This is a genomic window from Vibrio sp. SCSIO 43137 (genome assembly GCF_028201475.1).
In the GTDB taxonomy this organism is placed as follows: Bacteria; Pseudomonadota; Gammaproteobacteria; order Enterobacterales; family Vibrionaceae; genus Vibrio.
Genome location: NZ_CP116383.1, coordinates 922,743 through 980,413, shown reverse-complemented (window position 1 = coordinate 980,413; position 57,671 = coordinate 922,743). Strand labels below are relative to the sequence as shown.

Annotated in this window: 55 protein-coding genes, 1 tRNA gene and 1 pseudogene (2 of these 57 cut by a window edge); 17 read left to right on the top strand and 40 right to left on the bottom strand. The window is 45.3% G+C overall.

Features of this window, described 5'->3' with window-relative positions; all coding sequences use genetic code 11:
- On the top strand, positions 1 to 1,034 hold the 3' portion of the coding sequence (locus tag PK654_RS04730; protein ID WP_271697939.1) for an anti-phage deoxyguanosine triphosphatase. The gene continues 292 nt to the left of window position 1, outside the view; the window shows 1,034 of its 1,326 coding nt (coding positions 293-1,326); the start codon falls outside the window, past its left edge; its stop codon occupies positions 1,032 to 1,034.
- Between the two features lie 37 nt (positions 1,035 to 1,071).
- Here PK654_RS04730 and PK654_RS04725 read toward each other — a convergent pair whose 3' ends face one another.
- Positions 1,072 to 1,878 carry a substrate-binding periplasmic protein gene (locus PK654_RS04725; protein WP_271697938.1) on the bottom strand — a complete coding sequence of 269 codons (807 nt, stop codon included), beginning with the start codon at positions 1,876 to 1,878 and terminating at the stop codon, positions 1,072 to 1,074.
- 126 nt (positions 1,879 to 2,004) lie between these two features.
- On the bottom strand, positions 2,005 to 2,622 hold the full coding sequence (locus tag PK654_RS04720) for a tRNA-uridine aminocarboxypropyltransferase (protein ID WP_271697937.1): 618 nt from the start codon (positions 2,620 to 2,622) through the stop codon (positions 2,005 to 2,007).
- 3 nt (positions 2,623 to 2,625) lie between these two features.
- Between PK654_RS04720 and rrtA the strand changes: the two genes are divergently transcribed.
- Positions 2,626 to 3,180 carry a rhombosortase gene (gene rrtA, locus PK654_RS04715; RefSeq protein WP_271697936.1) on the top strand — a complete coding sequence of 185 codons (555 nt, stop codon included), beginning with the start codon at positions 2,626 to 2,628 and terminating at the stop codon, positions 3,178 to 3,180.
- Positions 3,181 to 3,205: 25 nt separating this feature from the next.
- Here rrtA and PK654_RS04710 read toward each other — a convergent pair whose 3' ends face one another.
- The 7 genes from PK654_RS04710 to tig all read right to left on the bottom strand — a co-directional run bounded on the left by PK654_RS04710 (position 3,206) and on the right by tig (position 12,215).
- Positions 3,206 to 3,436, bottom strand: coding sequence for a ComEA family DNA-binding protein (locus PK654_RS04710; RefSeq protein WP_271698796.1), 231 nt, complete (start codon positions 3,434 to 3,436; stop codon positions 3,206 to 3,208).
- Between the two features lie 215 nt (positions 3,437 to 3,651).
- On the bottom strand, positions 3,652 to 5,517 hold the full coding sequence (gene ppiD / locus PK654_RS04705) for a peptidylprolyl isomerase (RefSeq protein WP_271697935.1): 1,866 nt from the start codon (positions 5,515 to 5,517) through the stop codon (positions 3,652 to 3,654).
- A gap of 144 nt (positions 5,518 to 5,661) precedes the next feature.
- Positions 5,662 to 5,934 (bottom strand): HU family DNA-binding protein, encoded by a 273-nt coding sequence (locus PK654_RS04700; protein WP_271697934.1) that lies wholly within the window; start codon positions 5,932 to 5,934, stop codon positions 5,662 to 5,664.
- Positions 5,935 to 6,128: 194 nt separating this feature from the next.
- Entirely contained in the window at positions 6,129 to 8,480 is a 2,352-nt protein-coding gene (gene lon, locus PK654_RS04695) for an endopeptidase La (RefSeq protein ID WP_271697933.1), read from the bottom strand.
- Between the two features lie 219 nt (positions 8,481 to 8,699).
- Positions 8,700 to 9,980, bottom strand: a complete 1,281-nt coding sequence (gene clpX / locus PK654_RS04690) for an ATP-dependent protease ATP-binding subunit ClpX (protein ID WP_271697932.1) — start codon at positions 9,978 to 9,980, stop codon at positions 8,700 to 8,702.
- A gap of 83 nt (positions 9,981 to 10,063) precedes the next feature.
- Positions 10,064 to 10,690, bottom strand: a complete 627-nt coding sequence (clpP, locus tag PK654_RS04685; RefSeq protein WP_271697931.1) for an ATP-dependent Clp endopeptidase proteolytic subunit ClpP — start codon at positions 10,688 to 10,690, stop codon at positions 10,064 to 10,066.
- A gap of 220 nt (positions 10,691 to 10,910) precedes the next feature.
- On the bottom strand, positions 10,911 to 12,215 hold the full coding sequence (gene tig / locus PK654_RS04680) for a trigger factor (protein WP_271697930.1): 1,305 nt from the start codon (positions 12,213 to 12,215) through the stop codon (positions 10,911 to 10,913).
- A 510-nt stretch (positions 12,216 to 12,725) separates the two neighbouring features.
- Here tig and PK654_RS04675 point away from each other — a divergent pair.
- Positions 12,726 to 14,549, top strand: coding sequence for an ATP-binding protein (locus tag PK654_RS04675; RefSeq protein WP_271697929.1), 1,824 nt, complete (start codon positions 12,726 to 12,728; stop codon positions 14,547 to 14,549).
- Entirely contained in the window at positions 14,542 to 15,885 is a 1,344-nt protein-coding gene (locus PK654_RS04670; RefSeq protein WP_271698795.1) for a sigma-54-dependent transcriptional regulator, read from the top strand. The genes PK654_RS04675 and PK654_RS04670 overlap by 8 nt, the downstream gene beginning before the upstream one ends.
- A gap of 93 nt (positions 15,886 to 15,978) precedes the next feature.
- Here PK654_RS04670 and PK654_RS04665 read toward each other — a convergent pair whose 3' ends face one another.
- The 4 genes from PK654_RS04665 to PK654_RS04650 all read right to left on the bottom strand — a co-directional run bounded on the left by PK654_RS04665 (position 15,979) and on the right by PK654_RS04650 (position 20,155).
- Positions 15,979 to 17,340, bottom strand: coding sequence for a TRAP transporter large permease (locus PK654_RS04665; protein WP_271697928.1), 1,362 nt, complete (start codon positions 17,338 to 17,340; stop codon positions 15,979 to 15,981).
- A 3-nt stretch (positions 17,341 to 17,343) separates the two neighbouring features.
- Positions 17,344 to 17,967 (bottom strand): TRAP transporter small permease, encoded by a 624-nt coding sequence (locus PK654_RS04660; RefSeq protein ID WP_271697927.1) that lies wholly within the window; start codon positions 17,965 to 17,967, stop codon positions 17,344 to 17,346.
- A gap of 67 nt (positions 17,968 to 18,034) precedes the next feature.
- Entirely contained in the window at positions 18,035 to 19,030 is a 996-nt protein-coding gene (locus PK654_RS04655; protein ID WP_271697926.1) for a TRAP transporter substrate-binding protein, read from the bottom strand.
- A gap of 216 nt (positions 19,031 to 19,246) precedes the next feature.
- Positions 19,247 to 20,155, bottom strand: a complete 909-nt coding sequence (locus PK654_RS04650; protein ID WP_271697925.1) for a LysR substrate-binding domain-containing protein — start codon at positions 20,153 to 20,155, stop codon at positions 19,247 to 19,249.
- 109 nt (positions 20,156 to 20,264) lie between these two features.
- On the opposite strand from PK654_RS04650, the gene PK654_RS04645 reads away from it, so the two are divergent.
- From PK654_RS04645 to msrB, 5 genes are all read left to right on the top strand, one after another.
- Entirely contained in the window at positions 20,265 to 21,011 is a 747-nt protein-coding gene (locus PK654_RS04645; RefSeq protein ID WP_271697924.1) for a pirin family protein, read from the top strand.
- Between the two features lie 244 nt (positions 21,012 to 21,255).
- Positions 21,256 to 21,636: a diacylglycerol kinase gene (locus PK654_RS04640; RefSeq protein ID WP_271697923.1), complete on the top strand. Its 381-nt coding sequence runs from the start codon at positions 21,256 to 21,258 to the stop codon at positions 21,634 to 21,636.
- On the top strand, positions 21,636 to 23,270 hold the full coding sequence (locus PK654_RS04635; protein ID WP_271697922.1) for a phosphoethanolamine transferase: 1,635 nt from the start codon (positions 21,636 to 21,638) through the stop codon (positions 23,268 to 23,270). Before PK654_RS04640 ends, PK654_RS04635 begins: the two co-directional genes overlap by 1 nt.
- 169 nt (positions 23,271 to 23,439) lie before the next feature.
- Complete coding sequence (locus tag PK654_RS04630) at positions 23,440 to 24,339, top strand: AraC family transcriptional regulator (protein ID WP_271697921.1); 900 nt, start codon at positions 23,440 to 23,442, stop codon at positions 24,337 to 24,339.
- A 187-nt stretch (positions 24,340 to 24,526) separates the two neighbouring features.
- Positions 24,527 to 25,663: a peptide-methionine (R)-S-oxide reductase MsrB gene (msrB, locus tag PK654_RS04625; protein WP_271697920.1), complete on the top strand. Its 1,137-nt coding sequence runs from the start codon at positions 24,527 to 24,529 to the stop codon at positions 25,661 to 25,663.
- 38 nt (positions 25,664 to 25,701) lie between these two features.
- Here msrB and PK654_RS04620 read toward each other — a convergent pair whose 3' ends face one another.
- Positions 25,702 to 26,685 carry a sensor domain-containing diguanylate cyclase gene (locus PK654_RS04620; RefSeq protein WP_271697919.1) on the bottom strand — a complete coding sequence of 328 codons (984 nt, stop codon included), beginning with the start codon at positions 26,683 to 26,685 and terminating at the stop codon, positions 25,702 to 25,704.
- Between the two features lie 261 nt (positions 26,686 to 26,946).
- Between PK654_RS04620 and PK654_RS04615 the strand changes: the two genes are divergently transcribed.
- Positions 26,947 to 27,237, top strand: a complete 291-nt coding sequence (locus PK654_RS04615) for a hypothetical protein (RefSeq protein ID WP_271697918.1) — start codon at positions 26,947 to 26,949, stop codon at positions 27,235 to 27,237.
- A gap of 6 nt (positions 27,238 to 27,243) precedes the next feature.
- On the opposite strand, the gene PK654_RS04610 is transcribed toward PK654_RS04615, so the two are convergent.
- The 5 genes from PK654_RS04610 to PK654_RS04590 all read right to left on the bottom strand — a co-directional run bounded on the left by PK654_RS04610 (position 27,244) and on the right by PK654_RS04590 (position 30,584).
- On the bottom strand, positions 27,244 to 27,984 hold the full coding sequence (locus PK654_RS04610; RefSeq protein WP_271697917.1) for a helix-turn-helix transcriptional regulator: 741 nt from the start codon (positions 27,982 to 27,984) through the stop codon (positions 27,244 to 27,246).
- A 27-nt stretch (positions 27,985 to 28,011) separates the two neighbouring features.
- Positions 28,012 to 28,638 carry a tetratricopeptide repeat protein gene (locus PK654_RS04605; RefSeq protein WP_271697916.1) on the bottom strand — a complete coding sequence of 209 codons (627 nt, stop codon included), beginning with the start codon at positions 28,636 to 28,638 and terminating at the stop codon, positions 28,012 to 28,014.
- Between the two features lie 6 nt (positions 28,639 to 28,644).
- On the bottom strand, positions 28,645 to 28,947 hold the full coding sequence (locus PK654_RS04600) for a hypothetical protein (RefSeq protein ID WP_271697915.1): 303 nt from the start codon (positions 28,945 to 28,947) through the stop codon (positions 28,645 to 28,647).
- A gap of 5 nt (positions 28,948 to 28,952) precedes the next feature.
- Positions 28,953 to 30,287 carry a 4Fe-4S double cluster binding domain-containing protein gene (locus tag PK654_RS04595; protein ID WP_271697913.1) on the bottom strand — a complete coding sequence of 445 codons (1,335 nt, stop codon included), beginning with the start codon at positions 30,285 to 30,287 and terminating at the stop codon, positions 28,953 to 28,955.
- A 220-nt stretch (positions 30,288 to 30,507) separates the two neighbouring features.
- Positions 30,508 to 30,584, bottom strand: a tRNA-Arg gene (locus PK654_RS04590).
- Between the two features lie 186 nt (positions 30,585 to 30,770).
- Between PK654_RS04590 and folD the strand changes: the two genes are divergently transcribed.
- Complete coding sequence (gene folD, locus PK654_RS04585; RefSeq protein WP_271697912.1) at positions 30,771 to 31,628, top strand: bifunctional methylenetetrahydrofolate dehydrogenase/methenyltetrahydrofolate cyclohydrolase FolD; 858 nt, start codon at positions 30,771 to 30,773, stop codon at positions 31,626 to 31,628.
- Positions 31,629 to 31,711: 83 nt separating this feature from the next.
- Here folD and PK654_RS04580 read toward each other — a convergent pair whose 3' ends face one another.
- The 9 genes from PK654_RS04580 to PK654_RS04540 all read right to left on the bottom strand — a co-directional run bounded on the left by PK654_RS04580 (position 31,712) and on the right by PK654_RS04540 (position 40,517).
- Complete coding sequence (locus PK654_RS04580; RefSeq protein WP_271697911.1) at positions 31,712 to 32,680, bottom strand: lytic murein transglycosylase; 969 nt, start codon at positions 32,678 to 32,680, stop codon at positions 31,712 to 31,714.
- Positions 32,681 to 32,721: 41 nt separating this feature from the next.
- Positions 32,722 to 33,012: a YcgL domain-containing protein gene (locus tag PK654_RS04575; protein WP_271697910.1), complete on the bottom strand. Its 291-nt coding sequence runs from the start codon at positions 33,010 to 33,012 to the stop codon at positions 32,722 to 32,724.
- 6 nt (positions 33,013 to 33,018) lie between these two features.
- Positions 33,019 to 34,140, bottom strand: coding sequence for a ribonuclease D (rnd, locus tag PK654_RS04570; RefSeq protein WP_271697909.1), 1,122 nt, complete (start codon positions 34,138 to 34,140; stop codon positions 33,019 to 33,021).
- A 100-nt stretch (positions 34,141 to 34,240) separates the two neighbouring features.
- Positions 34,241 to 35,938, bottom strand: a complete 1,698-nt coding sequence (gene fadD / locus PK654_RS04565) for a long-chain-fatty-acid--CoA ligase FadD (RefSeq protein ID WP_271697908.1) — start codon at positions 35,936 to 35,938, stop codon at positions 34,241 to 34,243.
- 151 nt (positions 35,939 to 36,089) lie between these two features.
- Entirely contained in the window at positions 36,090 to 36,995 is a 906-nt protein-coding gene (locus tag PK654_RS04560; RefSeq protein ID WP_271697907.1) for an alpha/beta fold hydrolase, read from the bottom strand.
- Complete coding sequence (locus tag PK654_RS04555; RefSeq protein ID WP_271697906.1) at positions 36,995 to 37,537, bottom strand: Slp family lipoprotein; 543 nt, start codon at positions 37,535 to 37,537, stop codon at positions 36,995 to 36,997. Before PK654_RS04555 ends, PK654_RS04560 begins: the two co-directional genes overlap by 1 nt.
- Before the next feature lie 19 nt (positions 37,538 to 37,556).
- Positions 37,557 to 37,853, bottom strand: coding sequence for a chromosome partitioning protein ParA (locus tag PK654_RS04550; protein ID WP_271697905.1), 297 nt, complete (start codon positions 37,851 to 37,853; stop codon positions 37,557 to 37,559).
- A gap of 20 nt (positions 37,854 to 37,873) precedes the next feature.
- Positions 37,874 to 38,575 carry a tRNA (adenosine(37)-N6)-threonylcarbamoyltransferase complex dimerization subunit type 1 TsaB gene (gene tsaB, locus PK654_RS04545; RefSeq protein ID WP_271697904.1) on the bottom strand — a complete coding sequence of 234 codons (702 nt, stop codon included), beginning with the start codon at positions 38,573 to 38,575 and terminating at the stop codon, positions 37,874 to 37,876.
- A 13-nt stretch (positions 38,576 to 38,588) separates the two neighbouring features.
- On the bottom strand, positions 38,589 to 40,517 hold the full coding sequence (locus PK654_RS04540) for an ATP-dependent DNA helicase (protein WP_271697903.1): 1,929 nt from the start codon (positions 40,515 to 40,517) through the stop codon (positions 38,589 to 38,591).
- Between the two features lie 199 nt (positions 40,518 to 40,716).
- On the opposite strand from PK654_RS04540, the gene purU reads away from it, so the two are divergent.
- On the top strand, positions 40,717 to 41,553 hold the full coding sequence (purU, locus tag PK654_RS04535; RefSeq protein WP_271697902.1) for a formyltetrahydrofolate deformylase: 837 nt from the start codon (positions 40,717 to 40,719) through the stop codon (positions 41,551 to 41,553).
- 116 nt (positions 41,554 to 41,669) lie between these two features.
- Positions 41,670 to 42,107 carry a DUF2753 family protein gene (locus PK654_RS04530; protein ID WP_271697901.1) on the top strand — a complete coding sequence of 146 codons (438 nt, stop codon included), beginning with the start codon at positions 41,670 to 41,672 and terminating at the stop codon, positions 42,105 to 42,107.
- 84 nt (positions 42,108 to 42,191) lie between these two features.
- Here the strand turns inward: PK654_RS04530 and motY are convergent, their stop codons facing one another.
- The gene (gene motY, locus PK654_RS04525; RefSeq protein ID WP_443088734.1) at positions 42,192 to 43,073 is read right to left on the bottom strand and encodes a flagellar protein MotY; all 882 of its coding nucleotides are present in this window, start codon (positions 43,071 to 43,073) and stop codon (positions 42,192 to 42,194) included.
- A gap of 279 nt (positions 43,074 to 43,352) precedes the next feature.
- Between motY and rnt the strand changes: the two genes are divergently transcribed.
- Both rnt and PK654_RS04515 read left to right on the top strand, forming a co-directional pair.
- Positions 43,353 to 44,000, top strand: coding sequence for a ribonuclease T (rnt, locus tag PK654_RS04520; protein WP_271697899.1), 648 nt, complete (start codon positions 43,353 to 43,355; stop codon positions 43,998 to 44,000).
- Positions 44,001 to 44,029: 29 nt separating this feature from the next.
- On the top strand, positions 44,030 to 45,352 hold the full coding sequence (locus PK654_RS04515; protein ID WP_271697898.1) for a Na+/H+ antiporter family protein: 1,323 nt from the start codon (positions 44,030 to 44,032) through the stop codon (positions 45,350 to 45,352).
- Between the two features lie 105 nt (positions 45,353 to 45,457).
- Here PK654_RS04515 and PK654_RS04510 read toward each other — a convergent pair whose 3' ends face one another.
- Positions 45,458 to 45,790 carry a Grx4 family monothiol glutaredoxin gene (locus PK654_RS04510; protein ID WP_271697897.1) on the bottom strand — a complete coding sequence of 111 codons (333 nt, stop codon included), beginning with the start codon at positions 45,788 to 45,790 and terminating at the stop codon, positions 45,458 to 45,460.
- A gap of 275 nt (positions 45,791 to 46,065) precedes the next feature.
- On the opposite strand from PK654_RS04510, the gene sodB reads away from it, so the two are divergent.
- Complete coding sequence (gene sodB, locus PK654_RS04505; RefSeq protein ID WP_271697896.1) at positions 46,066 to 46,650, top strand: superoxide dismutase [Fe]; 585 nt, start codon at positions 46,066 to 46,068, stop codon at positions 46,648 to 46,650.
- An 81-nt stretch (positions 46,651 to 46,731) separates the two neighbouring features.
- On the opposite strand, the gene PK654_RS04500 is transcribed toward sodB, so the two are convergent.
- From PK654_RS04500 to PK654_RS04485, 4 genes and pseudogenes are all read right to left on the bottom strand, one after another.
- Entirely contained in the window at positions 46,732 to 47,172 is a 441-nt protein-coding gene (locus PK654_RS04500; RefSeq protein ID WP_271697895.1) for a DUF411 domain-containing protein, read from the bottom strand.
- An 82-nt stretch (positions 47,173 to 47,254) separates the two neighbouring features.
- Positions 47,255 to 47,680, bottom strand: a complete 426-nt coding sequence (locus PK654_RS04495; protein ID WP_271697894.1) for a hypothetical protein — start codon at positions 47,678 to 47,680, stop codon at positions 47,255 to 47,257.
- Between the two features lie 57 nt (positions 47,681 to 47,737).
- A complete protein-coding gene (locus PK654_RS04490; protein ID WP_271698792.1) occupies positions 47,738 to 48,253 on the bottom strand; it encodes an MFS transporter in 516 nt (171 codons plus the stop codon).
- A 12-nt stretch (positions 48,254 to 48,265) separates the two neighbouring features.
- A pseudogene (locus PK654_RS04485) lies at positions 48,266 to 48,889 on the bottom strand (MFS transporter); the annotation flags it as partial.
- Positions 48,890 to 49,000: 111 nt separating this feature from the next.
- On the opposite strand from PK654_RS04485, the gene PK654_RS04480 reads away from it, so the two are divergent.
- Positions 49,001 to 50,323: an IS4 family transposase gene (locus PK654_RS04480; RefSeq protein WP_271696133.1), complete on the top strand. Its 1,323-nt coding sequence runs from the start codon at positions 49,001 to 49,003 to the stop codon at positions 50,321 to 50,323.
- 184 nt (positions 50,324 to 50,507) lie between these two features.
- On the opposite strand, the gene PK654_RS04475 is transcribed toward PK654_RS04480, so the two are convergent.
- From PK654_RS04475 to PK654_RS04450, 6 genes are all read right to left on the bottom strand, one after another.
- Positions 50,508 to 51,077, bottom strand: a complete 570-nt coding sequence (locus PK654_RS04475) for an NnrU family protein (protein WP_271697893.1) — start codon at positions 51,075 to 51,077, stop codon at positions 50,508 to 50,510.
- A 161-nt stretch (positions 51,078 to 51,238) separates the two neighbouring features.
- The gene (gene sucD / locus PK654_RS04470; RefSeq protein ID WP_271697892.1) at positions 51,239 to 52,111 is read right to left on the bottom strand and encodes a succinate--CoA ligase subunit alpha; all 873 of its coding nucleotides are present in this window, start codon (positions 52,109 to 52,111) and stop codon (positions 51,239 to 51,241) included.
- Positions 52,111 to 53,277, bottom strand: a complete 1,167-nt coding sequence (sucC, locus tag PK654_RS04465) for an ADP-forming succinate--CoA ligase subunit beta (protein WP_271697891.1) — start codon at positions 53,275 to 53,277, stop codon at positions 52,111 to 52,113. The genes sucD and sucC overlap by 1 nt, the downstream gene beginning before the upstream one ends.
- 207 nt (positions 53,278 to 53,484) lie before the next feature.
- Positions 53,485 to 54,690, bottom strand: coding sequence for a 2-oxoglutarate dehydrogenase complex dihydrolipoyllysine-residue succinyltransferase (gene odhB / locus PK654_RS04460; protein WP_271697889.1), 1,206 nt, complete (start codon positions 54,688 to 54,690; stop codon positions 53,485 to 53,487).
- Positions 54,691 to 54,719: 29 nt separating this feature from the next.
- Positions 54,720 to 57,533, bottom strand: a complete 2,814-nt coding sequence (gene sucA / locus PK654_RS04455) for a 2-oxoglutarate dehydrogenase E1 component (RefSeq protein ID WP_271697888.1) — start codon at positions 57,531 to 57,533, stop codon at positions 54,720 to 54,722.
- Positions 57,534 to 57,628: 95 nt separating this feature from the next.
- Positions 57,629 to 57,671, bottom strand: partial view of a succinate dehydrogenase iron-sulfur subunit gene (locus PK654_RS04450; protein ID WP_271698790.1) — the end only. The gene runs 671 nt beyond the window's last position; only the last 43 of its 714 coding nucleotides appear in the window; its start codon lies off the right edge, out of view; its stop codon occupies positions 57,629 to 57,631.

Below are 57,671 nucleotides of genomic sequence, written 5' to 3'. Positions count from 1 at the left end.
AATCACTCTGTCTTGCCCATGATATTGGTCACCCGCCATTCGGACACGGCGGAGAGGTTGCCCTTAACTACGCCATGCGTGATTGCGGCGGTTTTGAAGGGAATGCTCAGACATTCAGAATTCTGACTCAGCTTGAACCTTACACCAAAAGCCATGGTATGAACCTTTCCAGAAGGAGCCTGCTTGGTTTAATTAAATACCCCAGCCTGCTAAGCGCAGTACGCAGCAAATCTCAGCCTTCACCCGTTGCTCACCAAAGGCAACTAAAAGCAAAAGAGTGGAGTCCGGCAAAAGGAATTTATGATTGCGACAAAACTGACTTTGATTGGGTACTAGAGCCGCTGACACCTTCAGACAAGAAAAACTTCTGCTCTGTATCTTCTGCCGGTTCCAACGAGTTTAAACATAGTAAAACTTTATATAAATCAATTGATTGCTCCATTATGGAGCTGGCTGACGATATCGCTTATGGTGTTCATGACCTTGAAGACGCCATTGTGTTAGGTCTGGTTAACTCTCAACAGTGGCATAAAGCTGCGGCAAAACAGCTGGCCAACTGCGGTGATCTCTGGTTTGAAGCTAACATTGATAATATTGGCGAGATGCTTTTCTCCGGAGAACACTATCTGCGAAAAGATGCCATCGGTGGCATTGTAAATACCTTTCTGACCAATGTTTCTGTTCAGTCCGTTAAAGGCAGTGAATTTGATAGCCCTCTACTTAGCTTAAATGCCTATCTTGAACCTCAGTTATCCAAGGCGCTTGGTGTATTTAAACACTTTGTGAACGACTATGTTATCCAGATCCCGCAGGTTCAGATTGTCGAATATAAAGGCCAGCAAATTGTGATGGATCTGTTTGAAGCTCTAAGTGCTGATCCTGAACGCCTACTGCCCGATACAACCAGACAGAAATGGATAATGGCTGACAGGAATAAGCAGGATGGAATGAGAGTGATTTGTGACTATATTGCGGCCATGACTGACGGTTATGCACAGAAACTGCATCAGCAACTATTTTCATCGCACCTGTAGAAAATTAATCTTCAGACTGAAGCCTTTTTTCAGCTCTTTATTGCATCATTACTTCGCTTTTAGGGTGGTAAGCATCGATTAGCTGCTGAAGCAGCCCCTGATTAATCAGTTTTTGATAGCTATTTTTCAGCGCCTGAACGACCTCAGGGGAGGTTCCCTTACTGGCAACCAGCCAGAGGTCTTTACATAAGTCATCAATTCGCAGTACCGGCAGGTAGTCATCGGGATTGAGATCATATTGTTCGATCCGGTAGTAATAACTTTGCGATACCAAAGGCGCATAGTCGAGACGACCGGCTTTTAACAGCTTTAACACCCGCCTTGAATAGGTCACCTTAATCAGGTCAAAGCCCTTTGCAGTAAAATAGTCATCCAGATTACCACCGGCTTGTGTTCCTAACTGGAACTTATGCAGATCACTCAGGCGGTCCGGCTGAAATTTAGGACCGCTACTATGACGGAATAGTTTCACTTCATAGGGAGAGACCTCGCCAATCCAGTGATACTTATCTTCTCTCGCCTCAGTGTGCGAAATAGAAAAAAACAACACGTTTTCCATTTGCTGACTCATAACAATTGCCCTTTTCCACGGGACAAAATGTATCATCCTGATGGCAACAGGAACTTCTTTGCTTGCGTCATCAACAAGCGCTTTTATAAAGTCGATAACATAGCCTTTGGCCTGATTATCAACCTGAACTTGTAAAGGTGGAAACTCTTCAGTTACAAGGTCAAGTTGCACCGGTTTGGCGCTTAAAAAGGCAGGAAAAAGAATTAACATCAGGCCGAATTTTATCCGGCCTGAAATACCTCGGCTCTGGGCTTGCTCTGATCCATCGGTCATCAATCGTTTCCGTCCTGGAAATCTCTGTTGTTAACCGGCCATCAATGGCCTGACCGTTAACAAATTACTTTCTTATATAATAGATTAAATTTGCCCTACAGGTTACCTGTAAAGAGATGCCGTCATTTACTTATCCAGCTTGTAATGCTTATTCACCAGAGCGGCCGGAACCTGCTCAAGATAAAATTGCTTCATATAATCAAAGGCATTTATTAAGGGCTGGAAATCGATCTCAGGTTCAAGCAGGCTAAGTGCATGATACCCCGCCTCGACCGTAGATAAACTATTGTTATCCGGAGCTTTACGTATGGTATAGCTGCCACAAAGTGACGGTGGTAATTTACACGCCTGCAGCGGGTGCAGGTTTTTCGACAAGGTATAGATTTTAAAGGCTTTTTTCCAGGTGCCATCAATCACTATAAGCCTGACTCTCTCACTTTCTGTCTCTTTTTGACTTGCCAAAGCAGTTATCTCAACCGCCTTTTCTGCAGGGTAAAGTAGCAAGGTGGTGTAATTTTTCTGCTGAAGCAGCGCATTCAGTTGTGCATGATGAGTAAAGTCCTCACCGACAAAACAGCGACTGTTTGACAACGACAGTGACAGGATCTTAGCCGTGCCTTTCGCCTGCTTTACTTCTGTCGGATGCTGAAGAATAATAACCTCTGTTTTCGCCTCAATCGGCTTAACTTCAGCGCAAATGCACGCCTTTTTCGCTTTACCGCAGCCTGAACAATACCGGGACATACAGTGCACAGATACCTTTTGTTAATCGTAGTTGCCTTAATAGCTGTGATATTACAGTATCCTCAGTTCCATAGCATTAGCTTCTGGGATCTTAACCTGATTCAACAGGGAGAATGGTGGCGAATACTGACAGGAAACTTTACTCATACCAACTGGCCTCATCTGGCGATGAATATGGCAGCACTGGGCGTTATGGTTTATCTGTTTACTCCGACAGCTAAAAACCTTAGTTTACTGCTGATACTGCTCTCCTTCTGTGTTGGTCTGTCCCTGATGTTGTCTGACCTCGGCAGTTATGCCGGCCTTTCCGGAGTATTACACGGTATCTTTGCCTACTATGCCCTGACAGAAGCACTACAGGGGCGCCGTTCCAGTTGGCTGCTGGTTATGGGCGTTATGGCTAAAATTGGTTACGAACAACTATTCGGGGCGGCAAGCAGCACAGCAGAACTGATTAATGCCAGAGTGGCGATTGAGGCTCATTTCACCGGCGGAGTAAGCGGAATTTTTGTCGCTGTTGCTCTGTTTATGTATAAAAAAAGGCCTTCTGCATCGTGATAAGAAGACCTTAATAGGGAATGAGTTAAAGAATAATCCGGCTGCGATTCTTTTCAATGATTGCCGGACCGATACCAGAAACGTTACTTAACTCTTCTACGGTTTTAAACGGGCCGTGCTGCTGACGATATTCGACTATCTTCTGAGCCTTTTTACTGCCTACACCGGACAACAGGGTCGCAAGCTCTTCTGCATCTGCTGTATTGATGTTTACGGTGATCTCTATACCAGCATGCTCCTTTCCGCTTTCGGACATCTCCGCAGCATTTTCAGAGCTATATACGGGGAATGACAAACCTATAATAAAAAGTAGTGTGCTAACTAGCTGACCAATCTTCATTTTTGTGCTCCATCTTATGTTTCAGGAGCGCTTATGGTTGTCCAGCAAAACTGATTTGTCTTTATCGAAAAGGGAAAAATAGGACGGGCCGCGAATGCGGCCCGTCTGGTTTCAGTCTGAATACAGAATTATTACGGCTGAACACTCACTACGTAATACTCAATATCAGCATCTGCGCGAAGGGTATTCACAACGGCGTCAATATCTTGCTGACTGTTAGAGCGAACCAGCTGAGCAGCAATCTGAGTATTAAACTCACTATTGTCACTTACTGTTACCTTATCCAGCTCAACAATAACAATATTGCCTTGTAAGTCAGTTGTCTGCGCATAGCTTGGCTTACCTTCAGCAGGTTTAACCATGGCAAATACAGTCTGTGCCAGAGGGTTTCCTCTGTCTACTGTCTCTTGTTCACCAAAAGCAAGGCCATTTTCAGTCAGAACCTTATCGCTACCGGCATTCAGATCGTCAACCAGCTTACCCGCCAGTTCCATCGCCTGCTGCTCGCCTTTAACCGCGGCCAGTTGTTCTGTCACTTGTGCCTTAACTTCTTCAAACGGAAGTACAGTTTCGTCACGAGTCTCTTCTACACGCACAACAAGCACATGTTCAGGAGCAATTTCAATGGCTTCAGAGTTCAGGCCGTCCTCTTTAACTTCAGGGCTCATAATCGCCTGCATTACTGAAGGGCTACGCAGAAGCTCAGGTGCATCAAACTGAGAAACAAAGTCTGTCGTCATGATCGGCTGACTAATTGCTTTAGCTGCATCATCCAGTGAATCCGGGAATTCAAAAGCAACGGTTTCAAGTTCGTTCAGCAAAGCATAGAACTGCTCTACTGCTTCCTGATCAGCCAGCTCAGTTTTAATTTCAGCAGCCACCTCAGAGAAAGGTTTCGCCGCAGAGGCCTTCAGGGCATCCAGCTTGATGATATGGTAACCAAAGGCAGACTTCACCAGACCAGTTACATCACCGACGTTTTGCAGGGCAAATGCTGCCGTTTCGAAGTCCGGATCCATGACATCTTTTTCAACCCAGCCCAGAGAACCGCCTTGCTCAGCACTACCGATATCTTCAGATTTCGCTTTAGCCAGTTCAGCAAAGTCAGCGCCGCCATTCAGTTCATCAAGAATAGCTTGTGCTTTTGCTTCGTCATCGCCCTGAATCAGGATGTGGCTTAGCTCTCTCTGCTCCGCAGAAGAGTACTTGTCTATATTTTCATGGTAGTACTGCTCAGCTTTCTCATCACTGATAGCAATCTGAGACTTAAGAGCCTGTGCAGACAACTCAACATAAGAGACTTTCACCTGCTCAGGGCGGGTAAAGCTTGATGTATTGGCCTGATAGTATTCTTGCAGGTCTGCGTCGCTCAGCTCAATTGTCTTGGCATAATCAGCAACATTAAGCAGCACGGTGCGGATAGAGCGGCTCTGAGTCAGAAGTTCGTTCTGAGCTTTAATTTCGTTGCTAAGGGTAAACTCACTGTTCTGTAGAGCAGAAAGCACTTGCTGGCGAGTCATATCACGACGAAGATACTCCGCAAACCCGTCAACAGAGAAACCAGCACGTCTTAGTGTCGCACTGTAAATATCCTGATCGAATTTTCCGTCATTCTGGAATTCCGGCATTTGCAGAATCTGACGACGAATTTGTTCATCGCTGATACGCAAACCCAGAGAGTCAGCATACTGTTCCAGCAGTACCTGATTAATCATACGATCCAGAATGGATTTTCTGAATGACTGAACATAAGCAGGATCAGCCAGAAGATTAGCAAAGTAATCGCCCATCTGAGACTGCATACGGTTACGTTCGTTTGTATACTCCTGCTCGAATGCAGCGCGACCAATTTCTGTATTATTCACTTTTGCTGCAGCATTATTACCACCGCCAATAATGTAGTTACCTACACCGGCGAATACAAAAGAGAGAATAATTAGTCCAAGGATAATCTTAACCGCGATGCTGTTCACGCCCTCGCGTAATCGATCCATCATAATCTTACTTGTCTCCACAGATTGAGCCAGAAGAAACTTCTTTGCTCACAAAAAGTTGAATAGCCGAATAATATCAGAAAAAGAAATGCGCACCAATGTGATGCGCATTTTCAATTTGAACAGACCAATAAATTACTGGATTTATTAGTTACAAGCTTCTTTAAGAGCTTTACCTGCTTTGAATGAAGGTACTTTCGCTTCAGCGATTTGGATTTCTTCACCAGTCTTAGGGTTACGACCTGTGCGAGCTGCACGAGTACGAACGCTGAATGTACCAAAGCCAACAAGAGCTACTTGCTCATCAGCTTTAAGAGTTTCTGTTACTGCTTCAATTACAGCATCAAGTGCACGACCAGCTGACGCTTTTGAAATATCTGCGTTTTCCGCGATTTTTTCTACTAATTGTGTTTTATTCACGATTATTCCCCTTTTCGTTACCTGTTATATTTTTAGTAGGTAACATTCGTTCCGTATGAGATTTAAAATGAGCTCCAAGCCTTTAGGAATCTAGGTTGAAGCAACAGTTGCTTAACTTAGCTCCCAAAAAAAACGCTGACAAGCACTTTTCGGCTTTGCCAGCGTAGTTCTTTACTTATTTTTGCTGCACGTCACTATTTTGAGGACTCTACCGTAAAGCCAGCAGGGTCGTTCTCCAGTGCCACGCTTAATACTTCATCAATCCATTGCACAGGTTTGATGACCAGATCAGCGATTACATTGTCCGGAATCTCTTCCAGATCACGCTCATTATCTTTTGGAATCAGTACTGTTTTGATGCCGCCACGATGTGCCGCAAGTAATTTCTCCTTCAGACCACCGATCGGAAGGACTTCACCACGCAGAGTGATTTCACCCGTCATGGCCACATCAGCACGTACAGGGTTACCCGTCAGGCTGGAAACCAGAGCAGTACACATAGCAATACCGGCACTAGGACCATCTTTAGGAGTTGCACCTTCAGGAACGTGCACATGGATATCACGCTTCTCGTAGAAGTCTTCATTGATACCCAGTTTACCTGTACGGGTGCGAACCACTGTCATGGCAGCCTGAATAGACTCCTGCATCACATCACCAAGAGAACCGGTTTGTGTCAGCTTACCTTTACCCGGCATGGCTTCCGTTTCAATGGTCAGCAGATCGCCGCCCACTTCCGTCCACGCCAGACCAGTCACCTGACCGATGCGGTTGCTCTCATCAGCTTTGCCGTAGTCGTGACGCTGCACGCCAAGGTACTCTTTTAGGTTATCCATACTGACTGTGATCTGCTTGATATCGCGATCCAGCAGGATATTCTTAACCGCCTTACGGCAGATCTTAGAAATCTCACGCTCCAGTCCACGTACACCCGCTTCTCTTGTGTAGTAACGGATAATGCCGATGATAGCTGAATCTTCAATCTCAACTTCACCTGACTTAAGACCGTTGCGCTTCATCTGCTTCTCAACAAGGTGGCGCTTAGCGATATTCAGTTTTTCGTCTTCCGTATAACCGGATAGACGAATCACTTCCATACGGTCCAGCAGTGGCCCCGGGATATTCATTGAGTTGGACGTAGCCACAAACATCACATCTGACAGATCATAATCGACTTCCAGATAATGGTCGTTGAAGGCGTTATTCTGTTCCGGATCAAGTACTTCCAGCAGCGCTGAAGAGGGATCGCCACGCATATCCGATGACATCTTATCGATCTCATCCAGCAGGAATAGCGGGTTCTTCACTCCAACTTTTGACATCTTCTGAATCAGTTTACCCGGCAGAGAACCAATGTAGGTTCTGCGGTGACCACGGATCTCAGCTTCGTCACGTACGCCACCCAGTGCCATACGTACATACTTACGGCCGGTCGCTGATGCAATGGACTGACCCAGAGAGGTTTTACCCACACCCGGAGGCCCTACAAGGCAAAGGATCGGACCTTTCAGCTTGTTGATTCGGTTCTGAACGGCAAGGTACTCCAGAATGCGCTCTTTAACCCGCTCCAGACCATAATGGTCGTGGTTAAGCACCTCTTCTGCCTTAGACAGATCTTTTTTAACTTTAGAGCGTTTGGCCCACGGAACACCTACCATCCAGTCGATGTAGCTTCTCACCACTGTCGCTTCAGCCGACATTGGTGACATCATTTTCAGTTTTTGCAGCTCCTGCTCAGTTTTCTCCTGAGCCTCTTTCGGCATTTTCGAATCTGCAATTTTCTTCTTCAGCGTCTCGAACTCGTCCGGGGCATCATCCATGTCACCGAGCTCTTTCTGAATCGCTTTCATCTGCTCATTCAGGTAATACTCGCGCTGGGATTTCTCCATCTGCTTTTTAACACGGCCACGGATGCGCTTTTCAACCTGAAGCAGATCGATTTCAGACTCCATCTGCCCCATCAGGAACTCAAGACGTTCGTTAACATCAATAACTTCAAGAACCTGCTGCTTTTCAGCCAGTTTCAGCGGCATATGCGCGGCTATGGTATCGGCAAGACGGGCGGCATCATCAATTCCGTTCAGTGAAGTCAGAACCTCAGGCGGAATCTTTTTGTTCAGCTTGATAAAGCCTTCAAACTGGTTGATCGCACTACGGACAATCACTTCCTGCTCTTTTTCATCAAGCTCAGGAGTGGTCAGGTATTCTGCATCAGCCAGGAAAAAATCGTTTTCTTTAAACTGGTGAATTTTGGCTCTCTGCTGACCTTCAACCAGAACTTTTACTGTACCGTCTGGCAGCTTTAACAGCTGAAGAATGGTCGCAACGGTACCAATGCCAAACAGATCATCAATAGCAGGTTCATCTGTATCGGCCTCTTTCTGGGCAACCAGCAATACTTGTTTGTTGTTATCCATTGCCGATTCCAGACAACGAATCGACTTTTCCCGGCCAACAAACAAAGGAATCACCATATGCGGATACACAACAACATCACGCAAAGGCAATACTGGAATCTCGATACGTTCGGAACGTTCCAAGTTCATAAAATTCTCTCTATCCGTTTGTTCTTATGAGATGTATATGGGGTCAATTTAAAGGGATTCAACAAGCAAAGGAAAAAAACCGCCATTTTTTCCGTGCACAAAACTGACCTCTTCTTTGAATATAAGTATATGACGAAAAAGAAAATATACTTATAAAAAAAGAGGTCATTCCTGACCTCTTCTCAATTTGCTTTAGCTTAGAACTGTCGTCCTCAGTGATTACTCACCACCGGCAGCCTGACTCTCTTTACCGTTATAGATTAGCAGCGGTTCAGATTCACCATTAATGACTGACTCATCGATAACCACCTTGCTGACATCTTCAGATGACGGCAGTTCATACATGGTTTCCAGCAGAACACCTTCAAGAATCGATCTCAGACCACGTGCACCGGTTTTACGCTCCATCGCTTTTTTAGCGATAGCTTTTAGTGCGTCTTCACGGAACTCAAGCTCAGCATCTTCCAGCTCAAACAGAGCTGAATACTGTTTGGTCAACGCGTTCTTAGGTTCGCAAAGAATCTGAATAAGCGCCGCTTCGTCCAGCTCAGTCAAAGTCGTTGTTACCGGCAGACGACCGATAAACTCAGGAATCAATCCGTATTTCACCAGATCTTCCGGCTCTACCTGAGTAAACAGTTCACCAACGGTTTTGGTTTCATCTTTAGAGCGCACCTCTGCACCAAAGCCGATACCTGTGCCCGTTGCAACGCGCTGCTCGATAACCTTATCCAGACCGGCAAACGCACCGCCACAGATAAACAGAATCTTAGAAGTATCAACCTGCAAAAACTCTTGCTGAGGATGCTTTCGGCCACCCTGAGGTGGAACGGAAGCAACGGTACCTTCAACCAGTTTTAGCAGAGCCTGCTGAACACCTTCACCGGAAACATCACGGGTGATGGACGGGTTTTCAGCTTTACGGGAAATCTTATCGATTTCATCAATATAAACGATGCCGCGTTCAGCTTTAGCAACGTCGTAATCACATTTCTGCAGCAGTTTCTGGATGATGTTTTCAACGTCTTCACCAACATAACCTGCTTCAGTTAATGTGGTAGCATCTGCCATGGTGAACGGAACATCGAGAAAACGAGCCAGTGTTTCAGCCAGTAGTGTTTTACCACTTCCTGTCGGCCCGATCAGAAGAATGTTACTTTTACCAAGTTCTACACCTTCCGCTGTAGTATCACCATTACGTAAACGCTTGTAGTGGTTATATACCGCAACCGCTAGCACTTTCTTCGCATAGTCCTGACCGATTACATAGTCATCAAGATGTTCACGGATGTCACGGGGAGTCGGAAGTGCTTCAGACTCACCTTTAGGAAGAACATCTTTGATCTCTTCACGAATAATGTCGTTACAAAGGTCGACACATTCGTCACAAATGTAAACAGAAGGACCTGCAATTAGCTTGCGAACTTCGTGCTGGCTTTTACCGCAGAAAGAGCAGTAAAGCAGTTTACCACTGCTGCCCTCTTTGCTTTTATCTGTCATTCGCTAACCTCTTAGCCTTTACCTTATTGATTTGAGTGTATATCAATTTTTAATGCTTTTCTCGAAAAAGGTGGTTATACCTGTTATTCGCCGCGGTGGTTAAGAACCGCATCCACAAGCCCATACTCAACAGCTTGCTCAGCAGACATAAAGTTGTCGCGATCTGTGTCGCCTTCAACCACTTCCAGCGGCTGACCTGTATGTTCTGCAAGTAAAGTATTCAGCTTCTGCTTAATGGTCAGAATTTCCTGAGCATGAATCTGAATGTCAGATGCCTGCCCCTGGAAACCGCCAAGTGGCTGGTGAATCATCACACGTGAGTTTGGCAGACAATAACGTTTACCTTTCTCACCACCGGCCAGAAGGAAGGCGCCCATAGAACACGCCTGCCCCATACAAACTGTACTTACATTCGGCTTGATAAACTGCATGGTATCGTAGATAGACATGCCCGCAGTGACACTGCCACCCGGAGAGTTAATATAAAGGAAAATATCCTTATCCGGATTTTCTGACTCAAGGAAGAGCAACTGAGCCACAACAAGGTTCGCCATATGGTCTTCAACCTGACCAGTCAGGAAAATCACACGCTCTTTTAACAGACGAGAATAGATATCGTAGGAGCGTTCACCACGTGAAGTTTGCTCTACCACCATTGGCACTAGCGCATCAATGATAGGAGACATTGCGTTTTTATCTTGGTAGCTCATTTTCTTATATCCCTAAGTCATAACAAACTATGTAATACCAACCTATGTAAGTATCTATCTAATTGGCCACATTTAACAAGGTTTAGATGAAAAAATGTAAGTAAGTGCTTAACTTATGCCCAATAGAGACTTAGATAGAGTGGTAAAAATATGGCCCGGATGAGTGATCATACGGACCATAATCTTTACTCTGAACTAATTTTAGTCAGACAACCGGATATTATGCAGGTTGCTGTTGGTTCATCAGTTCATTGAAGTTAGCTTCTTTATCAGAAACCTGAGCTTTAGCAAGGATAGCGTCGATCGCCTGCTCTTCAAGAGCAACGTTACGCATGTTGTTCATCATCTCTTCGTTTTGCTCGTAGTAAGCAACAACTTCTGATGGGTCTTCGTATGCAGTCGCCATCTCTTCGATAAGTGCTTTCACTTTCTCGTCGTCAGCTTTCAGCTCTTCAGTCTTGATAACTTCACCAAGAAGAAGACCAACAACTACGCGACGCTTAGCTTGCTCTTCAAACAGTTCACGAGGAAGCTGCTCTGCTGCTTCAGGGTTGCCACCGAAACGCTGAGCTGCCTGTTGGCGAAGAACACCGATTTCCTGATCAACAACCGCTGCAGGTACGTCGATTTCGTTCTCTTTAACCAGACCGTCGATCGCCTGCTCTTTGATCTTGTTCTTAACAGCCTGAGCCAGTTCACGCTCCATGTTCTTACGAACTTCAGCTTTAAGAGCGTCGATACCGCCTTCAGTAACACCAAACTTAGCAACAAACTCTTCGTTGATTTCCGGCAGTTCGCGAGCTTCAACTTTGTTTACTTTGATTTGGAACTTAGCTTCTTTACCTTTCAGGTTTTCAGCGTGGTAATCTTCTGGGAAAGTTACGTCGATTTCGAACTCAGTACCAGCGCGCTTGCCCATGATGCCGTCTTCGAAACCAGGGATCATGCGACCCTGACCCATTTCCAGAGGGAAGTTCTCAGCTTTACCGCCTTCAAACTCTTCACCGTCGATAGAACCAACGAAATCGATAGTCGCGCGAGAACCATCTTCTGCAGCTTCTTCAACTTCAGTCCAGCTCGCCTGCTGCTTACGCAGAGTTTCGATCATCTCTTCAACGTCTGCATCTTCAACTGCTACTACTGGCTTCTCAACAACGATGTTCTCAAGGCCTTTCAGCTCAACTTCCGGATAAACTTCAAAAGTTGCAGTGAAAACAAGGTCTTTACCTTCTTCGTTCTCAACAGGAGCAAAAGTCGGAGCGCCAGCCGGGTTAATTTTCTCTTTTACGATTGCTTCGATGAAGTGGCGTTGCATCACTTCACCCATCACATCTTGACGTACTGCTTTGCCGTACATTTGCGCAACCATCTTCAGTGGCACTTTGCCTTTACGGAAACCATCAAAACGACGGTTTTTCGCGATGTTGCGAAGTTCTGCTTTTACTGCATCTTCGATGTTAGCAGCAGGAACAGTGATGTTTAGACGGCGTTCTAGGCCTTCTAGAGTTTCAACAGTAGCTTGCATTTTATATAAACCTCAAAACTAACTCAGTTCTCTGAGTATTTTAGCCACCAACTATTTATAGCTATGACCATATCCGTGTATTGCACCTTTACAGGTACACTTTTTATTGAGCTTAGATAACCGGGGTTTTCCCGGCCATCTGACTAATGAGCGATATCTTGTCTTCGTTTTTCCGAAGCAAGGTATCTCCGATTAGTCTCAGAACCAAAATTTTAGACGCGACATTCTAGCGGCATGACCCTAGTCTGTCGAGTGATGTCCTAAAATCTCAATAGAAGATGATACTAAGTCGACAAAACAGATACTTTTTTACCAAACTTCGACCCAGAAATGGGGGCAATAGAAGCAAATTCAATGATATTTTGCTTTTTTTTTACTTAAAGAGATAAAAAGAGATCTTTGTCTTGTTTTAAACGCGCATTCTTAAGGTTAAAAAAGTAACATTTAGTTAACCTAATGGCATAATTAGCAATCATAGAAGATTGAATCTTATACAAAAAAGGAATTAGGGTGGTCAGGCAAAAGCGCGTCTCTTTTATTATTTTTCTGCTCTACCTTCTCTGTGCCACTCTGGGCGGAAACTGGTATTGGCACCAAAGCTACCAGCAGCAGCTTGAACTGAATCTGGAACAGTTGAACCGTATTACCGGTCAGCTCAATAGCCAGTTAGAAAAATACGCCTATATTCCACAGCTTCTTGCTAAAGATCGTGAACTGATTGATGCCCTGAAAAATGCCAATAACAGTGCACAAATTGAACTGACCAACCGCTATCTGGAAAGTGTAAATACCATTATTGAGGCAGCCGATACCTATCTGCTTAACATCCACGGCACCACCATTGCGGCCAGCAACTGGCAGAGCGAGAAAACCTTTGTCGGCAGAAATTTTGCCTTCCGGCCTTATTTCCAGCAGGCGATCAATCAGGGCTTTGGCCAATATTTTGCCTTAGGCTCCACATCTGGGCAGCGCGGATTTTATTACTCTTTTCCCGTTGTCTACGCAGCAGAGAAACTTGGCGTAGTGGTAGTAAAGACAGACATCACTGATATTGAACAGAACTGGTCAAGCGATAAGAGCCATTTTATTGCTAATGATAAAAACGGCGTGGTGTTTATGGCTAGTGACCCGAAATGGCTATATAAGAGCCTGTTCAGTTTATCATCAGATGAAATCGACGCTATCCGCGACGGAAGGCAATATCTTGATACTCCTATCTCAAATCTGAATTTTATTGGCGATCATCAGGGTACAACCGGCGAGCTGAAGAAAACCAATGCTGTCTTTTTTCAGGATACCTATCTGGGGGCGAAAAAGCGCACCGTCGTTCAGCCGCTGGAAATTCGTATCCTAACGCCTAAAGTGTGGATCTTCTGGGACCTGTTTGGTTTTCTGGTGATTGTCAGCCTGATTTTTGCCCTGATACTTATGGTTTGGTTGTTGATACGCCACAGGCAAATCAAGCAGCGTCAGATTGCCCAGATAGAACATGAAGCGATGCAAAAACTCGAGTTTCAGGTGATGGAGCGTACCGCAGAGTTGCAGATGGAAATTGATGAACGGGAAAAAACCGAGCAGGCATTAAGGCAGACTCAGGAAGAGCTGATTCAGGCAGCCAAACTGGCAGTTCTGGGCCAGATGTCGGCCAGTATCAGCCATGAACTGAATAACCCTCTTGCTGCAATACGCAGCTTTGCCGAAAACGGCAAACGCTTCTTACAGAAAGGGCAACCGGAGAGAACTTCAGATAACCTGAACAGAATCTCTGCCCTGACGGACAGAATGGCCAAGATCAGCCAGCAGTTAAAATCACTGGCGAGAAAAACGTCCAGCGATGAACTGGTGGATGCAAAAATTCAGCCCGTCATTATTACTACCATAGAGCTGCTTAGACCCCAGTTCAGGGCAAACCAGATACAGCTTGAAGTTAATATTAAAGATGAAGAGCTGAAGAGCAGAATTAATCTGATTCAACTTGAGCAGGTTTTAATTAACTTGCTGACCAACGCCATGGATGAACTTAAAAACAGCTCAGGCGAAAGCGGACAGAAAAGAGAGATAGCTATCACTCTTGAGCAGATAGAAAGATGCATCTTAATTCATATTGATGATAATGGTCAGGGGTTGACTGTGACTCAGCAAAAGCAGCTGTTCGCCCCGTTTTTTACCACTAAGCAGCACGGATTAGGACTTGGTCTATCTATTTCCCTGCAGATTATGCAGGCGATGCAAGGGGATCTCACCGCAACTGACTCTCCCCTTGGTGGTGCAAGATTCACTGTCACCCTGCCGGTAATCGATCAGGTAAACATTCAGGAAGTAAATGATGTGTGATGTATTTTTTATCGATGATGAAAGCGATATGCGTATCGCTCATGAACAGAGTTTTGAACTGGAAGAGATCTCTGCACAATTTTTTGCTGACGCCGAATCAGCTATCCTCGCAGCTCAAAAAGAGGGCTACCCTTCTGTTGTCGTCACCGATATCTGTCTGCCCGGTATTTCAGGCCACAATTTACTTAACACCATTAAACAGCAGGACGCTGAGATACCGGTTATCTTAATCACCGGCCATGGCGATATCTCAATGGCCGTACAGGCCATGCACGACGGTGCTTATGACTTTATCGAAAAGCCTTTTTCCAATGACAGGCTGATTGAGACGGTAAAAAGAGCACTGGAAAAACGCCAGCTGACACAGGAAAACAAGCAACTTAAGCAGGCTCTGAAAGCCAAGAATCCCCTTGGTCCGCGTATTATTGGTGAAACGGCCGCCGTACAGCACCTGCGCGAAACCATTTCTCATATTGCTGACACGGGAGCGGATATTCTGCTGTTCGGAGAAACCGGTACGGGTAAAGAGCTGGTCGCCCGCTCCCTTCACGAGCAGAGCAGCCGGCGGGAAAACAACTTTGTAGCGGTAAATTGCGGTGCAGTGCCGGAGAATCTGATTGAGAGTGAGCTATATGGTCATGAAAAAGGCGCTTTTACCGGAGCAGAAAGCAAACGTATAGGTAAGTTTGAATATGCTCAGGGAGGAACCTTGTTTCTGGATGAGATTGAATCCATGCCTATGCAGGCGCAAATCAGGCTGCTAAGGGTGTTGCAGGAGAGAGTGATTGAACGGGTTGGTTCTAATCAGGCTCTTCCGCTGGATATCCGGGTGATAGCCGCCACCAAAGTAGACCTTAAACAAGCTGCCGAGGAAGGCACATTCCGTCAGGATCTCTACTACCGCCTGAACGTGGTTACCCTCGACCTTCCTCCCCTAAGGGAGAGAAAAGAGGATATACCGGCTCTGTTCCACCACTTTTTGTTGGTTGCCGCGGCCCGTTATAAGAAAGCAGCCACTTCGCTGGCTCAGTCCGACCTGCAAACTCTGGTCGCCCATCACTGGCCGGGCAATGTCCGCGAACTGCGCAATGCCGCGGAACGCTATGTACTACTGGGCAAACTGACTCAACTGGAAAACAGCACGGAAAAAGAGAGCTCCCTGTTAAGCCTGAATGAACAGGTTGCCGAATTTGAAAAGTCCGCCATTGAGCAAGCACTGATTGAGTGTGGCGGCAGTATCAAAAACACTATGGAGAGGCTTAATCTGGCGCGGAAAACACTCTACGACAAAATGCAGAAACATGGGCTGGATAAGGAAAATTATAAGAGCCTATAAGTAAATAAAAAACCCATCCTAAGACGGGTTTAGTGAAATGAGTTTGATAGACCTGCCCCCATAGGGGAATCCGGAGGCAGGAGTGTTGAGGTGTTACTTGGTTATGATCTCCGGCCCCATTAGCGAGGTTGGTAGCCAGGTTGAAACCCAAGGTACGTAAGTAACGATAATCAGGAACAGGAACATTACAGCAACCCACGGTAACGCCGCTTTCACCACGTTCATCATGGACATTTTCGCCACCCCGGCGGTCACAAACAGGTTGAGCCCTACAGGCGGGGTAATCATACCTATCTCCATGTTTACTACCATAATGATACCCAGGTGAATCGGGTCAATACCCAGCGCAATGGCAATCGGGAATACCAGAGGAGCAACGATGATCAGCAGACCAGACGGCTCCATAAACTGTCCGCCAATCAATAACAGTACGTTCACTACGATTAGGAAGGTAATCGGTCCCAGACCTGCTGACAACATTGACTCAGTAATCATCTGAGGAATACGTTCTTCAGTTAACACGTGCTTAAGTATCAAAGCGTTAGCAATGATAAATAGCAGCATAATGGTGAGCTTACCCGCTTCATACAGGGTCGCATGGGTATCTTTATGAACAAAAGTCTGGAACGCTTTAACAATCCACGGTTTGGTATTTTCTTTGTCGGCAAACGGCCCCATATCTTTGTAGATAAAGTTGGCGATAAAGAAAGAGTAAACCGCCGCTACCGCTGCCGCTTCAGTCGGGGTAAAGATACCACCATAAATACCGCCAAGAATGATCACTACCAGCAGTAAGCCCCAGCTTGCATCTTTCGCGGCATTAAATGCTTCAGTCCAGCCGACAAAAGGTTGTTTTGGCAGGTTCTTAACACGTGCTGTGATATAGATGGCAATCATCAGCATCAGACCGGCCAATAAGCCCGGAATAACACCACCAAGGAACATACGCCCTACGGAAACATCCGTCGCTGCTGCGTATACAACCATTACGATGGAAGGTGGGATCAGGATCCCTAATGTACCAGCATTACAGATAACGCCCGCGGCAAACTCTTTGGTATAACCGTTCTTCACCATACCGGCGATAACGATACTACCTATTGCCACAACCGTTGCAGGAGATGAACCAGATAGCGCTGCGAACATCATACAGGCAACAACCGATGCCATCGCCAGACCACCACGGAACCAGCCCACCATAGCAATAGCAAAACGAATAATTCTGCGCGCCACACCACCGGTAGACATAAAACTGGAAGCCAGTATAAAAAATGGAATCGCTAACAGGGTGTAGTGACCGGCAAAGGCATTAAACAGTGTCTGGGCAACAGATGCAAGAGAAGCATCTGAATGGAGCAGCAAGAAGAACATACTTGCCAGACCAAGAGAAATGGCAATCGGTACCCCAATCAGCATAAAGCCGATAACCATTAAAAATAGAAATAGAATTGCCATAATTTAGTCTTCCTTCATCTCTGCTTTTAGTGCTTCTAAATCTTCTTCTGCTTCATGACTGGCGATCAGGCGATCGAGTTTTCCGCTCAGAATCTGGAAGGCAATTTGAATAAACCGGAACGTCAGCATAGCCATGCCAATAGGAAGTGCAGCATAAGGGATAAAACGTGGCAGTTTTTCATAGCGTTCACCTTCGTTCAGTACATCGGCTAAAAACTGCAGCATTTCCGGCATTGGAATATCATCGGTTTCGTACCATGCACGCTCAGTAATGAACGGATACCAGTAGTTCCATGAACCGATAAGTAAAAGAATTGAGAAAGCAAGACAAAGTGCCACGGCAACAAGTGCATACACTTTTCTTAGCCCCTCGGGTGCAAGGTTGATAATGACATCAACACCAATATGAAAGTGTTTTTTTACGCCGTAAGACGCCCCAACCAATACCATCCATGCGAACATGAACACCGTTAGCTCAAGGGCCCATAAAATGTTGTCGTTAAGCACATAACGGAACACAACATTGGTAAATGTCAGCAAGGTCATTGCACCAAGAAAGAAGGCGATTAGTGTCTCTTCAAACAGATCAGTCGCTTTACCGACTTTAGCAAGAAATGAATTTTCCATAGAATACTCCCGCTTATAGTTATCAATCTGCTATGGGTGGTTTTCCACCCATAGCGTTTTTGCGGTGTTATTTGTTCGAAGCTACAGCAGCGTCAATCAGCTCAGAGCCGATATCTTTCTCAAACTTCTGCCATACAGGTTTAAGTGCATTTACCCAGGCTTGTCTCTGCTCTGGAGTCAGCTTACGTACCACACCACCGGCATCGATGATGTTCTGTTTGTTGCTCTGGTTAACCTTAGCGGACTCAGAGTTACGGGTTTCAGATACTTCCTGAACAATGGTGGCCAGTTGATCACGAACATCGCCCGGTAGTTTGTCCCAGAAACCATTTGACGTTACAACAAGGTAATCAAGAATACCGTGGTTGGTTTCTGTTACGCCGTCCTGAACTTCGAAGAACTTTTTGCCATAGATGTTGGACCATGTGTTCTCCTGACCATCGATAACCTTGGTCTGCAGGCCGCCATATACTTCTTTAAACGACATTTTCTGAGGGTTAGCGCCCAGTTGCTCAAACTGTGCTACCAAAACGTCTGACGCCTGTACACGGAATTTCAGACCGCTGGCATCTTCAGGAAGAAGAAGGGGTTTGTTTGCAGACATCTGCTTCATGCCATTGTGCCAGAATGCCAGACCTTTCAGTCCACGACGCTTCATCGCATTCTTCAGTTTTTCACCAGATTCAGAGTTCTGGAAACGGTCAACGGCGTCGATATCTTCAAACAGGAAAGGAAGGTCAAAGATGCGGTATTTTTTGGTGATCTTTTCAAACTTAGAAAGAGAAGGGGCGGCCATTTGAACATCGCCGTTTAACAGTGCTTCTAAAACTTTGTCATCATCATAAAGGGTTGAGTTTGGGAACACCTGCATACATGCTTTGCCGTTCATCTCTTCGTTTACGCGGCTTTCAAGCAGTGATGCAGCAATACCTTTAGGGTGTTTGTCCGCATTAGTAACATGGCTGAACTTAATAACAAGTTCGCCCGGGTCACATTGTGCAGCAGCATTAAAGCTGGTCAGAGCGAGTGCAGATACTGATAGTAGGGTCAGTGGCTTAAACATTTGGTTGTTCTCCTTATGTAGTAAACAGCCCCGTCTTTGGGTGCCGTGTAAACTGTATAAGGCAAACAACATACCAACTTATAACATTTTATTTACAACCCTTATATATCAAGGCCTTTAAGCATAAAGGCCGGAAAACTTCTGATCTACCGGGCATAGAAATGGGTAGAAAATGACACATGAAAATAACATTAATGTGTCATTTTTTACATATCATTAACTCATGATCAGCCGATTTCTATCCATACCAGCCAGCTTCTCAATAAACCAGCGAAGCGCTTTGCCTTTATTGCTTTTGTTCCAGGCTATGCTGATGGGACTTACCCGGCTTTGCGCCGGTGCAACTTCCAGTGCCACCAGCTGCCCGGTCTGAAGCTCCTGCTCTACGCGAAAAATCGGCAAGTAACCTACCCCGAGCCCCAGCATCTGAGCGCTGATTTTCTTCTCAACCGTAGGGACAGTAATTCTTCTCTGCCCTTCCAGAATACGAATAGACCGGGGTGGCAGCCCCCGCGAACTGTCTGCAACAACAATAGAGGGATACTCTTTTATCTGCTCAACAGTGACAGGTGATGGCTGGAGGGTAAGGGGATGTCCTCTGGATACAGCAAACACAAACTCTATATCACCGATAGGAAGGCTGTCATAACGACTACTGATAGGATCTCCCGGAACACCAATGGCCAGATCACAACGCTCTGACTCAATAGCATCCCAGTTACCTTCCATCACTTCTTCAATAAGCTTTATTTCAACATGAGGATGCTGCTGTTGAAACTGAGCCATCAGCTCATAGATGGGATCAAAGGTCAGAATATTATCGACACAAATACGTAGTTCCAGCTCCCAGCCTTTTTCTATCTGGACGACATGGTGGGAGAGTTCATCGGTAGCCTGAAGAATTAACCGCCCCTGTTTAAGAAGCAGAAGACCTGTCGGAGTGAACTCTGCTTTTCGCTTAGTACGATCAAAAATGGTCACACCTAAGTCCTCTTCCAGCTTTTTTACCGTATAGGAAATAGCAGAAGGAACACGAAACAGTTCGTCAGCAGCGGAGGCAAAGCTCTTCTTTCTATCAATGGCATCAAGAATTCTTAATGCATCTAGTGTTATCGGATTAGCCATAGTTCAGTTTGCTTGAATTAAATTGTCATTAATCATCATTATTTATACAGCATAGCAGGTTTTATAATAATTATATTGTTCAATACAATCGAATAGACCGGAGTTTCACATGCAAAATACGCAAAACCAGTACCGGATAAAGCCGGCAGAGAGCCTTCACTATCTGCCTCATAGTAATATGCATCCGTCAGATACCTATTTTCATTTTTCCTTTGCTAACTACTATGACCCGACCAATATGCGTTTTAGCCTACTCCGGGTACTAAACGATGACGCCATCGCGCCTCACTCTGGTTTTGGTAAACACCCACACAAAGATATGCAGATAGTCAGCTATATCATAGATGGCCAGCTTACCCACTGGGACAATGTTACTAATAAAGAAGAGACCATTGGTGCAGGCCATGTTCAGGCCATTTCTGCCGGAAGCGGCGTCTGGCATTCAGAAAAAAACCTGCATGATACACCATGCCGTTTGCTGCAAATCTGGCTATTACCTCCCCATGCCGGAGGCGAAGTGCGCTATAGCCATAAGAAATTTGAAGCAGAAGAAAGGCAAAACCGGTTACTGCATATTGTCGGGAATCCGGAAAATAAACAACTGGCTCCCTTATATGTCAACGCCGACTGCAATATCTATGTATCTGAACTGACTGGCAATGAACACAGTGTCAGTTATAAAGTTAACAGCGGAAGACAGGTATATATTAACTGCATCGACGGTGAACTTAATATCGATGGTAAAGCACTCCTTAAGGCCAGAGATTCCGTTGAAATAAAGGGTTCTCAGCAACTGGTATTTCGGGCAGAGAACAGTGCCGCTCATTTAATATTAATTGATCTTCCGCAGGAGTAACTTAAGGTTTAGCTGCAAAATCGCTTCAGTTTAAACCAATGTCAATGCATATCTGCTCATATACTAAAATCTCTTATCCAAATATGGCTGAGAGATTTCAGTACCCGCCCCGCTCTATTAATATTTCTATTTTCAATGAGAAATCAATTTAACCTAATACTAAGTGAATAAACTATTCACGTTTCATTCACTAATTTCGTGCTATTTATTTGCCCGTTTACGTTCAGATAATTGGTACATAATTTTGTCTACACAAGTTAATCAAGGTAAGCCGGGTTATACCGGTATCAAACGAGTAATTAAAGCCACAGGATACTCTATTCAGGGCCTGAAGGCCGCCTTTAAACATGAAGCTGCGGTTCGTCAGGAGTTTATGCTACTGGTTATCTTTTCTCCTGTTGCCCTCATGCTGGAAATCAGCACAGTTGAGAAGATTCTGCTTATTGGGGTACTAGTCATTGTCCTGCTCTGTGAGCTATTAAATTCAGCTATTGAAGCCGTTGTCGACAGAGTAGGAACGGAATACCACGAACTAAGTGGCCGCGCTAAAGATATCGGCTCCGCCTCTGTATTTGTTGCTCTCTGTTTCGCCTTTTTTACCTGGGTGGGAGTGCTGTTTTTCTGATGGAGAAGTTACTTTCCCTTAGCAAGTTTCGATTTAATATTAGCGCCTCTGCCTTTATTATTTTGATGGCCATCTATTTTGGTTTTGTATTAAACTTTCCGGTAACGGAAAAAATCATAACCCTCTTTGCTGAAACAGGTAACGGTTATTTCGCCTATTCCAGCCCGCTTCTTTTATCAGCCGCTTTTGCCGTTATATTTTCTCTGTTTACCTGGCCATTTATTGCTAAGCCATTTTATATTTTTCTAGTCTTTACCTCAGCAATGGCCTGTTTTGCCACCCTGAGATATGGTGTAATTTTCGATTACTCTATGATCGAGAATATATTTGAAACCCATACCGGCGAAGCTCTCTCTTATGTTAACCCCTCCTCTATCGGCTTTAGTCTGGCATTTGGTGTTGTACCGGCAATATTAATTGCTCTGGTAAGATTTGAGAAAAAAACACCACTGAAGATCCGTATATTAAAGCGATTTGCTGTCGTTCTGGGAGCACTGGGGGTTATTGCCGTTATCTATGTCACTTCATATAAAGACTATGCCTCTGTGGGCAGAAATAACTCTTATCTAAATCAGTTAATTGTTCCCAGCCATCTGTTCAATGCCGTTAAGTATCTGGACAGAACATACCTGACTGAGCCACTTGAATATAAAGTTATTGGTGAAGACGCAGCCCCTGTTGCAGCCGCAAACGGTAAGCCATCGCTGATTGTTTTAGTGGTCGGCGAAACAGCCCGCTCCGCTAATATCGGTTACAACGGTTATCAGAGAAACACCAATCCGTATACAGAAGGTAAAGGGATTATCTCTTTTCAGGATGTCTCTTCCTGTGGTACTGCTACTGCTCACTCTCTTCCCTGCATGTTCTCTAACCTGAACCGCAAAGGCTATAACAAGCAGCGCGCTAACCACCAGGATAATGCACTCGATATTATCCAGCGGGCAGGTACAAAAGTACTCTGGAAAGAGAACGACGGTGGCGATAAGGCGGTAGCGAAAAAGCTCAACCTGTTAACCATTACCCCGGAAGCATTCCCGGAGTTCTGCGATGGTATTTACTGCTTTGATGAAGTAATGCTGAAAAACTTCGATCAACAGATAGCGGCCAATCAGGGAGATAATCAGTTGTTCGCCTTCCATATTATCGGCAGCCACGGACCGACCTACTGGAAGCGTTATCCGCAAGATAAAGAACAATTCACCCCGTCTTGTAACCAGAGCGATATCGAAAACTGTAGTGATCGGGAGATCGTTAATGTTTATGACAACACTATTGTTTATACAGATTTCGTACTTGCCCAAACCATTGAGAAATTAGAGAGCTACAGAGAGAACTATAATGTGGCACTGATGTATATTTCGGACCATGGTGAATCCCTTGGTGAAAACGGCCTTTACCTGCACGGTACCCCTTATGCGCTTGCTCCTGAAGGACAGACCAAGGTGCCTTGGTTCCTGTGGATGGATAACGGATTTGAAAATGCCTACGGGATAGACCGCAGTTGTATTCAGGAAAAAGCCACTTCAGCAAGTTACTCCCACGACAACCTGTTCCACTCACTGATTGATTTTGCTTCAGTCTCAACCAAAGCAATCAATAAAGAGATGAGTATTTTTACCGGTTGCCGGAAGTAACCCCAAAACCCTACCCGCCTCAGAAGCTGAGGTGGGTTATCTCGATTTACTCCCTACAACTCCCTCAAAAGCATTCGCACAATATCACTATTCACAATTACTGTTTTTACATACAGTGCTTTCTGTTCTATTATTGCGGTAGTTTTGAACAGAGATGCTGCCCGTTTTTATGAAAACCGACTATCACCAGAAACTAAAACCTGTCATACGTTATCTGGAGAAACACTATAATCAGGAATTAAATCTGGAAGAAGTTGCTGCTATGGCAAGCCTTTCACCTTATCATTTTCATCGGGTATTTAAGGCCGTTACCGGTGAAACATTATGTGAATACTTACGCCGGTTAAGGTTACAACAGGCTGCTCAGGATCTTTTCTATAAAAAACCCTCGGTTCTTGAAGTTGCCCTTGAGTATGGATTTTCCAGTTCTCAAAGCTTTGCCAAAGCGTTCCGAAAACATTTTGCCCTTTCACCGACCGACATCAGACAGTGCGAAAACTTAGAGCTTTTTTCTGCTTTGCTAAGAGATAGCAAGATTGGACACACACTGCGCAAGAATGGAAACGCCCATCAAAGCCTCAACTCATATACTGCTCCTGAATCAAAACAAAGGAGAATAACAATGGAGAGACAGAATTTTTCTGCGGGTCAGTTAGCTTATATCAGGGTAACCGGCCCTTATGGTGAAAATTACGAGCCAGCCGTCGGAAAGCTTTATCACTGGGCAGCTTCAGCAGGTGTGGCTGAGTCTACCTGCCTGTTTATTTACCATGACAACCCGGAAGTTACTCCGGCTGAAAAGTGCCGTACCGATATCTGCCTGCTGGTAGAAAAGCAAGTAACGGTTGCCGGAGATGTCGAGCTACAACCCTTCCCCGGCGGAGAGTACGCCACAATGCGCAAAACCATCACGGATAAATCTCAGTATGGTCCGGCATGGAATGAACATATAGCGCAGATCGTTGAGTTAGGATTGGAGATGGATGACAGACCCTGCTTCGAGCTCTATCACAGCTATGACAACGAAAAACAGATTGCTGATGTCAGCTTTTGCAGTGCACTAAAGTAATCCCTTTAAGACTCGGTAAACTAAAAACCCTGCCCCTGAATACATATTCTGGGGCATTTTTATTATTATTTTTCATGCAGATAGCAAAATCCACTTAAAATAATGTGATCTAATTTGCAATTTTTCTCCGCCCTCTCCTTTCTATATAACTAATCAAAAATATTATGTAGTAACACAAGGGACAAAAATGACAAGAATATCGAAAGTACTTCTCTCACTCGGTGTATCACTCCCGCTACTGTTTGCTCTGATGAGCCCGTCAGGTAACGTCAATGCTGACGACAAAAAGCCACAAGCAGAAAACGTTGCAGTAGCAACACTGGCCGGTGGTTGCTTCTGGTGTACTGAATCTGATCTGGAACAACTGGATGGTGTGTTAGACGTTGTTTCCGGATACTCAGGCGGAAATGTTGATAATCCGACCTATAAACAGGTTTCGTCCGGCCGCTCAGGGCATATTGAGGTGATTAAGGTAAGTTACGATGCCGACAAACTCACCTATGAGCAGGTTCTGGATCATTTCTTCCGTCATATCGATCCGACCGACAGTAAAGGTTCATTTGTTGACCGGGGCCCGCAATACCGCCCTGCTATCTTTTTCCACAATGCAGAGCAGAAACAGATCGCTGAACGCTTTATGCAGGAAATTGATGATAACGGTGTGTTCGGTAAACCACTGGCAACAGAACTAATTGAGTTCAAAAAGTTCTGGCCTGCTGAAGAGTACCATCAGGATTTCTATAAAAAGAGCAAAATTCGCTATAAGTATTACCGCAACGCATCAGGTCGCGATCAGTATCTGACTAAAATTTTCGGTAAAGACAGAAAAGAGAACCCTAAAACCCTGCGTCAGATTATCTATGGAGAATCAGGTAGCAGTAAGCAGTATGCCAAGCCATCAGACAAAGAGATAAAAGCGAAACTAAGCAAGCTTCAATACTATGTGACTCAGGAAGAAGGTACCGAGAAGCCGTTCCAGAACAAATACTGGGATAACAAAGCGAAAGGCATCTATGTCGATATCGTATCAGGTGAACCGCTATTCTCCTCTACAGACAAATATAAGTCTGGTACAGGATGGCCAAGCTTTACTAAACCAATCGATAAAGCTTATGTGGTAGAAAAAACCGACTATAAACTGATTTTCCCGAGAACAGAAATCCGCAGTAAGTTTGCTGATTCTCACTTAGGCCATGTGTTTACTGATGGTCCGGCACCAACGGGACTAAGATACTGCATGAACTCAGCAGCTATGGAATTTATCCCGATGGAACAGATGGCTGAAAGAGGATACCAAGAATATCTGTACCTTTTTGAAGGCTAATGAATCCCCATGCAAAATGCCTGTTCCGGTCTGACCGGTCAGGCGTTTTTTTTCTTCTGCTTTTCCTCATACATCCGCTCATCAGCCTGCTCTACAGCTTGTTTCAGAGTGGTCATATTGCTGTATTCCAGAACGATCAACCCACAGCTTAAAGAGGTAATTGACAACGCCTGTTTATCAGAAACCTTTGATGAGTAATTGTTCTTAATCCGCGTCATCAAAGAGTAGGCAGGAGTGGTAGACAGGGTAAGCACAACAAACTCATCTCCTCCTATTCTGGCGACAATATCGGATGTCCTACACTGTTGCCTCAAAACCTCTGCTAACGTCACCAAGCAGTTATCACCTTCAGAGTGACCAAACTGATCATTCACCTGCTTCATATTATCAATATCTATATAGATAACCGACAAACAGGTTTTATCCCGCTGAATTTCTTTCAGTTTCTGCTCTCCCAAGAGCTCAAGGCTTCTTCGGTTATGTAGCTGGGTAAGTTCATCGGTCAGTGCCAGACTTTTCATCTGTTCCAAATCAACGGCAATTTTCAGGTCGGCAGTAATAAGTTCACAAAGTGAATTTAGCAGACGGATAAGTTTAGGCTCGTAATCTGTTGCCTTAGTATCAATCACACAAATCGTGCCAAACAAGTGACCATCGGGCCACAGAATAGGAAAACCAAGATAAGATCGAACAGGCCCCTCTGCTACACCTGGGCTGCCTTTCCACTTTTCGCTGTTTTCAGCATCCCCGACATAAAGCTCTTTGCCGGTTTCCATAATTTCCCGGCAAAAACTCTGCATGTCCCAGGGCCATGTACTGCCTGCTGCAAGGAAGTTATCTTCATTCATGCTTGCAGTAATCACATTGAACTGCTCATTCTTATACTGAACAATGGTGCCGCATGCTGCACCATACAGTTCAGACATCAGATTAACCGTCCTTTGCCACTTATCAATATCAACAGAAATCAGATCGCTCTCAAAACCAGACGAAGGCAAAAAGTCCTGCTTTTGGCTATCCATACTCTCTCCCTTAGGCATCCCTTACAGATTAAGTATAAGACAGCTTTTATCGACATACTTATTATCAAGATAAATCAGAATTCAATCGTTGAAATGAATGAAACTGTGAACGAAAACGAAACAAAAACACAAATCGCTTCAAATAAGAATCAAGGCACATATAATCATAGTTAAACTAGAAAATTAACTTATGATAATCAACATCTTAAAATGAGACTTATTCTTTTTATAATCACATCCAATGCCACACTGATATTTTCTATGCTGTTATTAGACAGGCTAATGGGCTGGCTGCACGCAGGGTACGTAAGTGATTATTTTTTCTACGCCTTCTTACTTCAGTTGCTGGCCGGCGCATTTCTGGCCATCTCACCACCTCCACGCCTGAGATATATGAAGCACACTGAGAGCAGAGCAACCAATATTGCTGCTTCTATGCTTGGCCAGACTGAGGAGCAAAAGCAGAATGACTTCTCCAGCGCCAATCTGGGGTTAGGCAGCAAGATGATCCTGTCTGCTTTTGTGGCACTGATTATTACTTTTTTGGTTTAGCTGGTACTACTTTACTATGCCTTTTCGGATTAACTCTGCAATAAGCTGGTTTCTGTTTTTTACCGATAAGTTCTTTTTCATTGTCTCTATGTGGTATTCCACACCGGATTTACTTAAGCAGGTAAACTCTGCTATTTGTTTAGATGAGTATCCTTCGGCTAAGTAATTTGCTACCCGGATAGCCTGTTCAGCAAAAATTTCTCTTTCAAGATATAGGTTGTAGAACTTTCCTACGGAATAACGCCAGAGCTCGTATAGAAAGTTGGCCTGCTCCATAAGATAGTCTTTATGGGCGGCGACCTGATCATTCGGTGACCCAAGACCCGTCTTTTTAACATCAAACCAGACAATACCTTTCCAACGACTTTCTACTCGGGGGGCTACGGGAATCATTACCGAGTAATCGCTTAGCTCAGAACTCAGCATTTCATCAATCCTCCCCTGAGCTTTCTTAGATTCATTAGAAACCAGAGAACGATTGTAGATAATGGGCTCAGCCGAATTAATTATCCTTTCAACATTTTTGTCACTGCCGCCCAAAAAATATCTTCCATACTGTTCTACAAGCTCAGGGGACAAATTGTAATAAAGCGTACTTAAATATGTGTACTCCTTGTTGTCAAACATATTCCTTTGCCTATCTTCAGAGGACAAACCCGCTAAGATAACGATATTTTCTATCCGGTCATTAAAAAAGCCTTTCTTACTCAGCTCTTCAATAAGTAGTTTTTTAAAAATCTCACTCATATTAGTTTAAAACCAGTATTTTCCCTGCTACGGCAAGTTGGTCACTTTTATTTTATTGCTGACCGGCTGAAGTCGCTGCTCTTCAAGCATCTTTTTGATATTACTTAGTTCCTTACTAAACAGACCTAGCTCCTGCAATAGGTCGATGTCTGCCAAGGCTTCATCAAATCGCCTCAACGCTGCCAGACATAGAGCACGATAGTGCAAAACTTTTACTTTATATTCTTCTTTTTGCTGCAATAGACTATTAAATATAGTAAGAGCATCAGACACAGAACCTTTTGCAAAGTAAGCAATTCCCTGCCCCAGCAGACAGCTATGCTTATCCATTCCCAGTTTCATTGCCTGTCCGAATAAGTGGACAGCCTCATCAAAGTTGCTTTTCAGACATGAAATTTTTCCGAGATAAAAGTAGCACTCTGGGTTGTCTGGCTCAGCTTCAATGACTTTATAAACAAGTCGCTCAGCCTTGGTAAAATCACCAGTAGTTACATAACAGGCACACAGCTTTTTGCTAACCTGAACTGAATCAGTACCACTATCTAATTGCAATTTCAGATCTTGAATTAGTTGTTCTGTCTGCCCATTATTTGTTAGTTCATGCTCATTTAACAAGATCTTGTTAAGGTCAGAAGTTTGATGCTCATCTATCATGTTTTGCTACCTCTGGTTACGTCTAATCTCCGGATAAGCCAGTCGGCCACCTAATACAGCCATTATTAATCCCGGCATACCGATAACCAGCATTCCGACAGAGGCAGACTGAGGCTCAAGCTCCAAAATAGAGCTTACAGACCAGGCAAACGCAAAGATCATGGTCAATAGGCCTGCAAATATTATTGCGAGATGAATAAACTTCACTTGTTTTATCACCCTAAGATAAATCACTGCCTGAACACTCAGGGTTACAAGGATACCCAACGAGAAAAACAAAATTTCAATTCCGGTAAAGATATGAAACATAATAATTAGTCCCCCATTCCGCTATAATTCCTGCCACTTTGGTCATAAAACGTTTTGACTGCCTCTGGATCAAAAACGTTGCCATAGCCATGCCAAAGATCCATTTCTGCCATAAAAGCATGCATAAAGCCCGGCAGAATAGTGTTTACTCTGTCAATCAACCTATGATGCCAAAAATCAGGTTTATTATAAGGACAGGTGGTAACACAAGTGCCGCAGCCAGTACCTGAGTCTACCCAGTACTGATAGCATTTATCGCAACGAACCCACCATTTATACACACCGGGGTTATTGTAATAGCGTTCTGAACCATCATCGGCCGGAGGTGGATTTAAGGAAGGCTTGATATCTCTCGGAATTGCCTTACCCGGACAGTTATCAGCACAGTGCATACAGTTTTCACAGAAACTCTGTACACCAAATGTCACTGGTTTATCAAAATACTCGTCTAACTCAAGATCTACATAAACCTTAGCAATTCTTAATCTGCTGGCAAATTTATAGTTTTGCAGTAACCCCATACGATTAGACTCACCTAACCCGGCGGCAATTGCATAAGGGACACTTAATCCTCCGCCATTTCCGCAGGCAGCCGCTTTACACCCTAGTGCACTAAAGAAATGAGCCAGCTCTAGTGCAGCTTTGGCCATTCTTGCATAGCCTTCATCGGCTGTGGTATCGGCGGCAGCACTTGGAGCTGCTGAAAATGCATCATAATCTTCAGCAAAGCCCATAACGACAACCGTTTTCGGCTCAAATCCCATAGCCTCTTCCCATGATTTTGACTCAAGGGTGTTATCGTTAAACACATGAGAGTAATCCCAACGAGGATCGCGGCGGGTAATGCCGACAATATCGGCTCCATACATACGGGCAGCGCGTTTTATTTTTGCATGAGCTTCTTCACTGCTCTGGAATTTAAAACCTTCATTAATAGGCTGAGGTTCTATAACAAGAGGAAATGCACCATAAGGGTTCAGACGCTCGCCAACTTCGACAAAGTTGAACATTTCTGCCCCCACCCGGATGGCATGATCAACCGTACCAAAACCCGGAATAGTATCATCTACAACTTTTAGTGTGTCGTAGTAATTTCCCTTGGAATACTCTACTGCGCTGACGCTTAAGGCTTCATTAAAACGTTTATAAGTAGGGGCAACCTGCAGAGGAAAACTATCGTGTTTCACTACCCCTATTCCATCTTCGCGTGCCTTTGCTTTACCGGAACTTAACGCGCCCGCCATAGCCACACTACCAGCAGCACCGAGTTTTAGTATGTCACGACGTGACATTATACCTTTGCTGTCTTTAACCTTATTCTGTGAGTCATTAATCGACATAAAAAAGTAAGCCTCTATTGGTAAACAATAACATTGACTATCAAATATCACTTTCTAATGACGATTCTTAATTAACCACACACAATTCTGACTATAACAAACTATAGTCTGGGCTTATTAGTGATGAAAAACTTAAAGTTTATTGTGGAAGATCAAATTTATCCGGGAGCAAATACAAAAAAGCCGTAGCAAGTACTAACCTGCTACGGCTTATTGTATATGGCACGCCCTAGAGGATTTGAACCTCTGACCACATGCTTAGAAGGCACGTGCTCTATCCAACTGAGCTAAGGGCGCTTTGTAGGGAGGGATTATACGAGAAGCTCTGAAGAGGTCAACGGGTTTCTTTTACTTTATGATTTAACTGACCAAAAAAAAGTCAAATACCTGATAAATATATAGAGCAAACGTTTGCGTGATAGCTATTCGGAGGATAATTTGCGACAATGCGCACGCTCAGTAATTCAACAGTTAAGGGAAGATATGGCTGCTCAAAATATTGATGGAAAATTAATCTCTCAAACCGTCCGCTCCGAAGTTGCTGCACGGGTTAAAGCCCGTACTCAGGCTGGCTTAAGGGCTCCCGGCCTTGCCGTGATTCTGGTGGGGGAAGATCCTGCATCTCAGGTGTATGTGGGCAGTAAAAGAAAGGCGTGTGATGAAGTCGGATTCCTTTCCAAGTCTTTCGACCTTCCGGCAACCGCCAGCGAGCAAGAGTTACTGGAACTTGTTGATGAGCTGAACTTAGATTCTGAAATTGACGGTATTCTTGTTCAACTTCCGCTGCCGGCAGGAATCGATACCACCAAGGTACTTGAACGTATTCTGCCGGAAAAAGATGTGGATGGTTTCCACCCCTATAACGTCGGCAGACTTGCACAGCGCATCCCTAAGCTTAGATCCTGTACACCTAAAGGCGTGATAACCCTTCTGGATCGCTACAATATTGAACTGCGCGGCAAACACGCGGTTATTGTAGGTGCTTCAAACATTGTCGGCCGCCCTATGACCATGGAGCTGCTTCTGGCGGGCTGTACTACAACTACATGCCACCGTTTTACCAAAGAGCTGGAAAACCATGTGCGAATGGCTGACGTTGTTGTGGTCGCCGTGGGTAAACCAAACTTTATTCCGGGCAACTGGATTAAAGAAGGCGCTATTGTGGTCGATGTTGGTATCAACCGGCTTGAATCGGGCAAACTTGTCGGCGATGTTGACTACGAGGGTGCTAAACAGCGTGCCAGCTTTATTACCCCGGTTCCGGGCGGTGTCGGCCCTATGACGGTTGCCACCCTGATTGACAACACCATGATCGCCTGTGAGCAGTATAAATCTGAATAACCTAGCATTAGGTTAATCAATACAAAAAACCTCGCTATGCAAAGCGAGGTTTTTTATTGCTAACTAATCTGAGGTCAGGTTAGTTACTTCAGCTTATCTGCAAGATGACTAACAGCCAGCCCGAAATAGTAAGATCGGTTCCACTTCATCAGCACCTGATAGTTGTTGTAAATCAGGTAAGCTCTGCCATTTTCATCGTCAGGCATAATCAGCCATGCATTAATATCTTCATCCAGTACCGGAAGCTTGTTTCCGTTTAGTCTTCTGATGCCCAGATCATTCCATTGCTGCAAAGTCTTTGCTTTCTCTTTACCCCGTCCGGTCAGGCTGAGTGAAATCCCCTTAGGCACAGTAACCTGCCTGCCCCAGGTGTAATCGTCATCCCAGCCAGACTCTTTCAGGTAATTTGCTGCTGAGGCAAAGACGTCCTGAGTGTTTTTCCAGATATCTTTAACGCCGTCACCATTACCATCTTGTGCAAAATGGATAAAAGAGCTTGGCATAAACTGGCACTGCCCCATGGCTCCGGCCCATGATCCTTTCATGTTATTAACCGTAATATGGCCTTCATCCAGTATGGTCAGGGCGGCCATGGTCTCTTTACGGAAGAACGCTTCGCGGCGGCCTTCAAAGGCCAGTGTGCTAAGGGCATCAATAACATTGTATCCACCGGTCAGGCGGCCAAAATTACTTTCTACACCCCATAAAGCAACAATAAACCTTGGCTGGACACCATATTGCTCACCGATACGTTTTAAGTCGCTATAGTGTTTTTGATACAGGGATTTGGCCTGCTTCACCTTCCAGTCCGGCACGGCCCTTGGAATATATTCATCAAGAGTCAGCTTTTTTTCCGGCTGGTTGCGGTCAGCCTTTACGGCTTTTTTCTTGTAACTGACTTTTTTAAACGCCTCTTCGATAGTGCGTTCTGAGATGCCTTTCTCTCTCGCTTCCTGCTTTAAGCCATTTATATACTGATCAAACTCAGTATTAGCAGCAAGAACAGAAGTGCTGAGCACAACTCCTGCAATTAGGCTGACTACTTTTTTCAATGTTTCTTCTCCCTGAGCCAAATCCTTCCCTGATATTATTGTTATATTTCAGGGGTTCCTTTCTGTCTGGCTTTTTCTTGTTTATATTTTTCTAATAAGTTTTCCGGTGGCGGCGGTAGCTGAAGGAAAAAGCCCTGTTCATCGAGAGACTCTCTCACCTTACCGGCATCCACCTGCGCTAATTCGCGCCCATCCAGTTTGAACACCATAACAAAAAAAGGTTTCCCGAACATATCCATTAAAGCCTGAGGAACGTCAGAAAAATCATCTTTTTTAGGCAGGTAGAGGTAAGCACCCTCTTTCTTTTTACTTTTATATACTGAACACAACATCGTTCATTAACCCTTCATTAAGTTATCCAGCTTGTCACCCATAAGTTCACGTCGCCAGCCCTGTAATACATCCGGCAGTTTGACGGGATCCCGCTGCTTCTTCCAAGCCCAACTGATCAACTGATTCAGTTGCTTCTTTGAGGCAAGAAATTCAGTCGCCAGCCCACTATGCTGAGAAACGCCTTTTACTTCGTCTTTCAGTTGCTTGAATTTCCCCTTATAGCCGGGGTAATCCATAAGGCGATCTATGGGTTGCGGATATTCATCTTCAGAGATTTGTTGTGCCTTTTTCACCATAGCGATCACTTTTTCACCGTGACGGCGTATCGCCCTGGGATCAATTTCATTCTGTTCCATTTTCTTCAGACTTGTAATGCCATATCTGGCTACTGCCCAAAGATCTTGTTCCTTAAAGACAAAGTTTAGTGCTAAATCTCTTTTCAGCGCTTCTTTAACCCGCCATTTTGCCAAAGGTTTCAACACAGCTAACTGAGCCGGCGTTAATTGCCATGCACCTTTAATAGAGAGGTAAGCATTGTCAGCATCAATCTCACCACTGCGCTTTTCTACCTGTAGTTCCGATTCCTGCAATGCAGCATCCCACCATCCTGCCGTTAAGATTTTCTCTTCCAGCTTATCAAACAGCGGCTTAAGGTAATAAACGTCCGCAGCAGCATACTCGAGCTGCTTAACCGTTAGCGGTCTTGCCAGCCAGTCGGTTCTGGATTCACTTTTATCCAGTTCAACCTCAAGGTACTCATTAACCAGCGCGGCAAACCCGGTCGACAGACCATGGCCGAGAAAGGCCGCCATTATCTGAGTATCTATCATAGGGAAAGGTGTGCAACCAAAGCTATGCTTAAACACTTCCAGATCTTCACCACAGGCGTGAAGCACCTTCAGTACTGCTCCGTCTTTCAACAGGCGTACAAAAGGGGTCATATCTGAAATGAGTGTCGGGTCGATTAGGGAGAGATTTTCACCGTCGAAAAGTTGAATCAGACCGAGTTGAGGGTAGTAGGTGCGGGTACGGACAAACTCAGTATCCAGCATGACGGCATCACACTGACTGGCTTTAAGGCATACCTGCTCCAGTTCAGCATGGGTATCAATAATTCTGTAATTCACAAATGTCTCTTCATCCTGACTAAAAAAGGACTCAAACGGCAGACACCGTTTGAGTCATAGAGACATAATAGCATTGCTGAGAAAACTATTCCTGTTTATCTTATGCAGATGCTTCCACTGCCGCCCTTTTCGCGTCAGCTTCTTCCCTTAGTTCTCGGCGCAGGATCTTACCCACATTAGTTTTCGGAAGATCATCTTTAAATTCAACCAGTTTAGGTACTTTATAGCCCGTCAGATACTGGCGGCAATGGTCGATAACTTCTTGTGCTGTCAGGCTAGGATCACGCTTAACCACGCACACCTTAACAATCTCGCCAGAGACTTCATGAGGTTCACCGATAGCGGCAACTTCCAGCACTTTTCCGTGCAGTGCCACCACATCTTCGATCTCATTCGGGTAGACGTTAAAGCCGGAAACCAGAATCATATCTTTCTTACGGTCAACGATATGCAAGAAGCCCTGATCATCAAACTTCACGATATCACCGGTAGATAACCAGCCTTCTTCATTAATGGTATTGCGGGTTGCTTCTGCTCTCTGCCAGTAGCCCTGCATAACCTGAGGACCACGAACCTGTAGCTCACCAACCTGATCATTTGCCAGCGGCTGACCTTCATCATCCACGATTCTCACTTCTGTAGAGGAGACAGGCAGACCGATGGAACCGTTATAGTCTTCAAGGTTATACGGGTTAACCGACACAAGAGGGGCACATTCGGTCAGTCCGTAACCTTCGGCCAGAGGAATACGGGTAACCTTCTTCCACTTATCCGCAACGGCTTTCTGTACCGCCATACCACCACCGATAGTCAGTTTCAGGTCACTAAAGTTAAGCTCCTGAAAATCTTCATTATTTACCAACGCATTAAACAGGGTGTTTACCCCTGTCAGGGCAGTAAACTTATATTTTTGCAGCTCTTTAATAAAGCCCGGGATATCCCTCGGGTTAGTGATCAGCAGGTTGCGGCCACCAACCTCAAGGAACAACATACAGTTCACGGTCAGTGCAAAGATATGATAAAGAGGCAGTGCAGTGACTACGGTTTCTCTTCCGTCTGTCAGTACCGGACGATACACCGCCTTGGCCTGCATCACATTGGCAACCATATTTCTGTGGGTCAGGATTGCGCCTTTGGCAACACCCGTTGTTCCACCTGTGTACTGAAGGAAAGCAATGTCCTCTCCGGACATAAACGGCTTCACATACTGTAGTCTGCGCCCTTTCTGCAGCGCTTTGCGAAACGAAATCGCGCCCGGCAGGTTGTATTTAGGCACCATGCCTTTTACATACTTCACCACAAAATCAACAATGGTGCCTTTGGCACGCGGCAGCATCTGGCCAAGGCTGGTCAGTACTACGTTACGCACTGGTGTGTTATCAACAATCTGCTCAAGGGTATTGGCAAAGTTAGACACGATTACAATAGTAGAAACGTCAGCATCAACAAGCTGGTGCTCAAGTTCACGGGGGGTATAGAGCGGGTTAACATTAACCGCAATCATACCGGCACGCAGCACACCAAACAGAGCGACAGGATACTGAAGCAGGTTGGGCATCATCAGTGCGACACGGTCACCTTTTTGTAGCTTCAGATCATTTTGTAAGTACGCAGCAAATGCCCGGCTACGCTCTTCCAGTTTACGAAAGGTCATCACTGAGCCCATATTGACAAAGGCAGGCTGATCAGCAAAGTTTCTGACGGCGTTTTCAAACATCTCTACTAGAGAGGTGTATTCATCCGGGTTAATCGTCTCAGGTACATCGTCTGGATAGCGTGAAAGCCATGGTTTTTCCACGATTACTCTCCTCGTTTGGCTATATGCTTTTTTTGTTTGTTCACAAGTGTTGTTATACCCAAGTGACCTCTGAATACTGCACCTTTAGGTCACTTGGGTATACATTACAGCACAGCTTTAGTGCAGTAACACTAATCTCTCAAACAGTTGTTTAAATTTTGTTAACTAAATCAGTTATGATTTCAGATGTTAACTCAGGTTGTTGAAGATGGCAGTGATGTCCGCCGGCGATAATATGCACTTCAGCTCTATTAGCTATAGCATCGTTAGTTACCGCATCCTGCCCGGTGTTCAGCGCTGAGTCTGTTTGCCTGCGAAGATAATCAAAACCCTGCTCTCCTAGAATTATCGTCTGGGGACAGCGGATAGAACTACTCATTAGCTGAGCATGCTTCTCGGACATTCTGTACAGGGAGTCTGACTGCAACCGGTTATCGTGCTTCCAGCTCCAGTTTTCTCCGTCAAACTCACTCGCCCTCTCAACCACCGGAAATATCTCTTGTTCTGCCAGACTATTGACGCTGGCTCTCACCCTCACCATATCCTGCAGGCTATTGAAGCGACGCTTAGGTTTTCTGCGTAATTTATTCCGGCTGAGAACCCCTTTTCTAAGCCTGTCGACGGCATTTTCTTCTGCTTCTGCCAACGGTCCGAACCCTTCTATCTGAACAAGTCCGGCCACTTGTTCAGGAAACGCAGCACTATAACAGCAGCCAACTAATGCACCAAGGGAATGGCCGACAATAATCAGCTTATTTGCAGACAAAGTCGGCAAAAATTGATAAACATCGTCAATATAGTCATGAAAAGGATAAAAATTGCCCTGCTTCCTATGCTGAGAATTGCCATGGCCGGGAAAGTCCAGCGCAATAAAATTAGCATCCGGAATCCGCTTTTGACACTGTTCAATCAAGGTGTTGAAGCTGGCAGCGTTGTCCAGCCAGCCGTGAAGAAACAGCACTGTTACTTCAGCTGATTCCCCGCCAGACGTCTCAAGACCCGCTTCAAGGTAAGCAAGCTCGCCACAATCCAGTGTGACTGTTTTTTCTCTAAGCACTATTTCACTTCCTGTATAACCTTTCCTGAAGAAGGGGACTGTCTGATGCTCCGGCAGTTAATCCCCCAACAGGGGAACATGAACGGACTATCTTGATCGAAAATCACTCTCTCTTCTATTCGCCATAGGTGGAATGCCAAAGCCTGAATGATAGGAATAGTCATAGAGTAGTCGCCCACCTTGGTCTGCTCCTGCCCGTGAGACGTTCCCAGAACGGTAATCAGCCGCCCCTTAGCTAAAGCAACAGGCTCCAGATAGCCCTCAACGTATGCTGAAAATCGCTTTTCCGGTGTGACCGACAAGTTTGGCTTTCCATTAGAGTCTACGGGCAAATTAACTATCTCTATGCGGGTACGGTCAGACAGATTGGTCACACTGGCAATCACGCCACCAATACGTACTTCTTCAGAGTCGAAACCGGATTGCTGCCACTCTTGGTAACTGGTTATCAGATTAGTATTTTCGGAATGGAGGTTTTCCGGAAGGGTGGAACATGCTGAAAGCCCTACCGCAATCAGCATAAAAAATATCGTTCTATACATTAAGGCATCGCCTGTGAAGTCAGATGTAAATATCTACCCCGATAAGTTGTGCAAGTTCCTCTTTGCGCGATTGATTAAGCACATCCATATACTCTTCCATCGCTTTGCGGGATTGCCCCTGAGGAAGGTCGTACTGAAGCTGAGCTTTTTCGATGTCTGACTCGTTTACCTGACGGATAGAGTGTGCAACAGCCTCTGCCACCTTGGTTGTCTGAGCAACCTGGCTATTGTCCTGCTGCTTTTTGTTAAGGCGTTTCTGTTTCGCCTTATTAGCAGAAGGGATAACACTAGGGGAAAGACCGTTTACCGTTACCATCTAAATCTCAAATACCTCAATTACTCTCTGCCGGGCAGTTTTTTCCACGCCACCTTATCGCGCAGATAGACAGGGCTCGACTCTTCCGCCGCCACTGTATTGCCTTTTGCCAGCTCAAACTGTGCCAGAAAAGCAATGTCCTCTGCTTCCGGATAAAGTACCTGCGTCTCTTCTGTCTCAATATCAAGAGAGCTCAGTTCATCACTGTACGCAGCCCATCCGGTTCCTGCCTGATACCAACTTTCACTATCTTCGCCTACAACAGACTTCAGCTCTGCCGGCGGAATCACGCACTCTTCATCTGTTGCAAGCCAGTCGCCGGAATCCTGACGCTGATAACGCCCCCAGTAAACTTCGCTCATTCTTGCATCAATAGCAGATGCAACGTACTTCTGACCTTGGCTGCGGTAAACCGCCTGCGCCATCGCTTTCAGCGTCGATACACCAATCATTGGCAGATCAGCACCAAATGCTAAACCTTGTGCAATTCCGATGCCAATCCGTACTCCGGTAAAGCTGCCCGGCCCTCTGCCAAAAGCCAGTGCATCAAGCTCGTTCAGGGATACTCCGGCCTCTTTCAGCACTTCATCAACCATCGGCAGAACTTTAGTGGTGTGCCCTCTTGGTGACACTTCGCTGCGGGAGAAGGTTTTATCTCCCACCAGCAGTGCAACGGAACAGTTCTCAGTCGACGTATCAAGGGCAAGAATTTTAGTACTCATTAATGTCTCTAAATCAATTGTTTGGTTTATCGGATATCTGATGTAAAAAGTCAGATATCTGCGTTAAATTCCGGGTTCTTGGTATAGCTGGCAAACTCTGAACAAATGTAGCGCCATAATCCCGTGTCACCAGCCTGTTATCACAGATTATCAGAGCACCTTTATCCCTCTTATCACGGATTAAGCGCCCTACCCCCTGTTTAAGGGTAATAACCGCATCCGGAAGCTGAACCTGAGAAAAAGGCTCTCCGCCACTTAACCTGCAATCTTCAATTCTGGCTTTTAACAGCGGATCGTCAGGGCTGGTAAAGGGCAATTTGTCGATAATAACACAGCTTAAGGTGTCTCCTCTAACGTCGATCCCTTCCCAGAACGCACCGGTTGCCACTAACAAGGCATTTCCCAGCTCCATAAACTCATTCAGTAGTTTCTGTTTACTGGTCTCTCCCTGCATCAGCACAGGTACAGTCAGTGCCTCTCTGAATCCTTCAGTCAGCTCTTTCATCATGTTGTGAGAGGTACAAAGAAAAAAGCAGCGGCCGTTGTTCTTCTCTATCACCGGCGCCAACATTCTGACTAATTTTTTTGCTAATCCTGCACTGTTTGGCTCCGGCAGATATCTTGGCACACACAAACGGGCCTGAGACTGGTAATCAAACGGGCTGGGCAGTGAAAACTGCTGCGAAGGCTCTAAGCCTAGACGGCGGGTAAAATGGGCAAAATCGCCGGAAACAGAAAGGGTCGCCGAGGTAAATATCCATGCCCCCTGTTTAATCTCGAGCTGCTCTTTAAATTTATCCGCCACTGTCAGCGGTGTGATATGCAGACTAAAGTGGCGCGGTGTGGTTTCATACCAGTAGGAGTAACCGGTAATAGAAACATCGCATACTCTCTCCAGTCTGGATTTAATTAAGGTCGCCCTTTCAAATGCAGTATCCAGTAACTGGCTTCTTCCCAGCAGCAGCTTTAATACTTCTAATGCCAGATCCAGTACATCCTTCAGGCGGCTTATCTCCCGCTGTACTGGTTCTGATCTCACGGCGTCGCGCCAGTTACCTCGAAAACCGGTATCTCCCAGCACAATTCTCATATCCATGGCGGTCTGGCTAAGGCGATTGGCTACTTTCTCCAGCTGGCGCATATCTCTGGCTTCGGTGCGGTAACCAATTTCAATATCCTTGGCCAGATCCTGAATCTGCCGGCTGGACATCGACTGGCCAAAGTACTGGCTGGCGATATCCGGGATCTGATGGGCTTCATCAAAAATAAACACATCCGCTTCCGGTATCAGCTCACCGAAACCGGTCTCTTTAATAGCGAGGTCGGCCATAAACAGATGATGATTCACCACCACAATATCGGAGTCGAGCGCCCTTTTTCTCGCTTTAAGAACAAAACAGTCCTGATAGCTGGGGCAATCTTTTCCCAGACAGTTGTCATTGGTTGAAGTAATGGATGAGATGACCGGGCTATCTTCCGCCAGGTCATCACAATCGCCCAGATCTCCGGTTTTGGTTTCCGATGACCAGCTACGCACTTTAACCAGTTGGGTAAGAAGGGTGGGATCCGCTTCATTGGTGTGGCTCTCAACAAGCTGGCGGCTAAGTCGGTCCAGACAAAGATAGTTAGAACGCCCTTTAAGTAGGGCAATCTGGCCGTAATAACCCAGTGCATCCACCATCAGGGGAAGATCGCGGTGGAACAGTTGTTCCTGCAGGTTTTTTGACCCGGTACTGATTATCGCTTTCTTACCGCTCAACAATGCCGGCACCAGATAAGCGAACGTCTTGCCGGTTCCGGTTCCTGCCTCTACCACCAGTTGAGACTGTGCTTTTATTGCTTTTTCAACGGCTTCCGCCATATCAAGCTGAGCCTGCCGTGGCTGAAATCCGGGAATGGCCTTACCCAGTGCACCGTCTGCAGAGAAGGTTTTATCAATCATTAAAAGCACATCATATCAGATTCAAATATGCCGCTGATTATGTCAGGTTTCCAAAGCAGGTGCGACGCGAATAAATTAATTTATTGCAACCATATCCAGAATGAATTAAACATAGAGGAATAAAAGCGGGCTCAAGTACCCGTTTATAAAACAGATAGCTTATAGCTTACACCCAAGACAGTTACGGACATAAATTTAAATGGAAAGAAAAATTCTGCTCACTCACTGTAGTGATGCACCCGGCCTGATCGCCAAAATCACCAACATCTGTTACAAGCATCAGCTTAATATTATTCATAATAATGAGTTCGTTGATAACACCAGCGGCCACTTCTTTATGCGTACTGAACTGGAAGGCATTTTCAACGATGAGACCTTTCTGCTTGATCTTGATCAGGCGCTTCCGCAAGGCGCTAAACGCTCCCTTGTCAGTGCAGAATCGAGAAAGAAAATTGTTATTCTGGTGACCAAGGAAGCACACTGTCTGGGCGATATCCTGATGAAGAGCTACGATGGCTCCCTTAATATCGATATTGCAGCCGTGGTCGGTAACTACGACGTTTTACAGAGCCTGACCGAAAAGTTCGATATCCCTTATCACCATGTTGCTCATGAAGGCCTGTCCCGTGAAGAACATGAAGCGAAAATGCTCGAAGTGATTGACAGCTATCAGGCGGATTATCTGGTATTGGCAAAATATATGCGTGTGCTGACACCGGGTTTTGTTGAGAAATATAGCCACAGAATCATCAATATTCACCACAGCTTCCTGCCAGCCTTTATTGGTGCCAAACCGTATCAGCAGGCTTATGACAGAGGGGTTAAAATCATTGGTGCTACCGCCCACTTTGTGACCAATGATCTGGATGAAGGCCCGATCATCAAGCAGGACGTTATTCCGGTAGACCATAACTTTAGTGCCAAAGATATGGCACAGGCCGGGCGCGATGTAGAGAAAAACATTCTTAGCCGGGCAATTAATAAGGTGGTTAATGACCACGTGTTTGTTTACGGCAATAAAACCGTTATTCTGTAGTCCGGCAGAGCCACTTTTATCTCTTAAAGCGATCTTGGTATAAAGGTCGCTTTTTTGCTTATTTACATGAGAATAATTATCATTTAGAATTCTTCTGCATAACAGGAGGATCCGTAATGACAATCAGTAAATGGGAAGAACATACTCTACTGGCCGATATTGCCCTTCAGGAAAAAGATTTCCTGCGCAGTGTACTCCATTACCAACAGGCCCTGAATCTGTCAGAAATGCTTATTGACCAAGAGCAGATAGATATTGATGACCTGCTGACCATTAACGTTATCTCCTGCCATAATCTGGCCAACTTCTGGCGCACACATGGCGATCAGGAGTATGAACTGAAGTATTTGCAGTTAGCATCAGAGCGCCTGTTAATGTTAGTTCCGCAGTGCCCGAATACCTCATGCAGTACCTTTGTTGATTCTTTAGGCTGCTGTCAGAAGGCGCTAATCAACTTTATGAAAAGGCATCCTGACACCAGCATAGCTCAGCGGGTTCAACACATTAACACCGTAAGTAACTGCGAAATTATTGCTAAGTTTAAGCTAAACTAACCCGACAGTTACCTGCTGCAGTATCAGAAAAGCAAGATCAAAAAACCGCGCTAACATGCGCGGTTTTGTTATATTTGGCCGGAATTAAACCTGAGTTCTGCCCAGCGAAATAACCACCCTACGGTTTTTATCTTTACCAATCGGTGTTGCGTTATCGGCAATCGGCCTGCGTTTACCATAGCCCTGTATCTCAATACGGTTTTCCGGTAAGCCAAGGGACTTAAAGTAGTCTCTCATTACCATGGCACGACGCTCAGACAGACTCTGGTTTACCCCTTTATCACCGCTGGAGTCGGTATAAGTGGAGATCAACACCAGATCAATATCGGTATTGTACTTCACGTACTCTGCAATCTGGGCAAGACGCTTCTGTGAGGCCTTGTTTAACTGTTCACTGTTACGGCTGTAATGAAGAATGGTAAATGATATATCTTCAAAGCTGTAAGGTAGCAGGTTGCTGATACAGAGAGAAAAATCATTATATTTCTGCTGAAAAGTGACCGAAGATAACCCAACTTCAATACGCTGATTGCGGCTTACCCAGTCGGAGTAACTGAAAGTCGGCAAGCGACCTTTCTCCAGCTCTGAAAGAATACTCCATGCCGTCTGGCCACCCACGTAGCCATCAAACTGTTTAAAGAACTTCATGGTATTCATCCGATCGGCACTCTCGCCGGCACGCCACGATGGCGGCATAGAGATAAGGTTTACACTGCGGGTTTCTCCCATTGGCCGGCGCATTTTTAGCTCAAAATCGAGATTGATCTTTTTGCTCGCCACGGAAGAGAACTCTGCCTGACCATAGTTAGGGATCTGGTGCACCAAGCGACACTCCAAAGGCGTATTAACTGCCATATCCCATTTAGATTGCTCAGGTGTCGCTAAATAGCGGATCGCCGCCGCATCCGATACCAGAGGTATCATGGCAGACGATATAAATGCACTGAGGGCAACCACTTTTTTCATACTCATAAAACTCTTTAAACTCGCTAACGGCGAACTATTGCCGCAATCAGGGAAATAATTGTCCTTTCCGCTTAGCTTCCATATGGAATTTGTCACTTCTGGTAAAGCTACTGCAAAAAGTTAGCCAGAAAAGTGAATCAAGGTAAAATAATTATTATCTACTGCTGACAGCCTGAGTCGATCGATTACTAACTTGTGCTAACAGAATTGATTTTAACCATTTTGCTCCGCGTAAGAATCTGCAATAATGCGTCCCTTATCACACTAATAATTTTAGACATGACAGTAGAAAACGAACAATTCACCTTAAAAAATCGCTTTCGTGGTTACTTTCCGGTGGTCATCGATGTAGAAACCGCAGGATTTAATGCAAAAACCGATGCACTTTTAGAAATCTGCGCTGTAACACTAAAAATGGACAGCAATGGCGACCTGCACCCGGCTTCCACAATTCACTTTCATGTTGAACCGTTTGAAGGAGCAAATCTTGAAAAAGAAGCTCTGGAATTTAACGGTATCCGCGATCCTTTCAGCCCTCTGCGTGGCGCTGTTTCTGAAGCAGAAGCGCTTAAAGAGATCTATAAACTGGTGAGAAAAGAACAGAAGCAGGCAGATTGCGGCCGCGCAATTATGGTTGCTCACAATGCCACGTTCGATCACAGCTTCGTTAAAGAGGCGAGTGAACGTTGCAAGTTAAAACGAGTCCCTTTTCATCCCTTCGCCACTTTCGATACCGCTGCTCTAAGTGGTTTAGCTTATGGTCAAACCGTTCTGGCCAAAGCGTGTAAAGCAGCAGGGATGGACTTTGACAATAAAGAAGCCCATTCAGCTCTGTATGATACGCAAAAAACCGCAGAGCTTTTCTGTGGAATCGTCAATAAGTGGAAAGCCCTTGGCGGCTGGCCGCTGGCAGATTCCGAAGACTAAAACACAAACACAACTCAAACGAGAATAATATGAATCCGGTAGTTATTTCAGTATGTATTATGCTGCTACTGGCGCTGATGAGGGTGAACGTCGTTGTTGCCCTTACTTTCAGTGCTATTGTTGGCGGCCTTGTTTCAGGTATGGACCTGAACCAATCAATCTCCGCATTTGAAAGCGGTTTAGGCGGCGGTGCTACTATCGCACTTAGCTATGCCATGTTAGGTACCTTTGCTGTCGCTATTTCAAAATCAGGCCTGACAGATCTGCTTGCCCAGAACGTTATTAAGCGCATTAACGGAAACGAAAACGCAGCGGCATCAACAGGACTTAAGTATGTCATCATTTGTGCACTGGTACTGGTTACCATGTCTTCACAAAACGTTATTCCTGTTCATATCGCCTTTATCCCGATTTTAATTCCACCTCTTCTGGGCGTATTTGCAAAACTAAAAATAGACCGTCGTCTGGTTGCCTGTGTGCTGACCTTTGGTCTGGTAACACCTTATATGGTTCTGCCGATCGGTTTTGGTGGTATCTTCCTTAATAATATCCTGCTGAAAAACCTGCATGACAATGGTTTGCCGGATGTAGTTGCCAGTCAGGTTCCTACTGCCATGCTTCTTCCGGGACTGGGAATGATTTCAGGCCTGCTTATTGCGGTATTTTTCTCTTACCGTAAGCCACGTGAGTATAAAGAGACAGAACTGACAACGGTTCATACTGAAGTCGAAGTAGACAAGCGAAACATTGTTGTTGCTCTTGTGGCAATTGCAGCGGCTCTGGGTGCTCAGTTAAGCACAGGCTCTATGATTATTGGTGGCCTTGCCGGCTTTATGGTGTTCACTTTTGGTGGCGTAATTAAGTATAAAGAGACCCATGATGTGTTCACTAAAGGTGTGCATATGATGGCGATGATCGGCTTTATTATGATTTCAGCAGCCGGTTTTGCAGCAGTAATGAAACAGAGTGGCGGTGTTGAAACTCTGGTTGAAGCTCTCTCCACCAGCATTGGTGATAACAAAGCTCTGGCAGCCCTGCTGATGCTGGTTGTTGGTCTTCTGGTTACTATGGGTATTGGTTCTTCTTTCTCTACCATTCCTATTCTTGCCACCATCTACGTACCACTGGCAGCGGCATTTGGTTTCTCTCCGATGGCAACCATTGCTCTTGTGGGTACAGCAGCAGCATTGGGTGATGCAGGTTCTCCGGCATCTGACTCGACTCTTGGCCCGACATCAGGCCTTAATGCAGACGGTCAGCACGAACACGTATGGGAAACCGTAGTACCGACCTTTATCCACTACAATATCCCGCTTATCGCTTTTGGCTGGATTGCCGCTATGGTTCTTTAATAGGGGTTCTGTAAAGGACTTGAGCTTCTACAGACGGCAATTCATTTGCTATCAAACTAAAAAGCCCGGCTAACTTAGCCGGGCTTTCTCATTCAGCAATAATGCTTACTCTTCGTCTTGTACTTTAGCGGCCGCTTCTTTAATCAGAGGTTGCAGCTCACCTTTCTGGAACATCTCCAGAATAATGTCACAACCACCAATCAGTTCACCTTCAACCCAAAGCTGCGGGAAGGTTGGCCACTGCGCATAAGCAGGTAGCTCTGCACGGATATCCGGGTTTTGCAGGATATCTACGTAAGCGAATTTTTCACCACAAGCCATCAGTGCCTGAGCAGCCTGAGAGGAAAAACCACAGCTTGGTAATTTAGGCGAACCTTTCATATATAAAAGGATGGCATTCTCTTCCAGCTGTTTCTTAATTTTGTCGATTGTTTCCATTGTCGTCTCACATGAATGTTAACTTCACTTCAGCTTCTCATTCTACGTATTTATCTGAGAATAAAAAGCACATTATCTGTAAGGTTAACTATACTCAATTCTGTTCATTTTACTCATGTAACTCAGTCAATTACTGAATTTTTTCCCTACAGGGGTTTTAATAAAGTAAAAACTTGATAAAATACCCTTCAAGTCAGTCAAATTGACGAATAACTAAAATTAAACTGGAAGCAATAGAAAGACTTAGCTCTTTCAAATCAAAGGAGAATCCGGCAATGGCATTTGAACTACCAGCACTTCCTTACGCAAAAGACGCACTGGAACCACATATCTCAGCAGAAACTCTAGATTTTCACCACGGTAAGCACCACAACACTTATGTTGTAAAACTTAACGGCCTTATCCCTGGTACTGAGTTTGAAGGTAAATCTCTGGAAGAGATCATCAAGACTTCAAGTGGCGGCGTATTCAACAACGCAGCTCAAATCTGGAACCACACTTTCTACTGGCACTGCCTGGCTCCGAATGCAGGTGGCGAACCAACAGGTGCAGTAGCTGACGCTATCAACGCATCTTTCGGCTCATTTGAAGAGTTTAAAGCTAAGTTCACTGATTCAGCGATCAACAACTTCGGTTCTTCATGGACATGGCTTGTGAAGAAAGCAGACGGTTCTCTGGATATCGTAAACACTTCTAATGCAGCAACTCCGCTGACAGATGAAGGAGTGACTCCTCTGCTAACGGTTGACCTGTGGGAACACGCTTACTACATCGACTACCGTAACGTGCGTCCTGACTATATGAATGGTTTCTGGGCACTGGTTAACTGGTCATTTGTTGAAGAGAATCTGGCAAAGTAATCAGACTCTAAACAGACAGAAGTGATAGAGAAAAGCTGGCCTTAAAAGCCAGCTTTTTTAGTTTTTCTGTTTTGAAATCAGTTAGTAACTTTTATAAACCCATGTTTTACCACTACTATCAAAAGCAACTACATCAAAACCTTTATACTCTCCCTCTTTTCCGGCCATACCCGGTGAGTATTGCGGCATTCCCGGCGCAGACAATCCGGCAATATTATCCGGCTTCTCTGCTAATAAGCGCTCTATCTCTGAGGCAGGAACATGGCCTTCAATCAGGTAACCATCAATAATGGCGGTGTGGCAGGATACTAACTCTGACGGCAACCCATGCTTTTGCTTAATACTGTTCCACTGATTCTGATGGTGAACCTCTATCTGAAAGCCTTTCTTTTCCAGAATATCGGCCCATACGGTACAGCAGCCACAGCTTGGTGATTTATACAAGTTCACCAGAGAGTTTGCCAAAGCACCTGTGCTGGTCAGGCTTAGTAAAAAGATCAGGCTTATTTTTTTAAAATTCATTGTTGTTCTCCTCTCCGAAAAACGGAGTCTCTTGAGGACGGTGAGTCCTTAACTTAAATATAGGTTATGAGTATTTATGTTTTTAAGTTAGAGAAACGAGTATAGGAGGACGGAGCTGTAGAGATTTATAGCCGGCACATTGCTGTAATTGCAAGGCTGGCATAGGGAGAAAATAATAGATCTGCTGAAGCTTTTCAGTCTGGCAGCTAGTCAGATTAACCAATGGAAGTGTCGGCAGACAACAATCCGCCATCTCTATATTACAGCCTGACACACAGCCAGTGTTTTCATGTTGCACTACTTGCTCAGTATGACAGTCCGCACTCATATCCTGATGGTGCCCTGCACATTCAGTCATCTGCGTTTTATCCATCAGTGCATTGTCCGCCGCTAGATTAATAAAAGGCGACTGACTATAGTCAATAGCCACTGCTTCTGTCATCACAACAGAAAAGAGCATTAACATAGAGAGCAGATAAGCCAGCACTTTTTTAGCGGCAGAAATCATTACTGAGATCCAATGAGTAACAAGTCTGTTATGTTAAAGCTTTACCCTGGGGTAAGGTCAAGCTTGTCCGGCTGCCTGACGTCTGTTTGATGCCAAAAATGAGCGCTGTGCAGGTATTACCATTACCGACGCAATGATCATAACCACTGCCAGTAATGCGAAAAACTCACTATCTGACCAAGAGTTTTCAATAAAAATACCAAACAGCCATGGTGCGGCCGCGGTGGAGAAAATCATCAGGGAGGTCATCATAGAGCGAATTGCACCTATTTTTTCAGTACCGTAAACCTCAGCCCAGAGCGCATTGACTACAGGGTTAGAGATGCCGATTCCCATACCGAAAAAGGTCATAAATAGCGGAGCAGACCAACTCTGTGAAAAATAGCTTAATACCAACAAACCGGAAATCAGCGGTAGCATAAAGTAGCCCAGCATGGTTCTGGCACTGTATTTGTCCACCAAAGAACCGGCAACCATGGAGCTTAGCCAGTGCATTACGCCATAGGCGATAAAGCTATTAGCCAGCAGCCCGGCAGACCAGAGCTTTTCTGTCAGCAGATAATTCTGCTGTATAAAAACGCCGGTAACAACAAAGGGTGCCGCCAGAGTGGCAGGCAAGATTGCCCAGAAACGCCAATCTTTCAGCACTTCTCTTCGGCCTCCCTTTGAGCCTGATGCAACTTGCTTATTTGGCTTTTTAACTAATTCAATAACACTGCCTGATTTGGCCAATAAGTAATAAGCAACGGGAAGATAAATAAAGACAATAATGGCAGCTATCGCCATCCAGCTATCACGCCAGCCTAGCCAGCTAATTAAGGTAACGGCAACAATAGGCAGTATAACTTCACCAAATGCCACCCCGCTTCCGGCAATACTGATGACTTTGCCTCTCTGGCTGGTATAAGAGCGAATCATGGTGGTCTGAGCGGTATGAGGTAATAGTCCCTGCCCTGTCAGCCTCAAAGCGTAAAAAGCCAGAAATAGCATCAGTTCGTTCTGTATATTGGCCATCAACGTACAAGCCGCAGCCAGTACCAGCGCGACCAAGGTGACAAATGGCCGCACATTCCAGCGATCAACAGCACCACCTACAAACATAATTGTGATGCTGCTGCATAGGGTCGCAACCGCATAAATAAAGCCGTAGTCTAAAGCCGTTAGCGCAATATCCCGCTGAATATCTGCGCCGTACCAGCTAAGAAAAAAAGACTGGCCGAAATTCCCTAATGCTGATCAGTTAAGAAATTTAATAGATCAGTTGAACGATCCTTAAAAGGCTTCAAAATCCGGTATCAAGTAATTGATGCCGGATTTTTTATGTCTATTCAGTCCCTCCTTGATACAACTATTTCCTCTGTAAAAGAGCTCACTTCATTAGACAAGTTGAACTCACTACTCTCTCCTGAGTTGCTTGCACAAGCATTTGAAAAAGCGGGGGTTGCAACTGTACGCAAACGTCGCTTGCCATTGGAGGCTGTGGTTTGGTCAGTTGTAGGAATGGGTTTATTCCGACAAGAATCCGTCTGGGATATAGCCAGTAAACTTGATGTATCTTTGCCTGGAAAACGTCATTTAGTTGCACCAAGCGCATTAGTTCAAGCCCGGCAGAGGCTAGGTGTGGAAGCCATGCAGGAAACATTTCAGGCTCTGGCTGCTCATCACTTTAATAAGCAAAAGTTTGAAGTGTGGCGTGGACTTAACCTGCTTGCAGTGGACGGTGTCGTTTTTCGTACCCATGACAATGCCGAAAACCGGGACTTCTTCGGCTCCGATAGCAATAAACAAGGGGAAAACAGTTACCCTCAGGTGCGCATGTGCTGCTTGATGGAGCTATCAAGTCATCTGCTTTTGGACAGTGCCTTCGATGCCAGAAAGATTGGCGAAATGACTCTTGCCGAAAGGCTGATTGAACACGCACCTGATTACTCACTAACCCTATTTGACAGAGGTTACTATTCACTTGGCCTGTTAAATAGCTGGTCTCAGGCGGGAACAGAAAGGCACTGGATGATACCGGCTAAAAAGGACCTTGTTTACACTGAAGTGCATAAACTCGGAAAAAGAGACAGGCTGGTATCAATCAAAACATCTCCTCAGGCACGAAAAAAGTTCTCTGACTTAAATGAAGAATTAATCGTAAGATTAACAAGTTATACCATTGATGGTCAGGAGTATCGTGTTTTAAGCTCGCTGACAGATCCGCTGAAATATCAATATAACGAGCTGGTAGAGCTTTACCAACAGCGTTGGGAAATTGAGCTTGGCTATCGAGAAATAAAACAAACCCTTTTATTGTCTGCCCACACACTAAGAAGTCGAAAGCCAGACATGGTTCGGCAAGAGCTATGGGGAGTACTTGTTGCCTACAATTTGGTTCGTATAGCGATGATCGAAGCTGCTTCAGGCATGGATGATGTTAATCCAAATAGGTTAAGTTTCTCTCACTGCGCGAGACATGTAATGGTTTATCTAACTACTATACCGATCAGTAGTCCGGGTAACCTTCCGAAGCACTATGCTACGCTTCTGGAAACGTTAAGAATGTTTGAATTGCCAGACAAGGTACCAGATAGAAAGTATCCTCGAGTGATGAGGAAAAAACCTAAAAAGTACCCTTACAAAAAATGCCAGTCAGCTTAACTGACTGGCATTAGGCCGAAATTCCCGGCAAATACCGTCAGGAAGCCAAAGGCTAAAAGAGGCCATTGCTGACGTAAAAAAGAGTGGTAGCTGCTCATATAGAATAAAGAACGTCACTGTTGTTTATAACGGCAGCATTAAGCTCCAATTCCGACTTAATTGCAATCACATTTGTAATTTTTCATCAGCTTTTCAATGGCATGCCTATCAGGGAGGCATGAAGGAAAAACACAAAGGCAACAGTTGTAACAACACCCAGTACGATAGCAATCACATCATTTCTGCCGGAAGCTTTTAAGCCCGGAAGGGCTCTCTGTTGACGGTTTTTCATGGAGATACGGTCGACTACCGCCCAGACTAAAAATGCGCCAAACAGCACAACATCCGCCAGCATGCCATTGACCAGTAAATGGCTTACAGCCCATATCTTTACCGAAACTAATTGAGGATGCTTTAAGGTTTGCTGAATTTTTCCCGGAAAGTAAGGAGCAAAAAACAAGATCAGTGCAATAAGCATTAACAGTGAGGAGACATGCCTAAACCAGTATGGCGTAATATAAAGCAGCACAGGCTCTAGCCTGGCATTACCATATCCGACAGCAATAAAATAAATTCCGGCAAGAGAGATTAACGAATATAGCCCTTTCCAGCCAAGCTCACTCTTGTTTGCTAACTTATCTCTTAACGGCTCAGCAAATATAGAGATGGAGTGTATGCCCAAAAACAGTATAAGACCCAGTATTAGCAGTGACATTGATAACTTCCTTTGTTGATTTATTATTATTGATCAGCACGTTACAGCCTAGCACAACTTTGCTGTCTGTTAAGTGGAATAAGTCTCAGTCAGGCTTCTAAACGTAAAAAAGCTCAGACTTTCATCTGAGCTTTTTGAACTTGTTCAAACTGATTTGATTATTACCAGCCAGTCACTTCACGAAGTGCCGAACCGATATCAGCCAGACTCTTAACTGTTTTAACACCGGCAGCTTCAAGTGCTTCAAACTTATCGTCCGCCGTACCTTTACCACCAGAGATAATCGCACCAGCGTGGCCCATACGTTTACCCGGAGGAGCAGTAACACCGGCGATATAAGAAACGACAGGCTTAGTGACGTTATCTTTGATAAACGCAGCCGCTTCTTCTTCAGCAGTACCACCGATCTCACCGATCATAACGATAGCTTCAGTTTCTGGATCGCTTTCAAACAGCTTAAGGATATCGATAAAGTTAGAACCCGGAATCGGGTCACCACCAATACCTACACAAGTAGACTGGCCGAAGCCTTCGTCAGTGGTCTGCTTAACCGCTTCATAAGTCAGAGTACCAGAACGGGATACGATACCCACTTTACCCTTCTTATGAATGTGACCCGGCATAATACCGATCTTACACTCATCAGGAGTAATAACGCCCGGGCAGTTTGGACCGATCATGACAACACCTTCTGCATCCAGACGTACTTTAACGTCCAGCAGATCAAGAGTCGGGATACCTTCTGTGATAGTCACAATCAGCTTAATACCAGCGTCTATCGCTTCCAGAATCGCATCTTTACAGAACGGAGCTGGTACATAGATAACAGAAGCTGTTGCGCCTGTTGCTTCTACAGCATCACGCACAGTGTTAAATACAGGCAAACCTAAGTGAGTCTGTCCGCCTTTACCCGGAGAAACACCACCAACCATTTGCGTACCGTACTCAATCGCCTGCTCGGAGTGGAATGTACCTTGTCCGCCGGTAAAACCCTGACAGATTACTTTGGTATTTTTATCGATTAATACAGACATTATTTGCCCTCCGCTGCTGCAACTACTTTTTCCGCTGCTTCTGTTAGCGAATTCGCGGCAATAATATTTAACCCGCTTTCAGCAAGTTTCTTCGAGCCAAGTGGCGCATTGTTACCTTCAAGTCGTACAACAACAGGAACTTTTACACCCACTTCTTCTACAGCACCGATAATACCGTCTGCAATCAAATCACAGCGAACAATACCACCAAAGATATTCACCAGAACGGCTTTTACATTGTCGTCAGACAGAATGATCTTAAACGCTTCTGTTACACGCTCTTTTGTCGCGCCGCCGCCTACATCAAGGAAGTTAGCCGGCTGGCCACCGTGCAGGTTAACAATGTCCATAGTACCCATAGCAAGACCGGCACCATTTACCATGCAACCGATGCTTCCGTCCAGGGCAACATAGTTAAGCTCCCACTTAGCAGCGTGTGCTTCGCGCTCATCTTCCTGAGATGGATCGTGCATTTCACGCAGCTTAGGCTGACGGTACATTGCGTTAGAATCGATATTGATTTTACCGTCCAGGCATAGCAGGTTACCTTCACCTGTAATCACCAGCGGGTTGATTTCCAGCAGAGCAAGGTCGTACTGAGCAAACATATTGCCAAGACCCATAAAGATCTTAGTGAACTGTTTGATCTGGTCGCCTTCAAGGCCAAGCTTAAATGCAAGCTCACGTCCCTGATATGCCTGAGGGCCTACCAATGGGTCGATTGCCGCTTTATGAATAAGCTCTGGAGTCTCTTCTGCAACTTTCTCAATCTCTACACCGCCTTCAGTAGACGCCATAAATACGATGCGACGGGTAGAACGGTCTACCACAGCACCAAGATAAAGTTCGTTAGCGATGTTAGACGCTTCTTCAACCAGAATCTTAGTAACCGGCTGGCCATTTGCATCTGTCTGATAAGTCACCAGGTTTCTACCCAGCCACTTTTGAGCAAACTCTTTTACGCCATCTTTAGTGTCGTGAAGTTCAACACCACCGGCTTTACCACGTCCACCTGCGTGAACCTGACATTTAACGACTTTTTTCTCGGTACTAATACGGCCTGCCGCTTCGAAAGCTTCTTGCGGAGTATCACAAGCATAGCCTTCAGGTACTGGCAAACCAAATTCAGCAAACAACTGTTTGGCTTGATATTCATGCAAATTCATTACGCTATTCCGTATGTTTATCCCTTAGGGATTTATTATTTCCATTAGGCTTTCCGCGTTAGCGGTCGTCCTCACCTCTTTCAGGTACCACTTCAACTAGCCGTTATTGGATTACTAGTTGTGATATCAGAGTGACTCACCTCTGATGTTCAAGGAGCCAGACGGGAATGCTATCTGGCTCGATTCTTATCTATATATTCAGAAAATTTATACGTTCAACAATAGTCTTGCCGGATCTTCCAGTAGCTCTTTAATCGTCACAAGGAAGCCAACTGACTCTCTGCCGTCAATCAGACGATGGTCATAAGAGAGTGCCAGATACATCATCGGCAGGATCTCAACCTTGCCATCAACTGCCATCGGGCGTTCCTGAATCTTGTGCATACCAAGAATCGCAGCCTGAGGCGGGTTGATAATAGGCGTAGACATCAGTGAACCAAATACACCACCGTTAGTGATAGTAAAGTTACCGCCCATCAGTTCATCAACGGTTAACTTACCGTCACGACCCTTGATAGCCAGCTCTTTAATACCCTTCTCGATATCTGCCATACCAAGCAGGTCACAATCCTTCAGTACCGGGGTAACCAGACCGCGAGGAGTAGAAACCGCCATACTGATATCAAAATAGTTGTGATAAACAATATCGTCACCATCGATAGAAGCATTCACTTCAGGGTAGCGTTTCAGCGCTTCAGTAACCGCTTTAACATAGAAAGACATAAAGCCCAGACGAACGCCATGGCGCTCTTCAAACTGATCTTTGTATTGCTTACGCAGATCCATAATCGGCTTCATGTTCACCTCGTTAAAGGTGGTCAGCATTGCTGTGCTGTTTTTCGCTTCCAGAAGACGGTTAGCCACTGTCTTACGTAAACGTGTCATAGGAACACGTTTCTGGCTGCGTGCAGCAGCAGGCGCTTCTGCTACCGGCTGTTCAGCTGGTTTGCTTTCAGCAGGTTTCGCCAGATAAGCTTCTACATCTTCACGGGTAATACGGCCGCCGACACCAGTACCTTTTACCTGACTTGGCTCAAGGCTGTGTTCAGCAAGAAGACGACGTACCGCAGGGCTCAGCCAGTCATTGCTCTCTTCTTCCAGTGACGCTTTATGGCGCTTATCCGGAGACGCTTCTGTTGATTCAGTAGTATCTGTTGTTGGCTGACCAGCAACAGCACCCGGCTTAAGCTTAGCAATCAGCTGCTTAGAAAGTACCGTAGCACCTTCTTCTTCGATAATCGCTTCCAGTACACCCGCTTCAGGAGCCGGCACTTCCAACACTACTTTGTCGGTTTCAATATCTACAATTACTTCGTCGCGGGCGATAGCTTCACCGGGCTTCTTATGCCAGGTCGCTACAGTTGCATCAGCAACGGATTCAGGCAAATCTGGAACCAGAATTTCAACTGTCATAATTTTTCTTCCTTAGCTTCTAGTTCTAATTAAAAATCTAGATTCAAAGCATCATCAACCAATGCTTTCTGTTGTTTCATGTGTACGGACATATAGCCAACTGCAGGTGATGCAGACGCCGGACGACCGGCATATTTCAGAGGCGCGCCCTGAACCGCATTCACGAAGTTGTGCTGGCTGCTATACCAGGCTCCCTGATTTTGTGGCTCTTCCTGACACCAGACAAAATCTTCCACGTTCTCATAGGCTGCAATCAGGTCACGAACCTCAAACAGCGGGAACGGGTAAAGCTGTTCTATACGAACGATAGCAACATCTTCCTGCTCATTCTTACGGCGCTGTTCCAGCAGGTCGTAGTAAACCTTACCTGAACAGAACACCACCCTTTTCACCTTCTTAGCATCCATATTGTCTACTTCGCCGATAGCCGGCTGGAAGGTACCTTCCGCAAGCTCTTCAAGGCTGGAGGTACACAATGGGTGTCTAAGCAGTGACTTAGGTGACATAACCACCAAAGGTCTGCGCATCGGTCTGATAACCTGACGACGCAGCATGTGGTACACCTGAGCGGGTGTTGAAGGAACGACAACCTGAATATTCTGCTCTGCACACAACTGAAGATAACGCTCCAGACGTGCCGAAGAGTGCTCAGGTCCCTGACCTTCATAACCATGAGGAAGAAGCATTGTCAGACCACATAAACGGCCCCACTTCTGCTCACCGGAGGAGATAAACTGATCGATAACCACCTGAGCTCCGTTGGCAAAATCACCAAACTGCGCTTCCCAGATAGTCAGGCCACCCGGTTCTGCTGTCGCATAACCATACTCAAACGCCAGTACTGCTTCTTCAGAAAGTACTGAGTCAAACACCTCAAACGGCCCTTGCTTGGTATGTACATTCTGTAGCGGAATATAGGTACTCGCATCTTCCTGATTATGAAGAACGGAGTGACGGTGGAAGAAAGTACCACGGCCTGAATCCTGCCCTGACAGGCGAATACGACGGCTGTCATCAACCAGAGTACCGTAGGCAAGAATCTCCGCCATACCCCAGTCTAACGGCTTCTCACCGTTAACCATGGCTCTTCTGTCGTTATAGATCTTGTTAACCCGGCTCTGAAGTTTATGACTATCCGGATGCTGACAAAGTTTATCACCCAGCTTCTGCAGACGCTCAAGTTCAAACTTGCTGTCCCAGTCAATGTTCCAGTCATGACCCAGATACGGGTTCCAGTCTACTGAGTGCATCAACATCGGACGCCACTCTTTAACTACGACTTCACCGTGGTCAAGGGCATCCCGATAACCATTCACCAGCTCTGTTGCTGTTTCGATATCAAACTCACCTCTGTCGATCAGCACGTCGGCATATAGCTTACGTGGTGTAGGGTGCTTTTTGATTTTCTGATACATCAGAGGCTGAGTTGCATTCGGCTCGTCGGCTTCGTTATGGCCGTGGCGGCGGTAACATACCAGATCAATAACAACATCACGTTTAAAGGTGTTGCGGTAATCCAGCGCAATTCGGGTGATAAAAGCAACGGCTTCAGGATCATCCGCGTTTACGTGGAAAATCGGCGCCTGTACCATCTTAGCGATATCAGTACAGTACATGGTCGAACGGGTATCATTCGGGTTAGACGTTGTGAAGCCAACCTGATTGTTAACCACAATCCTGACAGTACCGCCCACCTGAAAACCGCGTGTACGGGACATGTTGAAGGTTTCCTGCACCACACCCTGACCAGCAATTGCTGAGTCACCATGTATGGTAATCGGAAGAACTTTACTACCGTCTTCATCACCAAGACGATCCTGACGAGCCCTTACGGAGCCCATCACTACCGGATTTACAATCTCAAGGTGTGAAGGGTTAAATGCCAACGCTAAGTGAACGTCTCCGCCCGGAGTGGCGAAGTCTGCTGAGAAACCTTGGTGATATTTAACGTCACCAGTACCCCAACTTTCGTCATGCTTGCCGGCAAACTCGTCAAATAGATCCTGAGGTTTTTTACCCAGAACGTTGACCAGCATATTAAGGCGACCACGGTGAGCCATTCCGATAACAACTTCACGCATACCTGATTTACCCGCATGACGGATAAGTTCTTTCATCATAGGGATCAGGGCATCACCACCTTCCAGTGAGAAACGCTTAGCTCCCGGGAATTTAGCACCAAGATAACGCTCAAGACCTTCCGCTGCTGTCAGCTCTTCCAGAAACGTTTTCTTCTCATCTTTTGTAAAAGAAGGCTGACCTAATACTGACTCAAGACGCTGCTGAACCCAACGTTTCTGTTCAGTATTAATCATATGCATATATTCAGCACCAATAGAACCACAGTAGGTTTTCTTCAGCGCAGCATAGAGGTCTTTCAGTTGCATGGTGTCCTGAGACACAGCAAATGAACCTACATTGAAAGATTCTTCGAAGTCTTCTTCGGTAAGATTATGGAAGGCGGGGTCAAGATCCGGCCCCGGGTCTCGTTGCCAGATACCCAGTGGATCTAAATTGGCAGCCTGATGCCCTCGGAATCGATAGGCATTAATTAACTGCAGTACTTTTACTTGTTTTGCATCGACATCAGGATCACTAACTTGGACATTGTAATGCTTTGTCTCTTGAGCGAGTCGCCGGAAGTAATCTCGAACGCGTGAATGTGATTGCTCAGCTACCTCTTCCGAGGCAGGCTTTGGCAAGCCATCAAACACACTTTTCCATTCGTCACTTACTAGATCGGGTTCACTTAGATACAGTTCGTAGAGTTCCTCTACATAAGTTGCATTGGCACCAGCCAAGTGTGAAGACTCGAGCCATGCCTTCATCACGCCGTTGTGCATATTTTCCCTTAAACAGTAGTTATATATTCACCCAAATCGACTTGGGCTGTCTTAGCCGGAACCCTGCAAAGCAGAGCGCCGGCAATACTTATACTTTAAACCGACTTATTCACTAACATAGTCTTAATATGACCGATA

Bases quoted from the DNA above. Each gene is read 5' to 3' on its own strand.
- tig (WP_271697930.1), bottom strand. From the start codon at position 12,215: ATGCAAGCTACTGTTGAAACTCTAGAAGGCCTAGAACGCCGTCTAAAC.
- PK654_RS04620 (WP_271697919.1), bottom strand. From the start codon at position 26,685: ATGGATAGCCAAAAGCAGGACTTTTTGCCTTCGTCTGGTTTTGAGAGC.
- motY (WP_443088734.1), bottom strand. From the start codon at position 43,073: ATGAAAAAAGTGGTTGCCCTCAGTGCATTTATATCGTCTGCCATGATA.
- PK654_RS04645 (WP_271697924.1), top strand. From the start codon at position 20,265: ATGCAAAATACGCAAAACCAGTACCGGATAAAGCCGGCAGAGAGCCTT.
- clpP (WP_271697931.1), bottom strand. From the start codon at position 10,690: ATGAGCTACCAAGATAAAAACGCAATGTCTCCTATCATTGATGCGCTA.
- PK654_RS04480 (WP_271696133.1), top strand. From the start codon at position 49,001: ATGTCTATTCAGTCCCTCCTTGATACAACTATTTCCTCTGTAAAAGAG.
- PK654_RS04635 (WP_271697922.1), top strand. From the start codon at position 21,636: ATGGAGAAGTTACTTTCCCTTAGCAAGTTTCGATTTAATATTAGCGCC.
- tsaB (WP_271697904.1), bottom strand. From the start codon at position 38,575: ATGAGTACTAAAATTCTTGCCCTTGATACGTCGACTGAGAACTGTTCC.
- PK654_RS04530 (WP_271697901.1), top strand. From the start codon at position 41,670: ATGACAATCAGTAAATGGGAAGAACATACTCTACTGGCCGATATTGCC.
- sucD (WP_271697892.1), bottom strand. From the start codon at position 52,111: ATGTCTGTATTAATCGATAAAAATACCAAAGTAATCTGTCAGGGTTTT.
- ppiD (WP_271697935.1), bottom strand. From the start codon at position 5,517: ATGATGGATCGATTACGCGAGGGCGTGAACAGCATCGCGGTTAAGATT.
- PK654_RS04725 (WP_271697938.1), bottom strand. From the start codon at position 1,878: ATGACCGATGGATCAGAGCAAGCCCAGAGCCGAGGTATTTCAGGCCGG.
- PK654_RS04575 (WP_271697910.1), bottom strand. From the start codon at position 33,012: ATGTTGTGTTCAGTATATAAAAGTAAAAAGAAAGAGGGTGCTTACCTC.
- PK654_RS04665 (WP_271697928.1), bottom strand. From the start codon at position 17,340: ATGGCAATTCTATTTCTATTTTTAATGGTTATCGGCTTTATGCTGATT.
- PK654_RS04660 (WP_271697927.1), bottom strand. From the start codon at position 17,967: ATGGAAAATTCATTTCTTGCTAAAGTCGGTAAAGCGACTGATCTGTTT.
- sodB (WP_271697896.1), top strand. From the start codon at position 46,066: ATGGCATTTGAACTACCAGCACTTCCTTACGCAAAAGACGCACTGGAA.
- sucC (WP_271697891.1), bottom strand. From the start codon at position 53,277: ATGAATTTGCATGAATATCAAGCCAAACAGTTGTTTGCTGAATTTGGT.
- PK654_RS04595 (WP_271697913.1), bottom strand. From the start codon at position 30,287: ATGTCGATTAATGACTCACAGAATAAGGTTAAAGACAGCAAAGGTATA.
- rnt (WP_271697899.1), top strand. From the start codon at position 43,353: ATGACAGTAGAAAACGAACAATTCACCTTAAAAAATCGCTTTCGTGGT.
- PK654_RS04650 (WP_271697925.1), bottom strand. From the start codon at position 20,155: ATGGCTAATCCGATAACACTAGATGCATTAAGAATTCTTGATGCCATT.
- PK654_RS04720 (WP_271697937.1), bottom strand. From the start codon at position 2,622: ATGTCCCGGTATTGTTCAGGCTGCGGTAAAGCGAAAAAGGCGTGCATT.
- PK654_RS04710 (WP_271698796.1), bottom strand. From the start codon at position 3,436: ATGTCCGAAAGCGGAAAGGAGCATGCTGGTATAGAGATCACCGTAAAC.
- purU (WP_271697902.1), top strand. From the start codon at position 40,717: ATGGAAAGAAAAATTCTGCTCACTCACTGTAGTGATGCACCCGGCCTG.
- msrB (WP_271697920.1), top strand. From the start codon at position 24,527: ATGACAAGAATATCGAAAGTACTTCTCTCACTCGGTGTATCACTCCCG.
- PK654_RS04610 (WP_271697917.1), bottom strand. From the start codon at position 27,984: ATGAGTGAGATTTTTAAAAAACTACTTATTGAAGAGCTGAGTAAGAAA.
- PK654_RS04605 (WP_271697916.1), bottom strand. From the start codon at position 28,638: ATGATAGATGAGCATCAAACTTCTGACCTTAACAAGATCTTGTTAAAT.
- clpX (WP_271697932.1), bottom strand. From the start codon at position 9,980: ATGACAGATAAAAGCAAAGAGGGCAGCAGTGGTAAACTGCTTTACTGC.
- folD (WP_271697912.1), top strand. From the start codon at position 30,771: ATGGCTGCTCAAAATATTGATGGAAAATTAATCTCTCAAACCGTCCGC.
- PK654_RS04600 (WP_271697915.1), bottom strand. From the start codon at position 28,947: ATGTTTCATATCTTTACCGGAATTGAAATTTTGTTTTTCTCGTTGGGT.
- PK654_RS04550 (WP_271697905.1), bottom strand. From the start codon at position 37,853: ATGGTAACGGTAAACGGTCTTTCCCCTAGTGTTATCCCTTCTGCTAAT.
- PK654_RS04495 (WP_271697894.1), bottom strand. From the start codon at position 47,680: ATGATTTCTGCCGCTAAAAAAGTGCTGGCTTATCTGCTCTCTATGTTA.
- sucA (WP_271697888.1), bottom strand. From the start codon at position 57,533: ATGCACAACGGCGTGATGAAGGCATGGCTCGAGTCTTCACACTTGGCT.
- PK654_RS04475 (WP_271697893.1), bottom strand. From the start codon at position 51,077: ATGTCACTGCTAATACTGGGTCTTATACTGTTTTTGGGCATACACTCC.
- PK654_RS04670 (WP_271698795.1), top strand. From the start codon at position 14,542: ATGTGTGATGTATTTTTTATCGATGATGAAAGCGATATGCGTATCGCT.
- PK654_RS04615 (WP_271697918.1), top strand. From the start codon at position 26,947: ATGCTGTTATTAGACAGGCTAATGGGCTGGCTGCACGCAGGGTACGTA.
- PK654_RS04500 (WP_271697895.1), bottom strand. From the start codon at position 47,172: ATGAATTTTAAAAAAATAAGCCTGATCTTTTTACTAAGCCTGACCAGC.
- PK654_RS04630 (WP_271697921.1), top strand. From the start codon at position 23,440: ATGAAAACCGACTATCACCAGAAACTAAAACCTGTCATACGTTATCTG.
- PK654_RS04555 (WP_271697906.1), bottom strand. From the start codon at position 37,537: ATGTATAGAACGATATTTTTTATGCTGATTGCGGTAGGGCTTTCAGCA.
- lon (WP_271697933.1), bottom strand. From the start codon at position 8,480: ATGAACTTGGAACGTTCCGAACGTATCGAGATTCCAGTATTGCCTTTG.
- odhB (WP_271697889.1), bottom strand. From the start codon at position 54,690: ATGACAGTTGAAATTCTGGTTCCAGATTTGCCTGAATCCGTTGCTGAT.
- PK654_RS04540 (WP_271697903.1), bottom strand. From the start codon at position 40,517: ATGATTGATAAAACCTTCTCTGCAGACGGTGCACTGGGTAAGGCCATT.
- PK654_RS04510 (WP_271697897.1), bottom strand. From the start codon at position 45,790: ATGGAAACAATCGACAAAATTAAGAAACAGCTGGAAGAGAATGCCATC.
- PK654_RS04655 (WP_271697926.1), bottom strand. From the start codon at position 19,030: ATGTTTAAGCCACTGACCCTACTATCAGTATCTGCACTCGCTCTGACC.
- PK654_RS04515 (WP_271697898.1), top strand. From the start codon at position 44,030: ATGAATCCGGTAGTTATTTCAGTATGTATTATGCTGCTACTGGCGCTG.